The 44,286-nt window shown below is 70.2% G+C and carries 28 protein-coding genes; 22 read left to right on the top strand and 6 right to left on the bottom strand.

Annotated features, from left to right (window positions below; genetic code table 11):
- The first annotated feature begins 40 nt into the window (after window positions 1–40).
- Complete coding sequence (locus GP2_RS17905; protein WP_217997250.1) at window positions 41–9,862, top strand: non-ribosomal peptide synthetase; 9,822 nt, start codon at window positions 41–43, stop codon at window positions 9,860–9,862.
- Window positions 9,863–9,962: 100 nt separating this feature from the next.
- On the opposite strand, the gene GP2_RS17900 is transcribed toward GP2_RS17905, so the two are convergent.
- From GP2_RS17900 to GP2_RS17890, 3 genes are read right to left on the bottom strand one after another with little or no spacing between them, the layout of a single operon-like run.
- Window positions 9,963–12,317, bottom strand: a complete 2,355-nt coding sequence (locus GP2_RS17900) for a HelD family protein (protein WP_006901981.1) — start codon at window positions 12,315–12,317, stop codon at window positions 9,963–9,965.
- A complete protein-coding gene (locus GP2_RS17895) occupies window positions 12,314–13,015 on the bottom strand; it encodes a hypothetical protein (RefSeq protein ID WP_006901979.1) in 702 nt (233 codons plus the stop codon). The genes GP2_RS17900 and GP2_RS17895 overlap by 4 nt, the downstream gene beginning before the upstream one ends.
- Window positions 13,016–13,060: 45 nt before the next feature.
- A complete protein-coding gene (locus GP2_RS17890; RefSeq protein ID WP_006901978.1) occupies window positions 13,061–14,143 on the bottom strand; it encodes a DoxX family protein in 1,083 nt (360 codons plus the stop codon).
- Between the two features lie 296 nt (window positions 14,144–14,439).
- Here GP2_RS17890 and GP2_RS17885 point away from each other — a divergent pair, with 296 nt between their 5' ends.
- The gene (locus tag GP2_RS17885) at window positions 14,440–15,252 is read left to right on the top strand and encodes a hypothetical protein (protein WP_006901977.1); all 813 of its coding nucleotides are present in this window, start codon (window positions 14,440–14,442) and stop codon (window positions 15,250–15,252) included.
- Window positions 15,253–15,342: 90 nt separating this feature from the next.
- Here the strand turns inward: GP2_RS17885 and GP2_RS17880 are convergent, their stop codons facing one another.
- Complete coding sequence (locus GP2_RS17880) at window positions 15,343–16,038, bottom strand: MBL fold metallo-hydrolase (protein WP_006901976.1); 696 nt, start codon at window positions 16,036–16,038, stop codon at window positions 15,343–15,345.
- A gap of 285 nt (window positions 16,039–16,323) precedes the next feature.
- Between GP2_RS17880 and uvrA the strand changes: the two genes are divergently transcribed.
- Entirely contained in the window at window positions 16,324–19,206 is a 2,883-nt protein-coding gene (gene uvrA, locus GP2_RS17875; RefSeq protein WP_006901975.1) for an excinuclease ABC subunit UvrA, read from the top strand.
- Between the two features lie 106 nt (window positions 19,207–19,312).
- On the opposite strand, the gene GP2_RS17870 is transcribed toward uvrA, so the two are convergent.
- Together GP2_RS17870 and GP2_RS17865 are read right to left on the bottom strand one after the other, a co-directional pair.
- Complete coding sequence (locus GP2_RS17870) at window positions 19,313–19,639, bottom strand: hypothetical protein (RefSeq protein WP_040527389.1); 327 nt, start codon at window positions 19,637–19,639, stop codon at window positions 19,313–19,315.
- 66 nt (window positions 19,640–19,705) lie between these two features.
- Entirely contained in the window at window positions 19,706–20,131 is a 426-nt protein-coding gene (locus GP2_RS17865) for a DUF1844 domain-containing protein (RefSeq protein WP_006901973.1), read from the bottom strand.
- 271 nt (window positions 20,132–20,402) lie between these two features.
- Here GP2_RS17865 and infC point away from each other — a divergent pair, with 271 nt between their 5' ends.
- The 19 genes from infC to tyrS all read left to right on the top strand — a co-directional run bounded on the left by infC (window position 20,403) and on the right by tyrS (window position 44,014).
- Window positions 20,403–21,062 carry a translation initiation factor IF-3 gene (infC, locus tag GP2_RS17860; protein WP_165484379.1) on the top strand — a complete coding sequence of 220 codons (660 nt, stop codon included), beginning with the start codon at window positions 20,403–20,405 and terminating at the stop codon, window positions 21,060–21,062.
- A gap of 122 nt (window positions 21,063–21,184) precedes the next feature.
- Window positions 21,185–21,379, top strand: a complete 195-nt coding sequence (gene rpmI, locus GP2_RS17855; protein ID WP_006901971.1) for a 50S ribosomal protein L35 — start codon at window positions 21,185–21,187, stop codon at window positions 21,377–21,379.
- A 43-nt stretch (window positions 21,380–21,422) separates the two neighbouring features.
- Window positions 21,423–21,803 (top strand): 50S ribosomal protein L20, encoded by a 381-nt coding sequence (gene rplT / locus GP2_RS17850; protein WP_006901970.1) that lies wholly within the window; start codon window positions 21,423–21,425, stop codon window positions 21,801–21,803.
- A 47-nt stretch (window positions 21,804–21,850) separates the two neighbouring features.
- Complete coding sequence (locus GP2_RS17845; RefSeq protein WP_006901969.1) at window positions 21,851–22,660, top strand: TrmH family RNA methyltransferase; 810 nt, start codon at window positions 21,851–21,853, stop codon at window positions 22,658–22,660.
- Between the two features lie 46 nt (window positions 22,661–22,706).
- Complete coding sequence (locus GP2_RS17840) at window positions 22,707–25,160, top strand: Tex family protein (protein ID WP_083900276.1); 2,454 nt, start codon at window positions 22,707–22,709, stop codon at window positions 25,158–25,160.
- 144 nt (window positions 25,161–25,304) lie between these two features.
- The gene (locus tag GP2_RS17835) at window positions 25,305–26,657 is read left to right on the top strand and encodes an acyltransferase family protein (protein WP_006901966.1); all 1,353 of its coding nucleotides are present in this window, start codon (window positions 25,305–25,307) and stop codon (window positions 26,655–26,657) included.
- A 190-nt stretch (window positions 26,658–26,847) separates the two neighbouring features.
- Entirely contained in the window at window positions 26,848–27,900 is a 1,053-nt protein-coding gene (pheS, locus tag GP2_RS17830) for a phenylalanine--tRNA ligase subunit alpha (RefSeq protein WP_006901965.1), read from the top strand.
- A 57-nt stretch (window positions 27,901–27,957) separates the two neighbouring features.
- Complete coding sequence (gene pheT, locus GP2_RS17825; RefSeq protein WP_006901964.1) at window positions 27,958–30,429, top strand: phenylalanine--tRNA ligase subunit beta; 2,472 nt, start codon at window positions 27,958–27,960, stop codon at window positions 30,427–30,429.
- Window positions 30,430–30,536: 107 nt separating this feature from the next.
- Window positions 30,537–31,574: an N-acetyl-gamma-glutamyl-phosphate reductase gene (gene argC, locus GP2_RS17820; RefSeq protein ID WP_006901963.1), complete on the top strand. Its 1,038-nt coding sequence runs from the start codon at window positions 30,537–30,539 to the stop codon at window positions 31,572–31,574.
- Window positions 31,571–32,845, top strand: coding sequence for a bifunctional glutamate N-acetyltransferase/amino-acid acetyltransferase ArgJ (gene argJ / locus GP2_RS17815; protein ID WP_006901962.1), 1,275 nt, complete (start codon window positions 31,571–31,573; stop codon window positions 32,843–32,845). Before argC ends, argJ begins: the two co-directional genes overlap by 4 nt.
- A complete protein-coding gene (gene argB, locus GP2_RS17810; RefSeq protein ID WP_006901961.1) occupies window positions 32,842–33,792 on the top strand; it encodes an acetylglutamate kinase in 951 nt (316 codons plus the stop codon). Before argJ ends, argB begins: the two co-directional genes overlap by 4 nt.
- Entirely contained in the window at window positions 33,789–34,994 is a 1,206-nt protein-coding gene (locus tag GP2_RS17805) for an acetylornithine transaminase (RefSeq protein ID WP_006901960.1), read from the top strand. Before argB ends, GP2_RS17805 begins: the two co-directional genes overlap by 4 nt.
- On the top strand, window positions 34,991–35,914 hold the full coding sequence (argF, locus tag GP2_RS17800; RefSeq protein ID WP_006901959.1) for an ornithine carbamoyltransferase: 924 nt from the start codon (window positions 34,991–34,993) through the stop codon (window positions 35,912–35,914). The genes GP2_RS17805 and argF overlap by 4 nt, the downstream gene beginning before the upstream one ends.
- 49 nt (window positions 35,915–35,963) lie before the next feature.
- Window positions 35,964–36,500 (top strand): arginine repressor, encoded by a 537-nt coding sequence (locus GP2_RS17795; RefSeq protein ID WP_006901957.1) that lies wholly within the window; start codon window positions 35,964–35,966, stop codon window positions 36,498–36,500.
- 148 nt (window positions 36,501–36,648) lie between these two features.
- Window positions 36,649–37,848 (top strand): argininosuccinate synthase, encoded by a 1,200-nt coding sequence (locus tag GP2_RS17790; RefSeq protein WP_006901954.1) that lies wholly within the window; start codon window positions 36,649–36,651, stop codon window positions 37,846–37,848.
- Window positions 37,845–39,296 carry an argininosuccinate lyase gene (gene argH / locus GP2_RS17785; RefSeq protein ID WP_006901953.1) on the top strand — a complete coding sequence of 484 codons (1,452 nt, stop codon included), beginning with the start codon at window positions 37,845–37,847 and terminating at the stop codon, window positions 39,294–39,296. The genes GP2_RS17790 and argH overlap by 4 nt, the downstream gene beginning before the upstream one ends.
- 84 nt (window positions 39,297–39,380) lie before the next feature.
- Entirely contained in the window at window positions 39,381–42,377 is a 2,997-nt protein-coding gene (locus GP2_RS17780; RefSeq protein ID WP_006901952.1) for an AMP-binding protein, read from the top strand.
- Between the two features lie 5 nt (window positions 42,378–42,382).
- Window positions 42,383–42,598, top strand: coding sequence for a Trm112 family protein (locus tag GP2_RS17775; protein ID WP_006901951.1), 216 nt, complete (start codon window positions 42,383–42,385; stop codon window positions 42,596–42,598).
- A gap of 78 nt (window positions 42,599–42,676) precedes the next feature.
- Window positions 42,677–44,014, top strand: coding sequence for a tyrosine--tRNA ligase (gene tyrS / locus GP2_RS17770; protein WP_006901950.1), 1,338 nt, complete (start codon window positions 42,677–42,679; stop codon window positions 44,012–44,014).
- Window positions 44,015–44,286 lie beyond the last annotated feature (272 nt).

Here is a 44,286-nt window from a genome sequence, read left to right as displayed (position 1 = left end):
GGCCACCACTCCGGGGGTCGCCGAGGTCGTCGCCTCGGTCATGTCGCTGCCGTCGGGCGACCAGCTCGTCGCCCACCTCACCGGAACAGGCCTGGATCTCGACTCCGTCCGCGCGGTCGCCGAGGAGCGGCTGCCCGCCTACATGCGGCCCACGTCCTGGGTGGTGCTCGAGGAGATGCCGCGCAACACCTCCGGAAAGATCGACCGCAAGGCGCTGCCGCTTCCCGACTTCGCCGGTGACGAGCACGTCGAACCGGCGAACCCGCTCGAGGTCGCGATCGCCGAGATCTTCGCCGACGTCCTGGGCCTCGACGAGGTCTCGGTCACCACGAGCTTCTTCGACGCCGGCGGCAACTCACTCGCCGCCACCCGGCTCGCGGCGCGTATCGGCCGGATGCTCGACGCCGCGGTGACAGTGCGTGACGTCTTCGACGAACCGACGGTCCGCGGACTGGCCGGACGGTTCGCCGGCGCCGCCCGGTTGTCCACGGTGCCGGCGGCCGCGACACCGCGACCGCGGCCGGAGACGCTGCCGTTGTCCAGCGCCCAGCGTCGGATGTGGTTCCTCAACCAGTACGAGCCCGATGTGGCGTCCTACATCATCCCGTTCGCGTTCCGGATCGGCGGGGGCGTCCGCGCCGACGACGTCCGGGCCGCGATCGGCGACGTCGTCGCCCGCCATGAGATCCTGCGCACCACCTACCCGGTCGGTGCCGACGGACGCCCGCACCAGGTGATCGCCGCGGACGCCGACTTCGACTGGGCCGTCGTCGATTCCGAGGAACGGGCGCGCGAACTCGTCGCGATGCCCTACGACCTCACCCGCGACCGTCCGATCCGGGCGCGCCTGTACAAGGATCCCGCCGATGGCTCCTTGCTGGTGCTGGCGATCCACCACATCGCCGCCGACGGCGCCTCGGGGCCGGTGCTCGCCCGCGACCTCCTGACCGCATACGAGGCCCGCCGCGCCGGACGACGCCCCGACTGGATTCCCTTGTCCCGCCAGTACGCCGACCATGTGCTGGGCCTGGTCGAGGACCCCGCCGTCGCGTCGCAGCGCCGCCGTTGGTGGGTGGAACGACTCGCCGGCGCGCCGACCCTCCTGGAGATCCCGACCACGTACCCGCGTCCGGGCACGCGCGATTCCCGAGGAGCGACGGTCGAGTTCACCATTCCGGGCCGGACCGCCCGGGCGGCGGCCGAACTGGCACGCACCGCGGGCGTCAGTACGTTCATGGTCCTGCACGCCGCACTCGCCGCGCTGCTGGGACGGCTGTCCGGCGGCCGCGACGTGGTGATCGGCACCGCGACCGAGGGACGAGACGGCGACACCGACGACCTCATCGGCATGTTCGTCAACACCGTCGCGCTGCGGACCGGGGTCGAACCGTCCGCGCCGTTCCGGGATCTGCTCGCCGTCGTGCGGGACACCGATCTCGACGCCCTCGCCCACGCAGACGTGCCCTTCGACGAAGTGGTCGACGCGCTCGGCATCGCTCGCACCGGATCGCACGCGCCGCTGGTGCAGGTGCTGCTGACCACCGACGCCGCCGGAGGCGCCGGTATCGCCGCGGAACTGCCGCAGGATCTCGACATCGTGCCGATCGCGATCAGCGACGAGACGGCGAAGTTCGATCTGACGGTCGCGATCCGGACCGACGGGACCGAAGGAGCACCCTGGCGGGGCACGCTGGGCTACGCTCGCGATCTCTTCGACCACGCCGACGCCCGCCGCCTCGCCGACCGCTACGTCGGACTCCTGGCCTCCGCGGTCGCCGACATCGACACCGCGGTCGGCGAGCTCGACCTCCTCGTCGACGGCGAGGAGACGTCTCCGTTGGTGTCCGGGGAACCCGATCCGGACCCGGTGGTGCTCGGCGACCTCTTTGCCCACGCGGCTGCGACCCGGCCGGATCACGTCGCGGTCGTCGACTCCGGACGGAGCTGGACCTACGCCGAACTGGACCGTGCGAGCACATATCTCGCCGCTGAGCTCGTCGAGCGCGGGGTCGGCCCCGACGACGTCGTCGTCTGTGCGTTCACCCGCTCGGCGGTCGCGCAACTGGCGTTGTGGGCCGTGGCCAGGTCCGGTGCGGTGTATTGCCCGATCGACCCGCGGCACCCCGCCGACCGCATCGCCCGGATCATCGAGGCGAGCGGCGCGGCGGTCGGGCTCACCGACGGCTCGGCGGATGCCTTCGACTCCAACGGCTCCCGAGGCCTCACCTGGCTGCGAGTGGACGACGGCCGTGCCGCCGACCTCCGGGCCCGCGCCGACCTGCCGCTACCGGAACCCCGCACCGCGGTGCGCCCCGACAACGGGGCCTACATGATCTTCACCTCCGGTTCCACGGGCCTGCCCAAGGGTGTGCTGGTGACCCATCGCGGACTGACGGGTGTCGCGACGGTGCTCCGCAGCCGGCACGGTTCGGGGCCGGACGCGCGCTGGCTGGGGATCAGCTCGCCGGCCTTCGACGCCGCGATGCTCGAGGCGTTGGGCGCCTACGGCAGCGCTGCGACCCTCGTCGTGGTGCCGCCGGAGATCTACGGCGGACGCGAGCTGGCCGACTTCATCGGTACCCACCGGATCACCCACGCTCTCTTCGTCACCTCGGTGGCTGCGTCGCTACCCGACCCCGCGTCGATGTCCCTGACCGACGTCCTGGTCGGAGGGGAGGCGGTGCCGGACGCGGAGAAGAATCGATGGGCCGGCCACACGGCCTTCCACAACGCCTACGGACCGGCGGAGACGACAATCCTGGGCACCACCTGCCCGGCGATCGGCCTCGCCGAACCGGTCCGGCTGGGACGCCCGGTCCCCGGTGTGACAGCACATGTGCTCGACGAGCGTCTGCATCCGGTTCCGCCGGGCGTCGTCGGCGAGCTCTATCTCTCCGGCGGCGCCCTGGCCCGCGGCTATCACGGCCGAGCGGCCCTGACCGCCGAGCGCTTCGTGCCGTCGGTCTTCGGGCCCCCGGGAAGCCGGATGTACCGAACCGGCGACCTGGTCCGGCGGTCCCGCACCGGCGATCTGACGTACCTCGGCCGCAGCGACTTCCAGGTCAAGCTGCGCGGGCAGCGCCTCGAGCTCGGCGAGATCGAGGCGACGCTGAGAGCACATCCGGCGGTCCGGAACGCGGTCGTGATCGGCGTCGGGGATCCGGTCACCGACCTCGCCGGATACGTCGAGCCCATCGGGCCGGATCGCGATCTCGGGATCGACGAGTTGCGGGATCATCTCGCCGGTCACCTGCCGCCGTACATGGTCCCGGCCGCGCTGCGCATCATGGACGAACTCCCGCGCAATCCGGTCGGCAAGGTCGACCGGGCGGCTTTGCCACCGATCGACCTCGGCGCTGACATGGAGGCGTTCGTGCCCCCTGTCGGCCACACCGAGCGCGTCCTCGCCGCCGTCGTCGCCGACCTGCTCGACCTCGAGAAGGTGTCGGCCACCGCGGACTTCTTCGCCATCGGTGGCAACTCGCTGTCCGCCACACGGTTGTCCGCCCGTGCCGGCGACGAGTTCGGGGTCCGAGTCGGCGTCCGGGATGTTTTCGACAATCCCACCGTCCGCGGCCTCGCCCGGCACATCGACACCGTCCACAACTCCGAGGCACCTCTCGTGCCACTGACGGCGGTCCCAGACCGGCCGGCCCGTATCCCGCTGTCGTATGCGCAGCAACGCGTCTGGTTCCTCAACCGGTTCGAACCCGAGTCCGCTGCGTACACGATCCCCCTCGCGGTCCGGCTCGTCGGGGACCTCGACCGAGACGCGCTGTACGAGGCGATCTGCGACGTCCTGGCCCGGCACGAGGTGCTGCGCACCGTGTTCCCTGATGACGGCGGCGAGCCGTACCAGCGCATCCTCCCGGCAGACGCGGCGCGCGAGTCGCTGCGGTGGGACGATGTCACGGTTGCCGCGCCGATCGACGAGATCGCCGAGGAGGACCTGGGCGAATTGCTGGGCACGACCGGATTCGATCTCACCGCGGAGATCCCGCTGCGTGTCCGCCTGGTTTCCGGGCCGGGCTACCACGTGCTGGTTGTCCTGGTCCATCACATCGCCGCGGACGGCGAATCGATGCGCCCGCTGATGACCGATCTGTGGGGGGCCTACCTGGCCCGCACCACCGGGCGTGTCCCCGAGCTCTCCGAACTGCCGGTGCAGTTCGCCGATCACGCCCTGTGGCAGCGTCGGACACTGGGCGACGTCGACGCCCCGGATTCGGTCCTGGGCCGGCAGGTGCATTACTGGGTGAACCGGTTGTCGGGCCTGCCCGACGTGCTGGCTCTGCCGACCGACCGCCCTCGGCCCGCGGTCGCCTCCCAACGCGGGGCGCGGGTGCGGGGCGAGATCCCGGCTGAGCTGACCCGGCGTCTCGCGGACGTCTGCCGCGAGCGTGGCGTCACCGATTTCATGCTCCTGCATGCTGCGCTCGCACTTCTGCTCGCCCGGTTGTCGGCGACCCGTGACATCGCCATCAGCACGCCGGTGGCAGGCCGCGGGCAAGCGCACCTCGACGACCTGGTCGGCATGTTCGTCAACACCCTGGTGTTGCGCAGCGAGGTCGATCCGGCGCTTCCGGCCGGCGAGTTCCTCGACCGCATCCGGAGCGACGACGTCAACGCCCTCGCCCGTCCGGACGTGCCGTTCGACTACCTCGTCGAACGGCTCGCACCCGTCCGCTCCGAGGCGTTCGCCCCGTTGAGCCAGGTCATGCTCTCGGTCCTGCACGGGACGAGCGATGACCAGGTCGGGCAGGCGCAGTCGCTCGGCGGGCTGCAGATCGAACCGGTGTCCGTGTCGACCGGGACAACCCAACTCGACATGACCGTCGCGATCATCGTCGACGAGGGCCGGGCATGGCCGATCGAGATCGTCTACGCCACCGACCTGTTCGACGAGTCCACCGTCCGCACGACCCTCGCCCGCCTGATACGCGTCCTCGAGCAACTCGCCGACCCTGCCGAACGCGAGGTCGGGGCGATCGATCTCGCCGACGATGCCGAGCGGGCCCGGATCGAAACATTGACCACCGGACCGGAACTCGACGTGCCGTGGTCGTCGATCACCGAGACCGTCTACGTTCAGGCCCGCACGAAACCGAACGCAGTCGCGCTCGTCGCGGGGGAGCGGACCCTGTCCTACGCCGAATTCGCCGGCCGCGTGTCGCAGCTCGCGCGTCGCCTGGCCGATGCCGGTGTCGGTCGGGAAACGGCTGTGGGCGTGTGTATCCCGCGGTCGGTCGAGCTGGTCCTCGCCGTCCACGCCGTGGTCGCCGCCGGCGGGGGTTACGTCAGCATCGACCCGTCCACCCCGCCCGAGCGGCTGTTGGCCATGATCGACACCGCGGCGATCTCGGTGATCCTCACGGCCGACCCGCAGCCGGCGGTGCTCGACGGCGTCGCGTCCGCCGTGCTGACCGTCGACGCGACCGAGCCGGGCGCGGCCGACGCCGACCTGTGGTTCCGGCCCGTCCACCCGGACACCGGGCTGTACACCCTGTTCACCTCCGGATCGACCGGAACCCCCAAGGGCGTCACCATGAGTCGTCGGGCGGTGCTCAACCGGCTGGCGTGGATGCAGGACCGGGAACCGCTGTCCGCGGACGATGCGGTGCTGCTGAAGACGCCGGTCACGTTCGACGTGTCGGTGCCCGAGCTGTTCGCGCCGCTGCTCGTCGGGGCGCGACTGGTCATCGCCGAGGACGGGCGTCACGTCGACCCGGCATACGTCCTCGACGAGATCGCCCGGCAGAAGGTCACCTCGGTCCACTTCGTGCCGTCGATGATGGTGGCTTTCGTCGAGTACGTCGGCGACGATCCGCGGCGTCGGGAGGCTCTCGCCTCGCTCCGGCGGGTGCATTCATCCGGCGAGGCACTGCCCGCCGCGACCGCGCATGCGATGGCCGCACTCGCGGTGAACGCGGTCCTGGACAACCTCTACGGGCCCACCGAGGCCGCGGTCGAGGTCACCGCGCATACGCTCCGGCCCGACGACGCGACGGTGCCGATCGGCGCGCCGGTCGCCAACTCGATCACGCTGGTCCTCGACGATCGGTTGCGACCGGTCCCGGTCGGGGTGGTCGGCGAACTCTACGTCGGTGGGCCGCAGTTGGCGCGGGGCTATGCGTCGCGGCCGGATCTGACGGCCGAGCGGTTCGTCGCCGACCCGACCGGTAACGGCACGCGTCTGTACCGCACCGGTGATCTGGTGCGGTGGAACGCAGCCGGCGAACTCGACTACCTCGGGCGTGCGGACTTCCAGGTGAAACTGCGCGGCCAGCGGATCGAACTCGGTGAGATCGAGTCGATCTTGACCGGAATCGACGGCATCACCCACGCCGCCGTAGCGGTCCACGGCGGCGCATCGACCGGTGTGCTCGTCGGCTATCTCGCGGGAGACGTCGACCTCGACGCCGTACGGGCCCGGGTCGCGGCGACCCTGCCGCAGTACATGCGGCCCACACAGTGGGTGGTGCTCGACGATGTCCCGCTGACGGCGACGGGCAAGCTGGATCGTCGGGCGTTGCCGGCCCCCGAGATCGCAGCAGGCGAGATCGTGCGTCCCGCCGACGGGATCGAGCGGGCCGTGGCCGGGATCTTCGCCGAGGTCCTCGGCGTCGACGAGGTCTCGGTGACCGTGCCGTTCTTCGAGCTCGGCGGTCACTCGCTCCTCGCCATGCGCGTCGTCGCCGCGATCGCCGACCGGCTCGGCGTCGACATCGACATCCGCGATCTGTTCCGCACCCCGAGCGTGCGTGAACTCGCCGCCACGCTCACGAGGCGACGGCTCGGCGCCCAGCCGCTGCGTGCCCGGCGCCGTCCGTCGCGGATCCCGCTGTCGTATGCGCAGCAACGCATCTGGTTCATCAACCAGTTCGACGTCACCTCGCCCGTCTACAACATGCCCGCCGCCTTCGACGTCCTCGGCGACCTCGACACGAGTGCGCTGCGCGCGGCCCTCGTCGACGTGATGAGTCGGCACGAGCCGCTGCGCACCGTGTACCCGCTGGGTGACGACGGGCTCCCCGAACAGTCCGTCCTCGATGCCGACGATGCCGCGGAGCAGTTGGCCTGGCAGGAGACCGACGACATCGGAACCGCGATGATGCTGTGCGGCAGGGGCTTCGACGTCGCACGTGAGCTGCCGGTCCGGGTTGCGGTCGCCCCGATCGAGGGCGGGTATCGCGTCGTCGTGGTGATCCACCACATCGCCGGCGACGCGGCGTCCCTGGAGATCCTCACCGAGGAGCTCCTCGCCGGGTATCACCGCCATGCGACCGCGTCGGGGTCGGCCGGGGAGACCGGGGGCGCAGGAGCGGCGGAGAGCGCGGAACCGCTGGAGATCGGCTACATCGATCACACGCTCTGGTCGCGCGAGGTCCTGGGCGACATCGAGGACGAGTCGTCGCCGATGGCATCGCAGTTCGAGTACTGGTCGCAGACCCTTCGCGGGATCCCCGCGGCGATCGACCTGCCCGTCGACCGGCCGCGGCCTCCCGTGACCGACCATCGCGGCGGGCGGCTGACGATCGACTTCGGGGCGGAGCTCAGCGACGCCGTGTTCGCCACGGCGCGTGCCCACGGGATGACCGCATTCATGGTCTGTCACGCCGCATTCGCGGCGACCCTCGCACGCCTCACCCGAATCGGCGACGTGAACATCGGCGCCGCGGTCTCCGGCCGCGGACAGGCGGCGACCCGGCGCATGATCGGCATGTTCGTCAATACCGTCGTGCTGCGGACCCCCGTGCGCGACGACGACACCATCGGCGACCTGCTCGATCGGGTACGCGCCATCGACCTCGAGGCCTTCGCCCACGCGGACATCCCGTTCGAGATGTTGGTCGAACACCTCGCGCCGGTGCGTTCGACGGCGCACCCGCCGCTGGTCCAGGTCATGATGAACTACCTGTCGGCAGGGGATTCGGCAGCGGCTCCCGTCGGCGACGAGGACTCGGCCTGGGATCTCGACGGGCTGCGGATCGTGCCCGTCGACGCGGGCGCGCCGCCCGCGAAGGTCGATCTGAGTCTCGGCCTCGCCGAGCGGCACACCGCCGACGGGCTGTCCATCGTCGGCGAGATCGACTACGCGGCAGCGCTGTTCGACCTCGAGACGGTCGAGACGATCCGGCAGGTCTTCTTCGTGATGCTCGACGCGATCACCGCCGGGTCGGACCCGACGGTCGGTGACGTCGAACTCGTGCCGAGCGCAGTGGCACAACGCCTGCGGTCTGCGACCGAAGCGATCGTCGTCGACGAGTGGGGACGGGTCCTGCCGCCGCGCGTGCCCGGCGAGCTGCGCTCGGCCGCTCGAGGTGTCTCCGGCGAGCGTCTGCTCGCCCGGTGGATCGACGGCGCCTCCGCTCCCCGGATCGAGATCCTGGGTCGCCTCGACCGGCAGACCAGGATCGGCGGTCTGCGGGTGGACCTGGACCGGGTCGAGTCCGTGCTGGCCGAACTCGACGTCGTCCAGTCCTGCGCCGTGGTCGCGGTCTCGGGGAAGGATGGCGACGAGGTCCACGCGTGGGTGGTCGTGGCCGCTCCCGACACGACCGACGACGGCAACCGCGCGGCGACGCTGCGTCGGGAGCTCGTCGAATTCCTCGCACCGCACGAGATTCCGACCACCGTCACCGTCGTCGGCGAACTGCCCGTGGATTCTGCCGGCCGGCCGGACCACGCCTGGATCGCCCGCAGGATCGCCGACACCTCGCCTGCGCGGCTGCCGGGGGCGCCGGCCGCGCCCGACGGGCCGTGGGAGGAGATGGTCGCCGAGTGCATGTCGGAGGTCACCGGCAAGCCCTTCACCGATTCCACCCAGGGCTTCTTCGACCTCGGCGGCACCTCGCTGTCTGCCGTCCGGCTCGTCGCGGAGCTGCGACGACGCACCGGCATCCCGGTCGAGGTCGCGTGGGTCTTCGCCGGGCCGACCCCGCGGGACCTCGGCGCCCGGCTCGCGGCGCACCACGACCCCGGCGTCGAGGAGCCGGCGCCGACGGGCGTCGTCGTGCCGCTTCGCGCCGAGGGGGCGCGGCCCCCGGTGTTCTGCGTCCATCCGGCGGACGGCCTCGCCTGGCTGTTTGGCGCGTTCACCCCGTATCTCGACGACCGGCCGGTCTACGGACTCCAGGACCCGTACGTGGTCGCCGGCGAGCTGCCGGATGCGGCGATCCGCGACCTCGCGGCGCGCTACGTCGACGAGATCCGGCGCGTCGTGCCCGACGGTCCGTATCACCTGCTCGGCTGGTCGATCGGCGGACTGATCGCGCAGGAGATGGCCGTCGCGCTGCGCGAGCACGGCGCCGAGGTCGGATTCCTCGGACTGCTGGACAGTTACCCGGCCGACGAGGCGGGAGCCGACGAGCATCTCGCCGACGGGGTGTCCGCCGAGGGTCTGCCCGACGGAATCGATGCCCGGCGAGCGGCAGCCGGCCTTCTCGGCGGATGGCGGCAGGTCATCGACGTCGACGAACTCGTGGACCCGACCGATCCGCAGTCCGCGTCGCCGGAGGCCCTCGCCGCCGCGATCCGGGATCGGGTCATCGGCCTCGGACTGCTCGACGCGGACTCCTTCGACCGGATGTTGCAGCGGATGGGCAGCTCCGCGGAGCGGATCATCGCCCACCGGCCGCGTCACCACGCCGGCGACATGACGCTCGTCGTCGCGACCGGCGAACACGACGACCAGGTCGCGGAGTCGATCGCGGCTCGCTGGGAACCCTTTGTGGGAGGCGAGATCACGCGCATCGACCTCGACACCGACCACCTCGGCATCGTCGGCAGCGAGGCGCTCGACCTGATCGGTCCGCGGATCGATGCGGCACTCCGTGAGGCGGACGGTCCTCGCGAACGCTGAGTCGGGATCTCGGGGACCCGACGCAGCGGTCGCTTCCATGGTCTCGAAAGCCCGGTTGGGTCGTCGCAGCGTCGTGCGGTGCGTCCGGCCCCCGGGCCGCTCAGCCTGCGACGGCAGGCATGCCGGACAGCGACTCGGGGAGTTCCTCCGCGTGGACGACGAGGAGACGCTGGGTGGCGCGGGTGAGGGCGACGTACAGGTCGCTGAGACCACGTGGCGACTGGGCCACGATCTCGGCGGGTTCGACGACGATGGTCGTGTCGAACTCGAGGCCCTTGCAGGACCGCACGGTGTAGACCTTCGGCACCTCGACGTCCTTCGCCTCGAAGGATGCGGGGTCGAGCGCCGAGGTCACCGTCTCCAGAAGCGAGTCCGGTACCACGACCGCGGTGAGGCCCTCCAGCTCGGCGAGATCGACCGCGCGCAGGATCCCCTCGGCGATCTCGGAGGTGTCGTCGGATCGGATCGACACGGCGAGCGGTTCGATCCCGTTGCTGCGCAACGACGTCGGCGGCGTCTCACCGTTGCCGATCTCGTCCAGGACACGGGCCGCATAGGTCATGATCTCGGCGGGGGTGCGGTAGTTGACCGTGAGTTCTTTGAACTGCCACCGCTTGGCCACGTACGGTTCCAGGACCTCGCCCCACGACCGGGTGCCCGCCTCGTCGGAGGTCTGGGCGGTGTCGCCGATGATGGTCATCCAGCGATTCGGGATGCGGCGCATCACCATCCGCCACGCCATCGGCGAGAGCTCCTGCGCCTCGTCGACGATCACGTGACCGAACGTCCAGCTGCGGTCGCCATAGGCCCGCTCCGCGGTGGTCAGGCGCTTCGTCTCGGTCTGTCGGGCCGCGAGCTGTTCGGCGTCGATCAGGTCGTAGGCCATGAGGATCTCGGGATCGAGTTCGTCCTCGAGATCCTGTGGCGCCGAACCGGTCAGAATGTCGAGCGCATCCTGGGCCTCGGCGAGTTGCCGGCGCCAGCGGGCGCGTTCGGCACGCTCGGCGTCGTCGGTTCCGTAGCCGACGAGCTCCGCGAGTTCGTCGAGAAGCGGCACGTCCGCGGGGGAGAAGTCCTCGCCCTCGCCGGAGTACGTCCGCGGCTCGCGGTACAGCGCGGCGCGGTCCTCGTCGCTCCACCCGGTGGTCGCCTTGCGGATCGCCTTGGCATCCGAGAGGAACTCCCGCAGCATGTCCTGCGGGGTCAGGGTCGGCCAGTACTTCAGGAGGGCGGCCCGGATCTCGGGGTCGCGGCTCATGTCGTCGCGGATGTCGGCGATGTCGCCCGGGCTGAGCAACTGCGAACCGTCGAGCAGGCTGGACCCGATGGCCGACGCGTGGCGCGCCGCCAGTTCGGCGAAACCGGCCTTCAGAAACGCCGGTTGGGCCTGGTTGTGCGGACGGCGCGAGGCACGCGCCTTCGCGCGCGCAGCCTTGATGAGCGCGGAGTCGATTTCGACGCGATAGCCGTCGAAGTCGATCGACTCGGGCTTGGACGGCAACGCCTGCTTCGCGCGGACGGCCTTCTTCATGACGTCGACCATCCGCAGGCTGCCCTTGATCGCGGCCGCGGCGCGCGGGTCCTCGGCGCGGGCACGGACGCCGGGGAACAGGTCGCCGACCGTCGAGAGCAGCACCCCCGACTCGCCGAGCGACGGCAGCACCTGTCCGATGTAGTTCAAGAAGTCGTCGTTCGGGCCGATGATGAGAATGCCGCTGCGCGAGAGGATCTCGCGATGCGTGTACAGCAGGTAGGCGGCGCGGTGCAGCGCGACCGCGGTCTTGCCGGTGCCCGGCCCGCCCTGGATGACCGTCACACCGCGATGGGTGGACCGGATGATCAGGTCCTGCTCGCGCTGGATGGTCTCGACGATGTCGGTCATCTCGCCGGTGCGGGCTGCGTTGAGCGCCGCGACGAGTGCCGACTCGTTCACGACGTCGCCGTGGCCGAGGTCGTCGAGCACGGCGTCGCCGGCGATGAGCGATTCGTCGCTGACGCCGCGCACCTTGCGGTTTCGGGTGCGGATGTGACGACGGCGCGACACACCTTCGGGGGACGCCGGGGTCGCGAGGTAGAACGGCCGTGCGAGTGGTGCGCGCCAGTCGAGGAGCAGGGTGGCGTCGGTCGCCGAGTCGTCGAGCGATCCGTCGTCGCCGAGTCCGTCGTCGAGGATGCCGATGCGGCCGATGCGGCGGATCTCGCCGTCCTCGAGGTCGAGTCGGCCGAAATACAGGTTGTGCTCGGCGGCATCGATCTTCGCGAGGTCCTCGATGTACATCCGCTCGTACGACTCGCGCTCGGACAGGGCCTGCGGGGTCCCGCCGCGTTCGCTGAGCGTTGCGGAGAGCCGACGCCTCGTGGTCTGGCGCATGCGGTCGAGGCGACCGTAGACCCGGTCGAGGTGGTGCTGTTCCTCGGCGAGCCTGGGGTCGGTGTCCGGGGAGAGCGCGGTCATCGGGCGCCTCCGTCCGCGGCGAGGGACGGCCAGGCCGGCTGCGACAACCCCGCGGCGCGCATGAGACCGGTCACCCGGGCACCGAGGTCGCCGGTCGCCAGCCGCGCACAGACGTCGGCGGGCGGACCGTCGAGTTTGGTCACTCCCAATCGGCGTGCGAGCCACGCCAGCACGGTCGGCTGATCGCCGAAGGGCAGCGCGGCCCCGCCGTCTGGGTCGGCCAGGACTCCATGACGTGAGACGTAGAGGTCGAACTCGTCCGGAGTGGGGACGCCCGGCAGGCGGTCTGCGAGCTGGAGGGGATGGTCGTGCGTGTTCACTGTCCGTCGATCGTAGTTGGGTTCGGTGCGGTCCAGAGCCTCGGTCTGCGACGGCTTCAGCCATGCACCGACGGTCGTCAACACGCCCTGACCTGCGTGAACAGGTGCTGCGGGGATGTATCCGCGAGCCGCGACGTGGGCGGAATGGCCCACTGTGATGTTGGCGACCCGCACCCTGCAGAGGGCGGGTTCCACCGCGTCACCGAGATGGTCCAGCTTACGCCGGAGAACGCTCGGGGCGGCATTCGAGCCGACGGCCACGACCAGCCGCGAGTTCGGCGGCGGGGCCACGGACCCGAGCGGCTGCAGCAGAACGGACGCGGGCACCCACGGGTAGTCCTCCGGTGGGTGCGCCGCGTCCGGTCTGTTCTGGTTCATACTCAGCGTCGTTCTCGGACCGAGCGGTGTGACGGGCCGCGCTGATCAGGCGCGGGCCTTGCGCCAGCGCTTGCGTCCCTCGTCGGCGGTGTGAGCCGCGGACTCCTCGGCGGCGGCCGCGAGCTGACGCGCGGTCTCGGCGAGTTCGGCCGAGCGCTGACGCGCGTTCTCGGCGAGCTCCGCCGAACGATCGCGGGCGACGTCGGCCAGTTCGGGGGCACGCTTGCGGGCGACCTCGGCGAGTTCCGCGGAACGGTCGCGGGCGATATCGGCGAGCTCGCGGGCGGCGTCGGCGATCTCGGGTGCGCGCTTGCGCGCCTTGCGAGCGAGGATCGGTGCGCGCTTGCGGGCGGTCTCGGCGATCTCGGTCGAACGCTCGAGTGCCGCGTCGGCGAGTTCGGGAGCACGCTCGCGTAGGAGCTCGGCGGTCTCCGCGGCGCGCTCGGCGACCTCCTGCGAACGCTTCTGCGCTGCCTCGGCGATCTCCGGGGCGTGCTCGCGGAACCGCTCGGCCGCCTCCGCCGAACGCTCCGAGAGCAGATGCGCACCCTTGCTCAGCAGCTCGCCGGCCTCGACGGACCGCTCGCCGACCAGCTCGGCACCCTCATGGGTGCGTTCGCGCAGCGAGTCCCACGCCGAGTGGCCGGCGGCGGTGCCGATCGGCAGTGCCGCGGCGACGGCCTGCGCCTTCTGCCGGCCACGCCATGCCAGCGACGGCTTGCCCTCGGTGTCCACCGCGGCGAGCAGGACTCCGCCGAGCAGGCCGACGTTCTTGACGAACGCGTCGCGCTGGGCCTGCTTGCGGACCGGATCGGCCTCGTTCCAGAAATCGGTGCCCGCTGCGGTCGTCGGGACCAGGGTGCCGGCCAGCACCACCGACGCCAGTCGCGGCAATTTGCCGGTGGCGAGCAGGATGCCGCCGCCGATCTGGGCGGCGGCGTTGATCTTCACCAGGGTCTCGGTGTCCTCCGGGATCTTCTCCGCCACCTCGGGCGGCAACGCGGTGCGAGCCCGGTCGACGACCGGCTCCGCGGACTGCGCGATCGGTTTGGGGCTGCGGATCGTCTCGACGCCTTGCGCGATGAACGCGGAGGCGAGGAGCGGGCGGGCGATACGGCGGAGAATCATCGGTCACAACCTTCTTCAGTCGATGCGGTTCGAGATCCGTCGGGTCGCGCTGACTTCGGGGTCAGAGCGATGGGCCTCGTCAACGCTACCCGTCCTTCGGATATGTGCTGGTGAATCGACTCTTCGTGATCCTTTCGGGAATATCCGTCCCAGATCGCGAACACAGTGCGCTTCGTCAGACCACGTATCCGGTGGGGGAGAAGGTCAAACACCGGCCGTCACGGCCCGCCGAGGACGTTGCGACTCGTCTCATATCCACCCGCTCGATGTCGTGGGTGCGTCCTAGGATTCGGCGCGTGGGCTCCAAGAAGAGTGACAACGGCAGCGCCATCGTCGTGGGGATCGTGCTGGTCGCCGTGTTCTGCGCACTCGCGTGGCCGTACTACCTCGGCACCTGGCTCGCGGTGGAGTTCGGAGCGGACAATCCGTCCACGGCGCGAACGGCGACGGGTTGGGTCCTGGAATCCATCTACCTGATCGGCCTGGTGAGCCTCGGGATCTGGTCGTGGTGGTCGGACGAGCGGGAGAAGGAGAAGGCCCGGCGTCTCGAAGCCGAGAAGCGTCAGCGCGAGATCGACTTCGGCTCGGACGGTGCCCGGCTCTACGAATCCGCCGAGGCGGCGATCGCGCGGATCGCCGGATCCGAGGCGGCCCGCGCCGGCTGGCTGGGGGACCCGGCCGACTTCGACTTCCGGGCAGATCTCTGGTCGATAGCGGCGAACCTGCGTCGCGCGGAGGAGATCCGGAAGGTGATGGCCGGCGCAGCCGGCATCCGCAGGTTCACCAGGACCGACGAGCAGATGCTCGACGACGCGCGGCGGACCGTCGCAGCCCTCGAGCAATCGGTCCAGCGTCGTGTCGAGCTCATCGGAGAGTGCGCGCGGCAGGCCGAGGACATCGACCGCGCGTTGCGCGAGGAACGCGAGAACGCCGAGGACGCGAGGCGACGCGAGGAGCTACGCGGCCGCCTCGGCACCGTCCTCTACGGTTCGCCTGCCACGCCGGCCGAGGAGGGCTCGGAATCCGCCGACGTCGTGAAGGCGCGGGCAGCGGCGTTCCACGAGCTCAAGGCGCTCGTCGACAAGCACCGGATCGACGAGGGGCAGTAGCGCCCGATCGGCCGGACCCGCCACCGTTGCGTGAACCCCTCCGGCCGATGCCGGGACAGGAATGCGGAACGGCGGTGGGTGTGCGCGGGCTCACCAGCCGCGCTCGCGCCACTCCGGGAGGTGCGGGCGCTCGGCACCGAGCGTGGTGTCCTTGCCGTGCCCGGGGTAGACCACCGTCGAGTCCCCGAACCGGTCGAAGATCTTGGTCGACACGTCGTCGAGGAGTTTCTCGAAGTCGCCGGGCTGCCACGTCTTGCCGACGCCTCCCGGGAACAACGAGTCGCCGGTGAACAGCTGCACGACCTCCTCGCCGTCGGCGGTGGTGTCGGTCAGCGCGAGGGCGATCGACCCGGGGGTGTGGCCGACGAGGTGGATCGCCTCGAACCGGAGGTCGCCGATCTCGATGACGTCGCCGTCGTCGACGAGGCGGTCCGGGGCCACCGGGATCTCCGGGGCATCGTGGCGGCCGGCGGCGGTCGGGGCGCCGGTGTGCTCGGCGACCGCCTCGAGGGCCTGGACATGGTCGAAGTGCTGATGGGTGGTGAAGATGAGGGCGGGCTTTCCGCCGATCGCGTCGAGCGTGGCGATGATCGTCTCGGCGTCGTTCGCGGCGTCGATGATCAGCTGATCACCCGTCGCCTTCGAGGTGACGATGTAGACGTTGTTGTCCATCGGCCCGACCGAGAGCTTCACGATCGTGGCCTTGCCGAGGGTGCGGCGTTGCGGGGTCTTGGACTCGGAGAGGTCGCCGGTGTAGTCGTCGCTGATCGGTGTCGCGGAGGTCATGGGGAAAGGCTATGACACCGCGCGGTCGCCATCGCGCCCGTCACCGCCGTGTCGTGTGACGCTCGCGACGGCCGGACGCGCTCTGAGCACGGGTATCGTGGACTATCGGTTCGATGGTGTATGGCACGGGTGGCGAGACCGATCCTCCGGCCCTCGGACTGCGAATCCCCAACGGGTCTACGCCGTCGAGACGGCTTGTCGGTACCTGCCGATATGGTGCCCATGCGCCGCGCGTGCGCCCTGAGCTCGATGGACCTGTGACTCGAAAAGAATGTTAGGACTGCAGTGGTTGATCGTCTGATCGTCCGAGGTGCCCGCGAACACAACCTTCGCGGTGTCGATGTCGACCTTCCCCGGGACAGCCTCATCGTGTTCACCGGATTGTCGGGCTCGGGCAAGTCGTCGCTCGCCTTCGACACGATCTTCGCCGAGGGACAACGCCGTTACGTCGAGTCGCTGTCGGCCTACGCCCGGCAGTTCCTCGGCCAGATGGACAAACCCGACGTCGACTTCATCGAGGGGCTCTCGCCGGCGGTGTCGATCGACCAGAAGTCGACCAACCGCAACCCGCGGTCGACGGTCGGCACCATCACCGAGGTCTACGACTACCTCCGCCTCCTCTACGCGCGCGCCGGAAAGGCCCACTGCCCGGAATGCGGCGAGCCGATCGCCAAGCAGACGCCGCAGCAGATCGTCGACCAGGTCCTCGCGATGGAGGAGGGCACCCGATTCCAGGTGCTCGCGCCGGTGGTCCGCACGCGCAAGGGCGAGTTCGTCGACCTCTTCGCCGAGCTGCAGACCCAGGGCTTCTCGCGTGCCCGCATCGACGGCGTCGTCCACCAGCTGACCGATCCGCCGAAGCTGAAGAAGCAGGAGAAGCACGACATCGAGGTCGTCGTCGACCGCCTCGTCGTCAAGCCCAGCGCCAAGCAGCGCCTCACCGACTCGGTCGAGACCGGCCTGCGCCTGGCCGACGGGATCATCGTGCTCGACTTCGTCGACCTCGACGAGGACGACCCGAACCGCGAGCGCCGCTTCTCGGAGAAGATGGCGTGCCCCAACATGCACCCGATCGCCATCGACGATCTCGAACCGCGATCCTTCTCGTTCAACTCGCCCTACGGCGCCTGCCCGGAGTGCGACGGCCTCGGCGTTCGCAAGGAGGTCGACGAGGACCTCGTCGTCCCGGACCCCGACCTGTCGCTGGCCGAGGGTGCGATCGCGCCGTGGTCGACCGGCCACAACGCCGACTATTTCCTGCGGCTGATGTCGGGTCTGGCCGACCAGATGGGCTTCGACGTCAACACCCCGTGGAAGAAGCTGCCGGTCAAGGCCCGGCGCGCGCTGCTCAACGGCAGCGACCACCAGGTCCACGTGAAGTTCCGCAACCGCTACGGACGCACCCGCTCGTACTACACCGAGTTCGAGGGGGTGATGTCGTTCCTCGAGCGCCGGATGGAGCAGACCGAGTCCGAGCAGATGAAGGAGCGATACGAGGGGTACATGCGCGACGTGCCGTGCCCCGCGTGCGAGGGCGCGCGCCTGCGCCCGGAGATCCTGGCCGTCACGCTCGACCACCCCGAGTACGGGGCGAAGTCGATCGCCGAGGTCTGTGCGCTCTCCGTCGCCGAATGCGCCGACTTCCTGGACAACCTGCACCTCGACGAACGTCAGGCCGCGATCGCCGGACGCGTCCTCAAAGAGGTCCAGGCCCGCATCCGGTTCCTGCTCGACGTCGGTCTGGAGTACCTGTCGCTGTCGCGCGCGGCAGGTTCGCTGTCCGGCGGTGAGGCCCAGCGCATCCGGCTCGCGACGCAGATCGGCTCCGGCCTCGCCGGCGTCCTCTATGTCCTCGACGAGCCGTCGATCGGCCTGCACCAGCGCGACAACCGACGACTCATCGAGACCCTCACCCGCCTGCGGGATCTGGGCAACACGCTGATCGTTGTCGAACACGACGAGGACACCATCCGCGCCGCCGACTGGATCGTCGACATCGGCCCGCGCGCGGGCGAGCACGGCGGCGAGGTCGTGCACTCGGGCAGTTACAAGGACCTGCTCAAGAACAAGAGGTCGCTGACCGGCGCATACCTGTCGGGCCGCGAGGAGCTGGCGATCCCGGAGATCCGCCGACCCATCGACCGCAAGCGGCAGCTGACCGTCGTCGGCGCCCGCGAACACAACCTGCGCGGCATCGACGTGTCGTTCCCGCTCGGCGTGCTGACCACGGTCACCGGTGTGTCCGGGTCGGGCAAGTCGACGCTGGTCAACGACATCCTCGCGACGGTCTTGGCCAACAAGCTCAACGGCGCGCGGCAGGTGCCCGGCCGGCACACGCGCGTCAAGGGACTCGACAACCTCGACAAGCTCGTGCAGGTCGACCAGTCGCCGATCGGTCGCACCCCGCGGTCCAACCCGGCGACCTACACCGGCGTCTTCGACAAGATCCGCACCCTGTTCGCCGCCACCACAGAGGCGAAGGTCCGCGGCTACCAGCCGGGCCGCTTCTCGTTCAACGTCAAGGGCGGCCGCTGCGAGGCGTGCACCGGCGAGGGCACGATCAAGATCGAGATGAACTTCCTGCCGGATGTCTACGTCCCGTGCGAGGTGTGCCACGGCGCCCGCTACAACCGCGAGACGCTCGAGGTCCACTACAAGGGCAAGACCATCGCGGAGGTCCTCGACATGCCGATCGAGGAGGCCGCCGACTTCTTCGAGCCGGTCACCTCGATTCACCGGTACCTCAAAACACTCGTCGACGTGGGCCTCGGCTACGTCCGCCTCGGTCAGCCGGCGCCGACGCTGTCCGGCGGCGAGGCGCAGCGCGTGAAGCTGGCCGCCGAGCTGCAGAAGCGCTCGTCGGGCCGGACGATCTACATCCTCGACGAGCCGACCACCGGCCTGCACTTCGAGGACATCAAGAAACTGCTCACGGTGATCAACGGACTGGTCGACAAGGGCAACACGGTCATCACCATCGAGCACAACCTCGACGTCATCAAGACCGCCGACTGGATCATCGACATGGGTCCCGAGGGCGGCAGCGGCGGCGGCATGGTCGTCGCCGAGGGCACGCCAGAGGACATCGCGGTCGCGCCCGGCAGCCACACCGGCAGGTTCCTCGCCGAGATCCTCGACGTCGACCAGACGGTCGCGTCGGCCGGCTGACGCAACCGCAAGAGGAATCGCCACTTCTGGTACAGGATCGCGGGTTTCACCCTGCGACTCGGTCCGGAAGTGGCGATTCTGCTGAGACTCGGATGGCGCCGGCGGGCTACTTGCCCATCGACTTGCGGATCTCCTCGAGGCGCTTCTTGGCGGCCTCGTCGCGCTTGCGCACCATCTCGTCGACGCTCTGTCCCTCGGGCGTGGCCTCGGCGAGCTCCTGCGATCCGATGGCCGTCGTGATGCGGTTCTCGATTTTCTCCCGCACGTAGTCGAAGGTCGGGATGCCGCCCTCGGTGTAGTCCGGGTCCGGGAGAGAGCCCGGCAACGGGGCCCCGGTCACCCGGCCCGGCACGATCTCGGCGTCGATGATGTCGTCCGACGGGGTGCCCGCGGGCTGCGTGCCATCGGTGCCGGATTCTCCTGGGGTGGTCATACCGTCAGGGTAAGCGGTTTCGGCATGTGTCGTCGGCACGCTCGGCCCACCAGGTGAGGCCGAAACCTATTTCCTCGGCGCCCGGACCGGCCCGGTGTACTTCTCGCCGGGACCCTCGCCCGGCTCGTCGGGGTAGGCGCTGGCCTCGCGGAACGCCAGCTGCAGGCTCTTCAGGCCGTCGCGGATCGGCGCGGCGTGGATGCCGAGGTCGGCCTTCGAGGCGTCGACCAGGCCGGCGAGCGCGTTGATCAGGACCCGGGCCTCGGGGAGGTCGATCTTGTCCTCGGGGGTGCCCTCGGCCAGGCCGAGCTTCTCCGCCGAGGCGCTCATCAGCATCACGATGGACCGGGTGATCACCTCGATCGCCGGAATATCCTGCAGGTCGCGGACGTTCTCTGCCTCAGTGTGCGCCGCGTCTTCCGCGCCGGTGCCACTGCCCGTCGCACCCTTCTGGGGTTCCGGTGCTGGTGACGAATAGGAGTTCTCGGCCATGGCTGATAGACTCCCATAGCACGACCGCCCTGGTATGCGCCGGGGTCGTAAGTGGAGTTCCGCTCCCACCGTGTGACGCGAGTCCTCGCCAGTTGAGATCGCAGTTGCTCGGTCCGGTTCACGCCGACGGTCGCGACCACATCCTCGTCGATGTGTCGCACGACGTCGGCAGTCGCCACGCGAACGCGCGGCGATGCGAATCGGTCGGTATCGGAGCCCCGCGGACCTGTGTCCCGGGGCTCTCTTGCTGAGGGTTTCACACTCGGATCTCCTGCCTACGGCCCCCGCGCGACGACGCGACGGTTACCACTGCAGGATTGAACTAGGAGGCCCCATCAGCACTGAGACCCGCATCAACGAGCGCATCCGCGTCCCTGAGGTCCGACTCGTCGGACCCAACTCGGAGCAGGTGGGCATCGTGCGTGTTGAAGATGCGCTTCGCTTGGCCTACGAGGCCGACCTCGACCTGGTCGAGGTGGCCCCGGACGCCCGTCCGCCGGTCTGCAAGATCATGGACTACGGCAAGTTCAAGTACGAGGCGGCCCAGAAGCAGCGTGAAGCACGCCGCAATCAGCAGATGACCGTCATCAAGGAGCAGAAGCTCCGGCCCAAGATCGATGACCACGATTACGAGACCAAGAAGGGTCACGTCATCCGGTTCCTCAAGGACGGGTCCAAGGTGAAGGTCACGATCATGTTCCGCGGCCGTGAGCAGTCGCGTCCGGAACTCGGCTACCGGTTGCTGCAGCGCCTGGGCAACGACGTCGCCGACTACGGCTACGTCGAGACCGCAGCCAAGCAGGACGGTCGCAACATGACGATGGTCCTCGCCCCGCACAAGGGAGCGAAGACCCGCCAGAAGGCGCAAGAGAGCCGCGAACGTTCCGGCGGAGGCCAGAAGAAGGCCGACGCCCCCGCGGACGAGAGCTGAGCCGATCGGCCGGGCGGGGAGCACATGCCCCGCGCCGGCCGTGATCACGAGACGTGAACCCGGGATTCCAGCCGTAACTGGTCAGGTTCGGCTGCCCGCGTTCGCCCGACAGAAGGAAGAAAATGCCTAAGAGCAAGACCCACAAGGGCACCGCGAAGCGGTTCAAGGTGACCGGCAGCGGCAAGATCGTCCGCCAGAAGGCCAACCGCCGCCACCTCCTGGAGCACAAGCCCTCCAAGCGCACTCGTCGCCTCGACGGCACCACCGTCGTCAGCGACAACGACGCGCCGCGTATCAAGCGCCTGCTGAACCGCTGACGCGAGCGACCCCGGACATCTGACGAGCAAAAGGATCTAGAACATGGCACGCGTGAAAAGGGCCGTCAACGCCCAGAAGAAGCGTCGGACCACCCTCGAGGCCTCGAAGGGCTACCGCGGTCAGCGGTCGCGCCTGTACCGCAAGGCCAAGGAGCAGCAGCTCCACTCGCTGAACTACGCCTACCGGGACCGTCGTGCCCGCAAGGGTGAGTTCCGCAAGCTGTGGATCGCCCGCATCAACGCTGCGGCCCGCGCCAACGACATCACCTACAACCGCTTCATCCAGGGCCTGAAGGCCGCCGGTGTCGAGGTCGACCGCAAGGTCCTCGCCGACATCGCGGTGACCGATCCCGAGGCCTTCACCGGCCTGGTCGAGGTCGCCCGCAAGGCCCTGCCGGCCGACGTCAACGCCCCGGCTGCCTGATTGAGCAACACCGCACACGACCCGCGAGTCGCGCGGAGGATGTCCCGATGACGGAGATCCTGTCCGAGCGATCCTCGCGGGTCGTGTCGTTTGCCAAGCTCCACCGCGCCGCCGCCAGGCGCGAGCAGGGCCGATTCCTCGCCGAGGGATCGAACGCGGTGGAGACCGCCCTGGCCGTCGAGAAGGCGGAGACGGTGCTGGTGGCGGAAGAGCATCTCGATCGTCACCGCGCGATCGTCGAGACCGCCGAGGCCGGGGGAGTGCCGGTCCTGCTGATCTCCGGGCGTGCGGCGTCGAAACTGTCCGAGACCACCACACCGCCCGGCGTCTTCGCGGTGTGTCGGCTCCTGGACGCGTCGCTGGCCGACGTGCTCGCCGACGAGCCGCGTCTGCTGGCGATCGCGGTCGAGCCCCGTGAGCCCGGCAACGCCGGCACCCTGATCCGCTGCGCCGATGCGATGGGCGCCGACGCGGTGGTCCTGCTCGGCGACTCCGTCGACCCCCACAACGGCAAGTGCGTCCGCGCGAGCGCGGGGACGGTCTTCACCGTGCCGGTGGTGCGCGAGAGGCGGGTGGCCGAGGGTCTCGCGGCGATCGCGGCGTCGGGCATCACGCTGCTCGCCACGGCCGCCGACGGCGAGGTGAACCTCGACCACGCCGACGAGGTGCTCGCCGGCCGGATCGGCTGGCTGTTCGGCAACGAGGCCCACGGCCTGTCGCCGGAGGTCCAGCGCGTCGCCCACCACCGGGTGTCGATCCCCATCCGCGGCCGCGCGGAGAGCCTGAATGTGGCCGCCGCAGCGGCGATCTGCCTGTACGAGAGTGCGCGGATCCACAACGCGGTGGGTCGCGGCTGACAGCTGTCCGACGCGGCCGGTAGGGTCGGCGATCGTGTCAGAAACCGTGTCACCCGAGTCCGTGCCGTCAACCGAGTCCGCCTCGGCGTCCGCCCCCGTCGCCGGGGCGCAGCAGACAGAGACCCCCGCGACCCCTCAGACCGTTCCGGCCCCTGATCCGGCCGTGGTCAACGCCCGCGTCGCGGCGGCGATCGCCACCGAACTCAACGTCGGCGTCGGCCAGGTCCGTGCGGCGATCGAGCTGCTCGACGGCGGGTCGACGGTCCCGTTCGTCGCGCGCTACCGCAAGGAGGCGACCGGCGGCCTCGACGACGCCCAGCTGCGCACGCTCGAAGAGCGTCTCGCCTACCTTCGCGACCTCGAGGCCCGGCGCCAGGCCGTACGCGAGTCCATCGCCGCCCAGGGCAAGCTCGACGCCGAGCTCGACGCGCGCATCCTCGCCGCCGACACCAAGGCGCGGCTCGAGGACATCTACCTGCCCTACAAGCCCAAGCGGCGCACCAAGGCCCAGATCGCGCGCGAGGCCGGGCACGAGCCCGTCGCCGACGCACTGCTGTCGGATCCGAACACCGACCCGTCGACCTTCACCGCCGAGCAGCTCGACGGCGCCCGGGCGATCGCCGTGGAGCGCATCGCCGAGGACGCCGACCTCGTCGGCGAACTCCGTGAGCTGATGTGGCAGAAGGGTGTTCTGCGGACCGCCGTCCGTGAGGGCAAGGAGTCCGCGGGCGCCAAGTTCGCCGACTACTTCGAGTACTCCGAGCCGTTCACCACGATCCCGTCGCACCGCGTGCTCGCCGTGCTGCGCGGTGAGCGCGAGGAGATCCTGAGCGTCACCCTCGACCCCGATCCGGAGGCCGCCGAGCGCCCGGCCGGGCCCGGCATCTACGAGCAGCGCATCGCCGCCCGGTTCGGCATCTCCGATCAGGGGCGTCCCGCCGATCGCTGGCTCGCCGACACCGTGCGGTGGGCCTGGCGCACCAAACTCTTCGTCGGGCTGTCCATCGACATCCGCACCCGGTTGCGCCAGCAGGCGGAGGCCGACGCGGTCGCGGTGTTCGCGACCAACCTCAAGGACCTGCTGCTCGCCGCACCGGCCGGTGCGCGCACCACGATGGGCCTCGATCCCGGCCTCCGCACCGGCGTGAAGGTCGCGGTGGTCAACGAGACCGGCAAGGTCGTCGACACCGCCACCATCTACCCGCACGAACCGCGCCGGGACAAGGCCGGTGCGCTCGCCGTGCTCGGCGCGCTCGTGCAGAAGCACGGCGTCGAGCTGATCGCCATCGGCAACGGCACGGCCTCCCGAGAGACCGACGCGCTCGCGGGTGAACTCGTGGCCGCGATCAAGGCGGCGGGCAAGACCCCGCCCACGACGGTCGTCGTCTCCGAGGCCGGCGCGTCGGTGTACTCGGCGTCGGCGTACGCGTCCAAGGAGCTGCCCGACCTCGACGTGTCGTTGCGCGGCGCGGTGTCCATCGCCCGGCGCCTGCAGGATCCGCTCGCCGAGCTGGTGAAGATCGACCCGAAGTCGATCGGCGTGGGCCAGTACCAGCACGACGTGTCCGAGACGCTGCTCGCCCGGTCGCTGGGCGCGGTGGTCGAGGACGCGGTGAACGCGGTCGGCGTCGACGTCAACACCGCCTCGGTCCCGCTGCTCTCGCGCGTGTCGGGCATCACCCCGAGCCTGGCGGAGTCGATCGTGTCGTATCGGGATTCGAACGGGGCGTTCCGCAACCGCATGCAGATCACCGAGGTTCCGCGCCTGGGACCCAAGGCGTTCGAGCAGTGCGCGGGCTTCCTCCGGATCACCGACGGCGACAACCCGCTCGACGCATCGGCGGTGCACCCGGAGGCGTACCCGGTGGTGACCCGGATCCTGGAGAAGGTCGGCACCGACGTGCGTTCGCTCATCGGTGACACCGCCACGCTGACCAAGCTGCGTCCCGACGACTTCGTCGACGAGACCTTCGGTCGCCCGACCGTGGTCGACATCATCTCCGAGCTCGACAAGCCCGGCCGCGACCCGCGTCCCGAGTTCAAGACGGCGACCTTCGCCAGCGGCATCGAGAAGGTCTCCGACCTCGAGCCCGGCATGATCCTCGAGGGACAGGTCACCAACGTCGCCGCGTTCGGCGCGTTCGTCGACGTGGGCGTCCATCAGGACGGTCTCGTCCACGTGTCGGCGATGGCTCATCGCTTCGTCTCCGACCCGCACGAGATCGTCAAGTCCGGCGACATCGTGAAGGTCAAGGTCATGGAGGTCGACGTCGAGCGCCAGCGCATCGGCCTGTCCCTGCGCCTCGACGACGAGCCGGGCACGACCGGCAAGGGCGGGTCACGCCCGCCCCGCGGAGAAGGAAACCGCGGCGGCGGTCAGGGACGCCGCAACGACCAGCGCGGTCGTGGCCAGGGTCGGGGCGGCAACCGCAACGACCGTCGTCCGGCTCCCGGCGGCGCGATGGCCGATGCGCTCAAGCGCGCGGGTTTCGGCAACTGACGCACCGGATCCGACGAATCGCGGGACCGGGTCCCGGACTCGCGCGCACCGCGTCGCGACTTCGGGCCCGACCCGCGATTTTGCCGTCTGCGACCGAGTGATTCTGCTCAGGTCCGCGGTGAATCGGCCGGTCAGACTCGGTGGATGCGCACGATCACGCCCGTCTCGACCCGCCCGCGCGGCCTCCCGACGCCTCGCGAACTCGCCGCCCTCACCGGTGACCGCGACCGCTACATCGATCTCATCCGCATCGTCTCGTTGCTGGTCGTCGTCGCCGGTCACTCGATCATGCTCACGGTCGACCCCGCCGGGGACTCGATCCTTGTCGGCAACACTCTCGGCGAGATACCCGCACTGCAAGCCGCGACCTGGCTGTTGCAGGTCCTGCCGCTGTTCTTCTTCGCCGGAGCCGCCGCGTCGACGCACGCATGGAGGTCTCGTGCCGCCACCGACGCACCGAGTGCCGGACAGTGGCTGTTCGGTCGTGCCCAGCGCCTGCTCCGACCAGTGGTCTGGTATCTGAGCGCCGTGGTCGCCACGCTGGTGATCCTGGGGGGCACCGGTCACGACGCCGCGGTCGACGTCGTCGCCCGCCTGAGCGTGCAACTGCTCTGGTTCCTCGGAGCCTACCTGCTCGTTCTGGCCGTCGTCCCGTTCCTGCAGCGGGTCCGCACGACCGGCCACATCGCGATCGCGCTCGCTGCGTGCTGGGGGAGTACCGCGCTCGTCGACGCCGTTCGCCTGTCCGGCGGCCCGTCCTGGCTCGGCTATGCGGGCTTCCTCACCGTCTGGACTCTCCCCGCCGTGCTCGGCGTGGCCCACGCCAAGCGGATCCTGCGACCCGCGATCGCCGGGGTCGTCGCGGCGTGCGCGCTCGTCGTCGACATCTGCCTGGTCGTGTGGGGGCCGTACGAGATGTCGCTCGTGACGGTGCCGGGTCAGCAGCTGTCGAACATGAACCCGCCCAGCCTGCTGCTCGCCGGCCACGCGATCGTCCTCTGCGCCGGGGCGATCGCGCTGTGGGGCGTACTGGCCGGCATCGCCGACCGCCCGCGGGTCTGGTGGTGGGTCGTCCTCGGCAACCGGGGAGCGATGACCCTGTACCTGTGGCATCTGCCGGTTCTCGCCGCGATCGTCGCACTCGGCGCGGCGGCCGGATTCGACCGCGCCGACGCGCACAGCATGTCGTTCCCGATCGTCGTCGCGACGCAGACCGCGTTGCTGCTGATCCTGATGGTGCCGGTCCTCGTGCTGCTCTCCCCGCTGGAGAACAGGCCCCTTCCGTGGTGGGACGACCCCGTCGCCCGACGTGCGGGACGGGCTCGCGACGCGGCCCTGGTGTCGCTCGTGGTGGTCATCGGCATCGCGGTGCTGATGGTGGCGAGGTCCGGCCTCGTCGGCGACGGCCTGGTTTACCTGCTGATCGCCGCGGGCGGTGCACTCGGCGCCCGCTGCCTCGCGCTCGGCATCGACCCCGAGGCCCGCCCGCGGACGTAGAGCGCGTGCGGTCGCGCGCTGGTCACTCCTCCCTGCAGGTCAGGGCGAGGGGGCGGTCGACTACCCTCGATGGGAGTCATCGCCGTCGTCGACGGTGGTCCGGGAACGCAAAAAGCCAAGGTCCCGGGACCGCGTCGCGTGACGACGACGCAGTCCGTCCACCGACCCACGCATGAGGAGCTCGCCGACCGTGGCCACTTCCGCCGACGAAACGGTATTCCCTGGACCCGACGACCTCGAGGCGGCCGCCGCAGCGGCGATCGAGGCCTTCGAGGCGGCGGCCGATCTCGAGCAGCTCGCCGCGGCGAAGACGGCACACCTCGGGGACAAGTCACCGATCGCCCTGGCACGACGCGCGCTCGGCAGTCTTCCGAAGGAGCAGCGGTCCGAGGCGGGCAAGCTCGTCAACCAGGTCCGCGGGCGGGTCACCGCCGCACTCGAACTCCGCACCACGACCCTCGAGGCCGAACGCGACGCGGCGGTGCTGGTCGCCGAGGCGGTCGACGTCACGCTTCCCAGCGGCCGCCGCCCGGTCGGCGCGCGCCACCCGATCACCGTGATCGCCGAACAGGTCGCCGACGTCTTCGTCGGGATGGGCTGGGAGATCGCCGAGGGACCCGAGGTCGAGACCGAGCACCACAACTTCGACGCGCTGAACTTCCTGCCGGATCACCCGGCGCGGTCGATGCAGGACACCTTCTACATCGCCCCCGAGGGGTCCCGTCAGGTGCTGCGCACGCACACCTCGCCGGTGCAGGTGCGCTCCATGCTCGACCGCGAGCTCCCCATCTACGTCGCGTGCCCGGGCCGGACGTTCCGCACCGACGAACTCGACGCCACCCACACCCCGGTCTTCCACCAGATCGAGGGACTCGCCGTCGACAAGGGCCTCACGCTGGCCCACCTTCGCGGCACCCTGGAGACCTTCGCGCGCGCCCTCTTCGGGCCCGAGACCACCACGCGCATGCGCGCGTCCTACTTCCCGTTCACCGAGCCGTCGGCCGAGGTCGACGTCTGGTTCCCGGGCAAGAAGGGCGGGCCCGGCTGGGTCGAGTGGGGCGGCTGCGGCATGGTCAACCCGAACGTCCTGCGGGCCAGCGGGATCGACCCGGACGTCTACTCCGGCTTCGCCTTCGGCATGGGCCTCGAGCGCACGCTGCAGTTCCGCAACGACATCTCCGACATGCGCGACATGGTCGAGGGCGACATCCGGTTCACCCTGCCCTTCGGCCCGGCGGCCTGATCACCGGCGAGCACCCTCACAGACTTCTCCCGACGCGACGAAAGTAGTTGATAGACAGTGCGTGCACCTCAGTCCTGGTACACCGAGGTCCTGCGTTCCGGCGACCCCGAGTGGTCGGCCACCACGGAGGAGATCGACGCGGGCTTCGTCCGGGTCGGTTTCGAGATCGAGGACATCGAGAAGTTCCCGGAGATCACCGGCCCGCTGGTCGTCGGGCGGGTGGAGACCATCGAGGAGCTCACCGGCTTCAAGAAGCCGATCCGCTTCTGCACCGTCGAGGTGGGGGAGGAGCAGCCACGCGGCATCGTGTGCGGCGCACGCAATTTCGCCGAGGGTGACCTGGTCGTCGCCGCGCTGCCCGGAACCGTGCTGCCCGGTCCGTTCGAGATCGCCTCGCGCAAGACCTACGGCCGCGTCTCCGACGGCATGATCTGCTCGGTCTCCGAGCTGGGCATCGGCAACGACCACAGCGGCATCCTCGTGCTGGCGCCCGGCACCGCCGAACCCGGCGCCGACGCCCGCGAGGTGCTCGGCCTCGACGACGCGGCGATCGACGTGAACGTCACGCCGGACCGCGGGTACGCCTTCTCGATCCGCGGTCTCGGCCGCGAGCTCGCGAGCGCCTTCGAGGTGCCTTTCGTCGACCCGGCATCGGTCGTCGACGAGGTGAAGGCCGACGGCACGCCGTGGCCGGTCGCCATCGATTCCGACTCCGGCGCGACCCGCTACACCGCCCGCGTCATCACCGGCGTGAACCCGAAGGCCGTGTCCCCGTGGTGGATGCAGAAGCGACTCCTCGTCGCCGGCATCCGTCCGATCTCGGCGATCGTCGACGTCACCAACTACGTGATGATCGAACTCGGCCAGCCGCTGCACGCCTTCGACGCCGACCGCGTCTCCGGCACGGTGACCGTCCGCTCGGCGAAGCCGGGGGAGAAGCTGCGCACCCTCGACGACGTCGAGCGTGTGCTCGATCCCGAGGACGTCGTCATCGCCGACGAGACCGGCCCGATCGCGCTCGCGGGCGTGATGGGCGGCGCGGCCACCGAGGTCGGCGACGAGACCACGACCGTGCTGCTCGAGTCGGCCACCTTCGACCAGGTCCGCGTCTTCCGCACCGGCAAGCGACACAAGCTGACCTCGGAGGCGAGCAAGCGCTTCGAGCGCATCGTCGACCCTGAGGTGACGGCGGTCGCCTCCGACCGGGCGGCGCAGCTCATCGTCGAGATCGCCGGCGGCACCATCTCCTCGCCGCTGTCGGAGGCCCGCGTCGACACCCCGAAGCCGGTCGCCATCAGCATCCCCGCCGACGAACCCGACCGCGTCGCCGGCGTCACCTACCCGGCCGGCACCGCGGCCGCCCGCCTGCGAGAGGTCGGCTGCGAGGTCACCGGCTCCGACGTGCTCGAGGTGACCCCGCCGTCGTGGCGTCCGGACCTCAAGCAGCGCGCCGACCTCGTCGAGGAGGTGCTGCGCCTCGAGGGGCTCGAGGACATCCCGGCCGTGGTGCCCCGCGCACCCGGCGGCACCGGCCTCACCCCGAAGCAGCGTCGTCGCCGGAGCATCGGCCGCACGCTCGCACTCGACGGCTACGTCGAGGTGCTGCCGTACCCGTTCATGCCCGCCGGCGTGTTCGACCTCTGGGACCTCCCGGCCGACGACGAGCGTCGCCGCACCGTCAAGGTGCTCAACCCGCTGGAGGCCGATCGTCCCGAGCTCAACACGACGCTGCTGCCGGGCCTGCTCGAGATGGCCGCGCGCAACATCGCCCGCGGGCAGCGCGACCTCTCGCTGTACACGATCGGCCAGGTCGTCATCGCCGGTGACCAGGCAGCGCCCGTCCCGGCGCTCGACGTGACCCGCCGTCCGACCGAGGAGGAGATCGCCGCGCTCGACGCGTCGCTCCCGCACCAGCCGCTGCACGTCGGCGTGGTCCTCACCGGCCTGCGCGACCCCGCGGGCCACTGGGGTCTGGGACGCCCCGCCGATTATCTCGACGCCTTCGAGGCGGCCCGCACGATCGGCCGTGCGGCCGGTGTGACGATCGAGCTCACCGCCGACGACCACCGCCCGTGGCATCCCGGCCGCTGCGCGCGGCTGACCGTCGACGGTCGTACCGTCGGCCATGCGGGCGAGCTGCATCCCGCGGTCCTCGAGCGTGCGCATCTGCCCAAGCGGATGTGCGCGGTGGAGATCGACATCGACGCCCTGCCGCTCGACGTGGTCCTGCCCGCGCCGTCGGTGTCGGTGTTCCCGGCGGTTCTGCAGGACGTCAACGTCGTGGTCGCGAGGGACGTGCCGGCGGCCGAGGTGGAGAAGGCCCTGCGCGAGGGCGCCGGTGAACTCCTCGAGGAGATCTCGCTGTTCGACGTCTTCACCGGCGAGCAGGTCGGCGAGGGCAACAAGTCGCTGACGTTCTCCCTGCGGTTCCGCGCGGCCGACCGCACCCTGACCGAGGACGAGGCGAACGCCGCCAAGCTCGCCGCGGTCGACGCCGCCGCCGAGTGGGTGGGGGCGCGCCTGCGCTGACGCCACGCGCGTCAGCGCCGGGACGAGCAGGGCGCCTGCGTGGCGCGCGACTCGCCGACGGCCACCCCGCCGATGAATTGATTTGCATCGTTCTGCATAATGATTGCATGACGATCAAAGTGGCGGTGGCCGGCGCGAGCGGCTACGCGGGCGGTGAGATCCTCCGGCTTCTGTTGGGGCATCCCCGGCTGCGATCGGGTGAACTCGAGATCGGCGCGCTGACCGCAGGGGGCAACGCCGGCAGTGTGCTCGGCGTCCACCATCCGCACCTGTTGCCGCTGGCCGACCGGGTTCTCGAGGACACCTCGCCCGAGGTCCTCGCCGGTCACGACGTGGTCTTCCTGGGCCTGCCGCACGGCACGTCGGCCGTCATCGCCGACGCGCTGCCGCCGACGACCCTGATCATCGACTGCGGCGCGGACTTCCGGCTGCGGGACGCCGAGGACTGGGCCGCCTACTACGGCGGCGACCACGCGGGAACCTGGCCGTACGGCCTGCCCGAACTGCCGGGCAACCGGGAGGTCCTGAAGGACGCGAGCCGCATCGCCGTCCCGGGCTGTTACCCGACGGTGTCGATCCTGTCGCTGCTCCCGGCGTTCGCCGCGGGCCTCGTCGAGCCCCACGCGACCATCGTCGCCGTGAGCGGCACCTCGGGAGCCGGCCGGTCGCCGAAGGTCGATCTCCTCGCCTCCGAGGTGATCGGGTCGGCCCGCGCCTACGGCGTCGGCGGCGTGCACCGGCACACCCCGGAGATCGGGCAGGCGCTGTCGGCGGCGGCCAGCGAGCCGGTCAGCGTGTCGTTCACCCCGGTCCTCGCTCCGATGGCGCGCGGCATCCTCGCCACCTGCACCGCGCGGACCACCGCCACCAAGGCCGAGATCTGGGCCGTCTACAAGCAGGCCTACGCCGACGAGGAGTTCATCCACGTCCTGCCCGAGGACCGGCTGCCCGCAACGGGCTCGGTGATCGGCTCCAACGCCGTCCAGCTCGGCGTGACCGTCGACGAGCGCGCCGGGACCCTCGTGGTCGTCGGTGCCGTGGACAACCTGACCAAGGGGACCGGCGGCGCCGCGGTCCAGTCGATGAACCTGGCGCTGGGCTGGACCGAGAACGAAGGACTGAGCACCGTGGGAGTGGCACCGTGACGAGCAGCGAGCAGACGCCGACACCGTCGGCGTTCCCGGAACCCGACCGGATCGAGGGCGGCGCGCCCGGCGACCGGCCCCGCCTCGTCCGCGAACAGGGCGTGACCTCACCCCTCGGCTTCCGCGCCGCGGGAATCGCCGCCGGCATCAAGGCCTCCGGCGCCCCCGACCTCGCGCTGGTCTTCAACGAGGGACCCGACCACTCGGCGGCCGGCGTGTTCACCCGCAACCAGGTCAAGGCGGCGCCCGTCCTGTGGTCGCAGCAGGTGCTGACGACCGGCCGGCTGCGCGCGGTGATCCTGAACTCCGGCGGCGCGAACGCCTGCACCGGCCCGGGCGGCTTCCAGGACACCCACAAGACCGCCGAGGCCGTGGCCGAGGCACTGAGCAACTGGGGGACCGAAACCGGTGCGGTGGAGGTCGCGGTGTGCTCGACGGGCCTCATCGGCGACCGGCTGCCCATGGACAAGGTCCTGGCCGGCGTGACCGAGATCGTCCACGAGATGGCCGGCGGACTGTCCGGGGGCACCGACGCCGCGCACGCGATCATGACCACCGACACCAAGCCGAAGCAGGCCGCGCTGCACCACCCGCAGGGGTGGAACGTCGGCGGCATGGGCAAGGGCGCGGGCATGATGGCGCCCTCGCTGGCGACCATGCTCGTGGTGCTGACCACCGACGCCGCCGCCACGCCCGAGCAGCTCGACACCGCGTTGCGGCGCGCCACGGCGCGGACGTTCGACCGGCTCGACATCGACGGCTGCATCTCCACCAACGACACCGTGCTCCTGCTGAGTTCGGGTGCGAGTCAGATCCCGGTCGAGCAGGCCGACCTCGACGAGGCCGTGTTCGCGGTGTGTGACGACCTGGCCGCGCAGATGCAGGCCGACGCCGAGGGCGTCACCAAGCGCATTCGCATCACCGTCGCCGGCGCGCGCACCGAGGACGACGCGGTCGCCGTGGCACGGTGGGTCGCGCGCGACTCGCTGGTCAAGACGGCGCTGTTCGGCTCCGATCCCAACTGGGGCCGCGTCCTGGCCGCGGTCGGTGCGTCGCCGGTCCGGATCGATCCGGACCTGCTCTCGGTGTCGTTCAACGGTTCCCCGGTCTGCGAGAACGGATGTGGCGTCGCGGGTGCCCGCGAGGTCGACCTGGCCGGTCCCGACGTCGACGTGGTGGTCGATCTGAAGCTCGGCGACGCCTCGGCGTCGGTCCGGACGACGGACCTGTCGCACGCCTACGTCGAAGAGAACTCGGCGTACTCGTCATGAGCGGCGACGCATCGCAGGCCGGTGCCCCGAAGATCGATCCGGACGCCGGATTGGCCAAGGCGAGGGTCCTCGCCGAGGCGCTGCCGGCGCTCCAGGAACTCCACGGCGCGACGATCGTCGTCAAGTACGGCGGCAACGCCATGGTCGACGACGAGCTGAAGAAGGCCTTCGCCGCCGACATGGTGTTCCTGCGCGCCTGCGGCATGCACCCGGTCGTCGTGCACGGCGGCGGTCCGCAGATCTCGGCCATGCTGAAGAAGCTCGGCCTCCAGGGCGAGTTCAAGGGCGGATTCCGGGTGACCACGCCCGAGGTGATGGACGTCGCCCGGATGGTGCTGTTCGGTCAGGTGGGCCGCGAACTCGTCGGCCTCATCAACCGGCACGGCCCCTACGCGGTCGGCATCACCGGTGAGGACGCGCACTTGTTCACCGCGACCCGCCGCACCGTCATGGTCGACGGCGTCGCCACCGACATCGGACTCGTCGGCGACATCACCTCGGTGAACACCTCGGCGGTGCTCGATCTCGTCGCCGCCGGACGCATCCCGGTGATCTCGACGATCGCCCCCGACCGCGACGGCGTCGTGCACAACATCAACGCCGACACCGCGGCGGGCGCGATCGCAGAGGCGCTCGGCGCGACCCGGCTGGTGATGCTCACCGATGTCGAGGGCCTCTACACCGACTGGCCCGACCGCGGTTCGCTGGTGTCGCAGATCGACACCGACGCGCTCGCGGAGCTGCTGCCGTCGCTGGACTCCGGGATGATCCCGAAGATGGAGGCCTGCCTGCGCGCGGTGACCGGGGGAGTCGAACGCGCCCACGTCATCGACGGCCGCGTCGCCCATTCCGTGCTCGCCGAACTGCTGACCGAGAGTTCCACCGGCACCGCCGTCGTCGACCCCTCCGAGGCCGTCGCCGCGACCGGAACCGAGGAGGAGAAATGACCGCGCCCTTGCAGGAGCGCTGGGCCACCGCGCTCATGAAGAACTACGGCACCCCGCCGATCGCCCTGGTGGGCGGTTCGGGGCCGTACGTCACCGACGCCGACGGCAGGCGCTACCTCGACCTCCTCGGCGGCATCGCGGTCAACGCCCTCGGCCACGCCCACCCGGCGATCGTCGAGGCGGTCACCACCCAGCTGCAGACCCTCGGCCACGTGTCGAACCTCTACATCTCGCCTCCGGTCGTCGAGCTCGCCGAGAAGTTGCTCGACAGGTTCGGCCATCCCGGGCGGGTGTTCTTCTGCAACTCGGGCACCGAGGCCAACGAGGCCGCGTTCAAGCTCGCGCGGCGGACCGGTCGTCCCGAGATCGTGGCCGCGGAGAAGGCGTTCCACGGCCGCACCATGGGAGCGCTCGCGATGACCGGGCAGCCGACGAAGCGCGCCCCGTTCGAACCGATGCCGCCCGGCGTGCGCTTCGTGCCGTACGGCGACGTCGAGGCCCTCGACGCCGCGGTCACCGATCAGACCGCCGCGGTCATCCTCGAGCCGATCCTCGGCGAGGCCGGAGTGATCGTGCCGCCCGCCGACTACCTGGCCGCGGCCCGGCGGATCACCAGTGAGCGCGGCGCGCTGCTGATCCTCGACGAGGTGCAGACCGGGGTGGCCCGCACCGGCACCTTCTTCGCCCATCAGCAGGTCGGCGTCGTCCCCGACGTCATGACCCTGGCCAAGGGACTCGGCGGCGGCCTGCCGATCGGCGCGTGCATCGCCACCGGTCCGGCGGCCGAGCTGTTCGAACCCGGCCAGCACGGCACGACCTTCGGCGGCAATCCGGTCGCCGCCGCCGCGGCGCTCGCCTTGCTCGGCGTCATCGAGTCCGAGGGGCTCGTCGACCACGTCGCCGCCGTCGGCAAGTCGATCGCCGCCGGCATCGAGGACCTGCACCACCCGCTCGTGTCGCACGTGCGCGGAGCCGGCCTGCTGCTCGGCGTCGTGCTCACCGAGCCGGTGTCGGCCCACGTCGACGCGGCGGCCCGCGACGCCGGGTTCCTCATCAACGCCCCGGCGCCCGACGTCCTGCGGCTCGCGCCGCCGCTGATCGTCACCGAGGAGCAGGCGGAGAGCTTCGTGCAGGCATTGCCGGGCATCCTCGACGCAGCCAAAAACAGAGCGACGCAACAGAACCAGGGGGACCAGCAATGACGCGTCACTTCCTCCGCGACGACGACCTCACCCCGGCAGAACAGGCCGAGGTGCTGGCGCTCGCCGCCGAGGTCAAGGCCAACCCGTTCAAGTACCGGCCCCTCGAGGGCCCGCGCGGGGTCGGCGTGATCTTCGACAAGAACTCGACGCGTACCCGGTTCTCGTTCGAGGTGGGCATCGCCCAGCTCGGCGGCCACGCCGTGGTCGTCGACGGGCGCACCACCCAGCTCGGCCGTGAGGAGACCCTCGCCGACACCGGCCGCGTGCTCTCCCGTTTCGTCGACGCGGTGGTGTGGCGGACCTTCGGCCAGGAGCGCCTGGAGGAACTGTCCTCGGCGGCGACGATCCCGGTCGTCAACGCGCTGTCCGACGAGTTCCACCCGTGCCAGGTGCTCGCCGATCTCCAGACGATCATCGAGCACAAGGGCTCGGCCGCCGGCCTGCGGATGACCTACCTGGGCGACGGCGCCAACAACATGGCCCACTCGCTGGCGCTCGGCGGCGTGACCGCCGGGATGCACGTCACCATCAGCGCACCCGAGGGCTTCCGGCCGGATCCGGCGATCATCGCCGACACCGAGCGTCGCGCCGCCGAGACCGGCGGCTCGGTGAGCCTCGTGGCCGACCCGGTCGCCGCGGTCACCGGCGCCGACGTCCTCGTCACCGACACCTGGGTGTCCATGGGCCAGGAGGACGACGGCAAGGACCGCAAGGCGCCTTTCCTGCCGTACCAGATCAACGACGAGTTGCTCGGACACGCCGCCGACGACGCGATCGTGCTGCACTGCCTTCCGGCCCACCGGGGCGACGAGATCACCGAGTCGGTCATCGACGGCCCGAGGTCGGTGGTGTTCGACGAGGCGGAGAACAGGCTGCACGCGCAGAAGGCGCTCCTCATCTGGCTGCTCGCGCACCAGTGAGGACCGGGCGAGACCACGACAGCCGACGACGAGTGACACAGGACGAGAGATGACCGCCGGAGCCGAACCACGCGGAACCGCGTCGAGCGGGGCCGAGCATTCGGAGACCCGCCTCGCCGCGACCCGTGCGGGCCGGCACGCGCGGATCGTCGAGATCCTGGCGACCCATCGGGTGCGGAGCCAGACCGAACTGCAGCGCCTGCTCGCCGAGGAGGGCATCGAGGCCACCCAGGCCACGCTCTCCCGTGACCTCGACGAACTCGGCGCGGTCAAGCTCCGCGCCGCCGACGGCGGGGCCGGCGTGTACGTCGTGCCCGAGGACGGCACCCCCGTCCGCGGGGTGTCCGGCGGCACCGACCGCCTCGCCCGACTCGTGACCGACCTGCTGGTCTCGACCGACAGCAGCGGCAACCTCGCGGTGCTGCGCACGCCCCCGGGCGCGGCGCACTACCTGGCAGCGGCCCTGGACCGGGCGCGGTTGCCCGACGTGGTGGGCACGATCGCCGGTGACGACACGATCCTCGTCGTCGCCCGCGAGCCGCTCACGGGCGCCGAACTCGCACGACGGATCGAGGGACTCGTGTAGCCGCCCCGGCCCGCAATCAGCACCAGAGAGAGACCCACAGCACAAGAACCGAACCGAGCACGCCGCGAACCGAGACCCGGGCGGCGTGGCCGGAACCCCGGGGCCGATGATGGACTCGGGTCATCGCTTAGAACAGGAGCTTCACCTCATGGCAGAACGTGTCGTACTCGCATACTCCGGCGGCCTGGACACCTCGGTCGCGATCAGCTGGATCCAGAAGGAGACCGGCAAAGAGGTCGTCGCCGTCGCCCTCGACCTCGGGCAGGGCGGCGAGGACATGGAGGTCGTCCGCCAGCGTGCTCTCGACTGCGGCGCCGTCGAGGCCGTCGTGGTCGACGCCCGCGACGAGTTCGCCGACGAGTACTGCCTGCCGGCCATCACCTCCAACGCCCTGTACATGGACCGCTACCCGCTGGTCTCGGCGCTGTCGCGCCCGCTGATCGCCAAGCACCTGGTGACCGCGGCCCGCGATCACGGCGGCACCGTCGTCGCGCACGGCTGCACCGGCAAGGGCAACGACCAGGTCCGGTTCGAGGTCGGCTTCGCCAGCCTCGCACCCGATCTGGAGGTCATCGCCCCGGTCCGCGACTACGCCTGGACCCGCGAGAAGGCGATCAAGTTCGCCGAGGAGAACGGGATCCCGATCACCGTCACCAAGAAGTCCCCGTTCTCGATCGACCAGAACGTGTGGGGCCGCGCGGTCGAGACCGGCTTCCTCGAGGACCTGTGGAACGCGCCGACCAAGGACGTCTACAGCTACACCGAGGACCCGACCGTCAACTGGAACTCGCCCGACGAGGTCATCATCGGCTTCGACAAGGGTCGTCCGGTCAGTATCGACGGCCGTCCGGTCTCCGTGCTGCAGGCCATCGAGGAGCTCAACCGCCGCGCCGGTGCGCAGGGCGTCGGCCGGCTCGACGTGGTCGAGGACCGTCTCGTCGGCATCAAGAGCCGCGAGGTCTACGAGGCCCCGGGCGCCATGGTGCTCATCCGCGCCCACGAGGAGCTCGAGCACGTCACCCTCGAACGCGAGCTGGGACGCTACAAGCGCGGCACCGACCGCAAGTGGGCCGAGCTGGTCTACGACGGCCTGTGGTTCTCGCCGCTGAAGCGTTCGCTCGACGCCTTCGTCGAGTCGACCCAGGAGCACGTGTCGGGTGAGATCCGCCTGGTCCTGCACGGCGGCAACATCATCCCGAACGGCCGCCGCAGCTCGGAGTCGCTGTACGACTTCAACCTGGCGACCTACGACGAGGGCGACACCTTCGACCAGTCGGCGGCCCGCGGCTTCGTCGAGCTGCACGGCCTGTCGTCGAAGATCGCGGCGAAGCGGGACCTGAATCTGTGAGTGGCGAGCAGACCGGCGGGACGACCAACGAGGGCTCGCTGTGGGGCGGCCGGTTCGCCGGCGGCCCCGCCGCCGCCATGGCGGCCCTGAGCAAGTCGACCCACTTCGACTGGGCCCTCGCCCCGTTCGACATCCAGGCGTCCAAGGCCCATGCCCGCGTGCTCAACCGGGCGGGGCTGCTGACCGATGACGATCTCGCGGCGATGCTCGAGGGTCTCGACCGTCTCGCCGCCGACGTCGCAGACGGCACGTTCGTGCCGGCCGAATCCGACGAGGACGTGCACGGCGCGCTCGAGCGCGGCCTCATCGAACGAGTGGGCCCCGAGCTCGGCGGCCGGCTGCGTGCCGGCCGGTCGCGCAACGACCAGGTGGCCACCCTGTTCCGGATGTGGCTGCGGTCGGCGATGCAGCGGGTCGCACTCGGCGTGCTCGACGTGGTGGACGCGCTCACCGCCCAGGCGGCGGCGCACCCCGACGCGATCATGCCGGGCAAGACCCATCTCCAGGCGGCGCAGCCGGTCATGCTGGGGCATCACCTGCTGGCGCACGCGCAGCCGCTGCTCCGCGACATCGACCGGCTCGCCGACGCCGACCGCCGTACCGCGGTGTCGCCGTACGGCTCCGGCGCTCTCGCCGGTTCGTCGCTCGGGCTCGACCCGGCCGCGATCGCGGCCGACCTCGGGTTCGACGCGCCGGCCGAGAACTCCATCGACGCCACCTCCTCGCGTGACTTCGCGGCCGAGGCCGCGTTCGTCTTCGCGATGATCGCGGTCGACCTGTCGCGGTTGTCCGAAGAGGTGATCATCTGGAGCACACCGGAATTCGGCTACGTCACGCTCGCCGACGCCTGGTCGACGGGCAGCTCGATCATGCCGCAGAAGAAGAACCCCGACGTCGCCGAGCTCATGCGCGGCAAGGCCGGGCGGCTCATCGGTGACCTCACCGGCCTGCTGGCGACCCTCAAGGCCCAGCCGCTGGCCTACAACCGTGATCTGCAGGAGGACAAGGAGCCGGTCTTCGACGCCGTCGCCCAGCTCGAACTCCTCCTGCCGGCGGTGACCGGCCTGGTGGCCACGCTCGAGTTCCACACCGACCGGATGGAGGAGCTGGCCCCGGCCGGCTTCACCCTGGCCACCGACATCGCCGAGTGGATGGTCCGGCAGGGCGTGCCGTTCCGCGTCGCCCACGAGGTGGCCGGGGCGTGCGTGCGGGAGGCGGAGTCGCGCGGCGTCGGCCTCGACGAGCTCGACGACGAGACCCTCGCCGGGATCAACCCGGCACTCACGCCGGCCGTCCGCGAGGTGCTCACGGTCCGTGGTTCGGTGGAGTCGCGCAACGCGCACGGCGGCACCGCGCCCGAGCAGGTGCGCCGTCAGATCGAGGTCGTCTCGGCCTGCTCCGCCGATCTCCGGACACGGTGGTCCGCGGGCTTCGGGGGACGCAACTGAACAGCTGCCCGGATGGGTAGAGTGAGCTTGGTCACCGCTGCGTCGGTGACTGTGTCTCGGTGACGACGGGAGGGAATCGACGCGATGGTGTCTTGGGAGGGGCTCCCGGATCTCGGCGGGGTGGTCGACCGAGTGCTGGCGACCGCGCAGAACGGGCTCGAGGTGCTGCGCTACGGCGGCCTCGAGACCGGTACCGAGCCGGCTCCGTTCGCGGTGGTGGAGACCCGCAGGATGTTCAAGCTGCGCCGGTACTTCCCCGATGAGCCGTCGACCGGGCCGAACATCGTGCTCGTGCCGCCGATGATGGTGTCGGCCAACGTCTACGACGTGACCGAGCACAACGGCGCCGTGTCCATCCTGCACCGCAACGGGATCACCCCGTGGGTCGTCGACTTCGGCTCGCCCGAGCGGGAGGAAGGCGGGCTCGAGCGCACGCTCGCCGATCACGTGGTGGCCGTCAGCGAGGCCATCGACCTGATCGTCGAGGCGACCGGCCAGGACATCCACCTCGGCGGGTACTCCCAGGGAGGCATGTTCGCCTACCAGACCGCGGCATACCGGAGTTCGAAGAACATCGCCAGCGTCATCACCTTCGGCAGCCCGGTCGACGTGCTTGCGGCGTTGCCGCTGGGCATGCCCGCAGGGCTCGTCGCGCCGGCCGCGGAGTTCCTCGCCGAGCGCTCGTTCACGCAGAACCTGTGGGTCCGGGATTGGATGGCGCGCACCGGTTTCCAACTGCTCGACCCGGTCAAGACGATCCGCAGCCGGATCGACTTCCTCCGCCGGCTCCACGACCGCGAGGCACTGCTCACCCGCGAGGACCAGCGCCGGTTCCTCGAGGCGGACGGCTGGGTCGCGTGGTCGGGTCCGGCCATCGCCGAGCTGCTCCGTCAGTTCGTCGCCCACAACCGCATGGTCTCGGGCGGTTTCGTCATCAACGGCGACCTGGTGTCGCTGACCGAGATCACCTGCCCGGTCCTCGCGTTCGTGGGTGAGGCCGACGACATCGGCCAGCCCACCGCGGTGCGCGGCATCGTGAAGGCGGCCCCCGACGCCGAGGTCTACGAGTCCACCCTGCCGGTCGGCCACTTCGGCCTGGTGGTGGGTTCCACTGCCGGCCAACACACCTGGCCCACGGTGGCCGACTGGGTGACCTGGCTGTCGGCCGACGGTCCCCGTCCCGACCTCATCCGCGAGATGGAGTACGTGGAGAGCGGACACGGCGGCGGCGTCAGCCTGTCCTCGCGCATCACCCACGGCGTGGGCGCGGTCGCCGACGCCGGCTCGGCGTACTCCCGCGAGATCCTCGGCCTCCTCAACTCCTTCCAGCGCACGTCGATCGCCGTCGCATCGGAGTCGGTGCGGACGGTCCCACGGCTCCTGCGCCTCGGCCAGATCCAGAGCGGCACGCGGATCTCGCTGTCGAAGCTGATGGCCGAGAACACGCGCAAGCACGGCGAGAACGAGCTGTTCCTGTTCGAGAACCGCGTGCTCACGCACAGCCAGGTCGACGCCCGGATCAACAACGTCGTCGCCGGCCTCGTGGAGTGCGGCATCCGGCCGGGCCAGCACATCGGCGTCCTGATGGACACGCGCCCGAGCGCCCTGGTCGTGATCGCGGCACTGTCCCGCCTGGGCGCGGTTGCGGTGCTCCTCGCCGCCGACGCGGACGTGCGCGAGATGATGCTGCTGGCCGACAGCTCGGTCATCGTCACCGACCCGAACAACCTCGACCTCGCGACCGCGGCGTCGGATCGGGTTCTCGTCCTCGGCGGCGGCAGCGGCGACAGCCGCTCGATCGAGGGGGCCGACGGCGACACGATCATCGACATGGAGCAGATCGACCCGGATCAGGTCGAGATGCCGAGCTGGTACCGCCCCGATCCGGGACTCGCGGGCGATCTGGCGTTCATCCTGTTCAGCCGCTCCAAGGGCAAGCTCGTGCCGTGGCCGGTCACCAACCACCGGTTCGCGATGTCGGCGTTCGGCGCGGCGTCGGCGGCCGCACTCACCGACCACGACACCGTGTACTGCCTGCCGCCGCTGCACCATGCGTCGGGACTGCTCACCACCCTGGGCGCGACGGTCGTCGGCCGGTCGCGCATCGCGCTGTCCAACGGCATCGACCCGGAGACGTTCTCCACCGAGGTGCGCCGCTACGGCGTGACCGTGGTGTCGTACACGTGGTCGATGCTCGCGCAGGTGGTCCGCGACCCGGCCTTCCGGATCAACCAGCACAACCCGATCCGGCTCTTCATGGGTTCGGGCATGTCGGGCGGACTCTGGGAGGACGTGTGCAAGAGTTTCCCGCGCGCCCGGATCCTCGAGTTCTTCGCCACCGCAGACGGTTCGGCGATCCTGGCCAACGTCACCGGCGAGAAGCTCTCCTCGGTCGGACGTCCGCTCCCCGAGACCAACCCGGTCGAGGTCGCCGCCTACGACATCATGCGCGACCAGCTCCTCATCGACGAGCACGGCTACGTCCGGCGCGCGGAGGTGGGCGAGCCCGGCCTGCTGCTCGCCAAGGCGCGGCACAAGTTCGACGTCAACGGGACGGTGCTGCGCGACGTGTTCGCCGCCCGCGACCGCTGGGAGGTGTCGGGCCACCTGTTCGTCCGCGATGCCGACGGCGACCTGTTCTTCCTCGGGTCCGTCGATCGCGTCATCAAGGCCGAGACGGGGCCGATCTTCATCCCGACCATCAACCACGCGTTGTCGCGGGTGACGGGAATCGACAAGGTCGTCACCTACGGGATCGGTGAGCCGGGGCACCAGATCGCCATCGCGGCGGTGACCCTGCGCCCCGGCGTCAAGGCCGACTCGCTGACGGCCACTCAGCTGCGCGTCGCGCTCGGCGAGTTCCCGTCCGTGCTGCGACCGCACCTGATCCGCGTGGTGGACGAGATCCCGCTCTCGGCGTCGTTCCGGCCGTTGAGCACGGTGTTGCTCGCCGAGGGACTGCCGAAGCCCGGGCCGCGGATCTGGTACCGCGACGAGGAGGGCCGGTACCGGCGCTACACGAGGACCGCCGCCGCCAAGCTGGACTGGGCGGCTGCGCCGGTCGACGATGCCATAGGCTGATCCGCGTGACATCACGAGCTGAGGCCATCGATCCGATCGTCCGCGAGCGGCTGGCCTGTCCGCAGGACCACGGCCCGCTGATCGACGCCGGCGACGAGCTCTACAACCCGCGCCTGCGCGTCGCCTACCGCATCGACACCGACGGCATCCCGGTCATGCTGATCGACGAGGCACGCAAGGTCGACGACGCCGAGCACGAGCGCCTGGTCTCCGGGCAGTAGGCGGCTCCCGGGAGCCGCACGCGGTCATCTCGGTCACCTCTCACACGCCCCGATCTGGGTGGATGACAAGATCGAAGGGTGAGTGCTGAGACTGAGGGAACCGCCAACACGACCGAGCCGGGTGTCGACACCGCCTCTGCGAAGGCAGGCCCGACCGACATCCTCGACGAACTCCAGTGGCGAGGCCTGATCGCGCAGTCCACCGATCTCGACGCGTTGCGCGCAGAGATGGCCAAGGGGCCGATCACGTTGTACGCGGGTTTCGACCCGACGGCGTCGAGCCTGCACGCAGGTCACCTCGTGCCGCTGCTGACGCTCAAGCGGTTCCAGCTCGCCGGCCATCGGCCCATCGTTCTCGCCGGCGGCGCCACCGGTCTGATCGGTGATCCCCGAGAGGTGGGGGAGCGCACCATGAACGCACCGGACACGGTCGCGGAGTGGGCGAGTCGGATCGACGCCCAGCTGCGCCGGTTCGTCGACATCGACGATTCGCCCACCGGCGCGGTCGTCGTCAACAACCTCGACTGGACCGGGAAGATGACCGCCATCGAGTTCCTGCGGGACCTCGGCAAGCACTTCTCGGTGAACGTCATGCTGGCCCGCGACACGGTGAAGCGTCGCCTCGAGGGCGACGGCATCAGTTACGCCGAGTTCAGCTACCTCCTCCTGCAGTCGAACGACTTCGTCGAGCTCAACCGCCGCTACGGCTGTGTGCTGCAGATCGGCGGATCCGATCAGTGGGGCAACATCATCGGCGGCGTCGACCTGGGTCGTCGTCTCGACGGCGTCTCGCTGCATGCGCTCACCGTTCCGCTGGTCACCTCCTCGGACGGCAAGAAGTTCGGCAAGTCGACCGGCGGCGGGAGCCTCTGGCTCGATCCCGAGCTCACCAGCCCCTACGCCTGGTACCAGTACTTCGTGAACACCGCCGATGCCGATGTCATCCGCTACCTGCGGTGGTTCACCTTCCTCGGTCGTGAGGAGATCGCGGAGCTCGAGCAGGCCACCGCGGACAAGCCGCACCTGCGTCTCGCCCAGAAGCGGCTGGCCGCCGAGATGACCACGCTCATCCACGGAGAGGCCAACACCCGGGCCGTCGAACTGGCCAGCCAGGCGTTGTTCGGACGTGCCGACATCACCGAGCTGGACGAGGCGACCCTCGCAGCCGCCGTGGGGGAGACCGTTGTCGCCGAGTTCTCCGAGCGCCCGACGATCATCCAGCTCCTCGTCGAGACCAAGCTCGCCGACAGCAACAAGGCTGCGCGGCGGACGGTTTCCGAGGGCGGCGCCTACGTGAACAACACCAAGATCACCGATCCCGAGTGGCAGCCGGCCGACGCCGACCTGCTCCACGGCCGGTGGCTGGTGGTGCGCCGCGGCAAGAAGAACTTCGCGGGTGCCAAGTTAAGCCTCTGACCAGGCGATTTGACGTGGTGTTCGCGCCTGTGTAACTTAATCGACGCACCGCAGAGAGCAACGCCCCCGGGGCCGAGAGGGCCGGGGAGGCAAAAGTGCCCGGGCCACTCGCTCGGGCCGCCTGTGCGGTGCCACTCCCGAGAACAAGAGCGTGAGAATATCGCGCTCTGGGAGAGCTCTTCGGAGCCGGCCTCCTCACGGAGGACGTCCGTTGGGTGTGTGTTCTTTGAGAACTCGATAGTGTGATGATGGATTGTTTGATGCCGTTTTTT

The organism is Gordonia paraffinivorans NBRC 108238, from assembly GCF_000344155.1.
Taxonomy (GTDB): domain Bacteria; phylum Actinomycetota; class Actinomycetes; order Mycobacteriales; family Mycobacteriaceae; genus Gordonia; species Gordonia paraffinivorans.
The sequence above is the reverse complement of the archived record's forward strand: the minus strand, read 5'-3'. Positions and strand labels throughout refer to the sequence as shown.

Coding starts and splice junctions, on each gene's coding strand:
- GP2_RS17805 (WP_006901960.1), top strand. CDS start 33,789: ATGACCGCGCCCTTGCAGGAGCGCTGGGCCACCGCGCTCATGAAGAAC.
- GP2_RS17900 (WP_006901981.1), bottom strand. CDS start 12,317: ATGACCGCGCTCTCCCCGGACACCGACCCCAGGCTCGCCGAGGAACAG.
- GP2_RS17895 (WP_006901979.1), bottom strand. CDS start 13,015: ATGAACCAGAACAGACCGGACGCGGCGCACCCACCGGAGGACTACCCG.
- GP2_RS17795 (WP_006901957.1), top strand. CDS start 35,964: ATGACCGCCGGAGCCGAACCACGCGGAACCGCGTCGAGCGGGGCCGAG.
- GP2_RS17905 (WP_217997250.1), top strand. CDS start 41: ATGTCGCTGCCGTCGGGCGACCAGCTCGTCGCCCACCTCACCGGAACA.
- GP2_RS17835 (WP_006901966.1), top strand. CDS start 25,305: ATGCGCACGATCACGCCCGTCTCGACCCGCCCGCGCGGCCTCCCGACG.
- rplT (WP_006901970.1), top strand. CDS start 21,423: ATGGCACGCGTGAAAAGGGCCGTCAACGCCCAGAAGAAGCGTCGGACC.
- argC (WP_006901963.1), top strand. CDS start 30,537: ATGACGATCAAAGTGGCGGTGGCCGGCGCGAGCGGCTACGCGGGCGGT.
- GP2_RS17865 (WP_006901973.1), bottom strand. CDS start 20,131: ATGGCCGAGAACTCCTATTCGTCACCAGCACCGGAACCCCAGAAGGGT.
- GP2_RS17880 (WP_006901976.1), bottom strand. CDS start 16,038: ATGACCTCCGCGACACCGATCAGCGACGACTACACCGGCGACCTCTCC.
- argB (WP_006901961.1), top strand. CDS start 32,842: ATGAGCGGCGACGCATCGCAGGCCGGTGCCCCGAAGATCGATCCGGAC.
- GP2_RS17780 (WP_006901952.1), top strand. CDS start 39,381: ATGGTGTCTTGGGAGGGGCTCCCGGATCTCGGCGGGGTGGTCGACCGA.
- GP2_RS17790 (WP_006901954.1), top strand. CDS start 36,649: ATGGCAGAACGTGTCGTACTCGCATACTCCGGCGGCCTGGACACCTCG.
- argF (WP_006901959.1), top strand. CDS start 34,991: ATGACGCGTCACTTCCTCCGCGACGACGACCTCACCCCGGCAGAACAG.
- GP2_RS17890 (WP_006901978.1), bottom strand. CDS start 14,143: ATGATTCTCCGCCGTATCGCCCGCCCGCTCCTCGCCTCCGCGTTCATC.
- GP2_RS17870 (WP_040527389.1), bottom strand. CDS start 19,639: ATGACCACCCCAGGAGAATCCGGCACCGATGGCACGCAGCCCGCGGGC.
- rpmI (WP_006901971.1), top strand. CDS start 21,185: ATGCCTAAGAGCAAGACCCACAAGGGCACCGCGAAGCGGTTCAAGGTG.
- GP2_RS17845 (WP_006901969.1), top strand. CDS start 21,851: ATGACGGAGATCCTGTCCGAGCGATCCTCGCGGGTCGTGTCGTTTGCC.